Consider the following 57091-nt stretch of genomic DNA (forward strand, 5'->3'; position numbering starts at 1 on the left):
AGTACGTCATTCAATATCGACATGATTCCTCCATGAACAGCTTGATGCACTAGGCCAACGGCTGGCCAATCGACATTACCAACCGTTCCGAGGATGCAACCCCTGAAGAGAAATAGCTAGCCGAGCGCGTTCACCTTCTACCAGTTCCCAAAAGGGTTTATCAGTTAAGACTGAGTCGTCACGCATTTTATAGACACGCTCGAATGAGGGCTTCTGGCCGATTCTGTTGAAAAAGTCGATCATGGTTTCCACGGCAGAAAAGTACGCGTCCGAGATTGAAATCTTTACTTTTGGCAGAGGTTTCCAGAAGCAGATTTCACGCAGCAGCGTGCAAAAATGGCGTTCTCACTAGGCAATGGCCAGGCAGTTTTGGATAACCGACTTTTTCAACAGAATCGGTCGACTTCTGCCAGTCAAGGCCACCAGTGTGCTGGTCAAACCCGATGCAAACGACTGGGCAAGTGAAATGCAAATGGGTGGTCAGGTGGAATGCAATTACCCAGCATCGGATCAACTCATGTCCAGTTCGAGCAATTGACTGGCCATGTTCAGGAAGTTGGCAAGCGTCGGTGTCGTATCGTCGCGGCGGTAAACCAGGCCGGTTTCCAGATGTGGCGCATTTTCCTCCAAAGCGAGATAGCACACCCCCGAGCGAGCGAGATGGCGCAATGACGCCGGCACCAGCGCGATGCCCATGCCCGCCGATACCAAGCTAATGATCGTCTGCATCTGAATAGCGTGCTGGGCAATATGCAGGCTACCGCCGCACGCGGCGTAGTAGCCGGTGACCAGGTCATAGAACGCCGGTGCCGCACGCCTGGGAAAGACCACCAGCGGGCAAGATATCATCGCGTCCGAAGATAACCGGCCCTCCACATCGACCAGGCGCCCGTCCGCCATCCACGCTTGCGGCACAGCGGCAATCAGTGGCTCGACGACCAAAGACCGGTAGGCCAATTGATCGGGGATCGTGGCCCACGGGTTGGCAATGACAATGCCTGCGTGCCCCTTGCCCTCGAGCAGCGCAGCGATCTGAAGATCACTGGTAGCCTCCATCAACGAAAGTTCCACCGCCGGGTACAGGCTGCGGAACCGTTGGACCAGCACGGGAAGAATGCTGTAGTCAGCGGTACTGACAAACGACAGCTCCAACCCGCCGGCATCGCCGCGAAGGATGGCTTGCGCTGTATGACCCAGCGCATCGATAGCCCCCAGCGCGGCCCGCACCTGAGGTAGCCATTGCTCGGCGAACGGGGTCAGCGCCACGCTGCGCTTGGTCCGTACAAACAGCGAGGCGCCGACTTCGCGCTCCAGCGCCATGATCGACTGGCTCAACGGCGGCTGGGTCATGCACAGGCGTTGCGCTGCCAGGCTGAAATGCAACGTCTGGGCGACAGCGACAAAATGCCTGAGCTGGCGAACATCCATTCCTTATACCTCCAGAGACTTAATAAGCATTAAATAATATATTTCACAGCCATCCAACCGATCTTTAGCCTGAGTCCATACCGTCAGCCCAGGAGGACTCAATGCCCGCTTATCGTTCGAGAACCACTACCCATGGCCGCAACATGGCCGGTGCCCGCAGCCTGTGGCGCGCCACAGGCATGACCGATGACGACTTCGGCAAACCCATCATTGCCATCGCCAACAGCTTTACGCAGTTTGTTCCAGGCCACGTACACCTCAAGGACCTCGGCCAACTGGTTGCCGGCGAAGTGATGGCGGCCGGTGGCGTGGCGAAGGAGTTCAACACCATCGCCGTCGACGACGGTATCGCCATGGGCCATGACGGCATGCTTTATTCACTGCCCTCGCGGGAACTGATCGCCGATGCCGTTGAATACATGGTCAACGCGCATTGCGCCGATGCGCTGGTGTGCATCTCCAACTGCGACAAAATCACCCCCGGCATGTTGATGGCTGCCATGCGCCTAAACATTCCGACCGTGTTCGTTTCTGGCGGGGCGATGGAGGCTGGGAAAGCGGTAATCAAAGGCACGCGCCAGTCTCTGGACCTGATCGACGCGATGGTGATCGCCGCCGACGACGCCTATAGCGACGAGGAAGTCGCCGCGGTCGAACGCGCCGCCTGCCCCACCTGCGGCTCATGCTCCGGCATGTTCACCGCCAACTCAATGAACTGCCTGACAGAAGCGCTTGGCCTGGCATTGCCCGGCAATGGTACGGTGCTGGCGACTCATGTTGAGCGTGAGGGCTTGTTTCGCCAGAGCGGGCGGCTGATTGTCGAGTTAGCCAAACGTTGGTATGAACAGGACGACGCACGCGCGTTGCCGCGCAACATTGCCAACCGCGCGGCGTTTGCAAACGCCATGAGCCTGGACATCGCCATGGGCGGCTCGACCAACACGGTCCTTCACCTGTTGGCAGCTGCGCGCGAAGGCGGCGTGGCGTTCAACATGGCCGACATTGACCGGCTGTCTCGCCAAGTCCCGTGGCTGTGCAAAGTCGCGCCCGCCTGCAGCGATGTACACATCGAGAACGTGCATCGCGCCGGTGGCATCATGGCGATCCTTGGCGAGTTGGACCGCGCAGGCTTGATCGACACAAGCCTGCCGACAATCCACGCGCCCACCTTGAAAGATGCGCTGGATCGCTGGGACATCGCCCGAAGCCCAGACCAGCAAGTGCAGACATTTTTCCGCGCCGCACCGGGCAATGCCCTCACCCAGCGAGCCTTCAGTCAGTCAGCGCGCTGGGATGACCTGGACACAGACCGGTCAACGGGCGCGATCCGATGCGCTGAACAGGCTTTCAGCAAGGACGGCGGCCTCGCGGTGCTGTTTGGCAACCTGGCGCCGGAGGGCTGTATCGTCAAAACAGCCAGCGTCGCCCCCTCCATGTTGGTGTTCGAAGGCAAAGCCGTGGTTTTCGAAAGTCAGGAGGCGGCGGTGGCTGGCATCCTTGGCGACCGGGTGGTGCCTGGCGATGTGGTGGTCATCCGCTACGAAGGCCCCAAGGGCGGCCCTGGCATGCAGGAAATGCTCTACCCCACCAGCTATCTCAAATCCAAAGCGCTGGCCAAGTCCTGCGCGCTTTTGACCGACGGGCGATTTTCGGGCGGCAGCTCCGGCCTGTCCATCGGCCATGTCTCACCGGAAGCGGCGGAAGGTGGACTGATAGGCCTGGTGGAAACAGGGGACGTGATCAAGATCGATATTCCCAACCGTTCCGTTGAACTGAGGGTCGACGAGGCAACGTTGAACCAGCGTTACCACTCGATGGATGCCAAGGAAGGGCAAGCCTGGCAGCCCGCCGCACGGGCGCGAAAAGTGTCGGCGGCACTTCAGGCCTACGCGGCACTGACATCGAACGCGGCTCGTGGTGCGGTCAGGGATGTGACGCAGGTTCAGCATCGAGCTGGCGGCAGGCGAGCATCCCCCCCTGCCTCACCGCGAATCGCAACACTACCGCCAACCGCTTTTCTCGACAGGGACTGAAACAACCGACGGTTCGACTGGGGGACGAATAAGCGTACAGGTGTACGCTTTCTGGCGGGCGCCTATCGTTAGTCAGCGAGATGTCCGTATCCGGCTGCACGGGTGAAGTCGGCCAAATGCCAGATCTCACCGTTCGCCCCCCACGTTCCGTCGACAACCTCCTCGATCTGTATCGAGCTCAGCAACCGGCGCTGATCCCCCGCCGCCAGGTTCGATTGTAGGGTGCCATGCAGTTCACTCACGTAGCGCTGGCGCATCGGTGCATCAAGGACGCCGGCGGGCACCTTGACGATGACCATGCACGGGACAACCTGGGCATGAGGAGCAACGCCTCCGCACAGCCATTGATCGGCCTGCACTTCCTCAATCAACACCCAGCACAACATACGTTGCTGAGGGGCATCGCCCATGTGTTCATTAATCATCGCCACGTCGCTCACGCTTCGAAGCAACTGGTGGCGCTGTGGCAAGTTGAAAGCGCCGGTAGGCACCTTGATCAGGATGTTTGGCATGGCGAAACCTCGCGGTTAACTGGAAGCGCCATTGGGCCAGTTATCCCTTCCCTCGATAAGTGACCGATTCGTCTTCTTTCGGGCATAATCGGACAATGTACGATTTCACTGTCCTCGTCTTTCCAGGGGCGTTCGCCTCGAGCGTCGCAGCCACCCTGGACATCCTCGGCACCGCCGCAATACTTGCGCAGCGCCGCGGCCTTGCCGTGCCGCGCTGGCGCGTGTGTGGGCCGCAGCCAGGGTTGAGTACGCTGGGCCAAGGCATGCTGCTGCAGGTCGACGCGCTGACCACAGATGTCGAGGACAACTCCTGCTGGGTCATTCCGGGCCTCGGCATCAGCGACTTCGACGTGCTGCGGCAGCGGCTTGAGGAAGACGTGGTCCTTCAGACCCTGCCAGCGCTGAAGGCACATGTGAATCAAGGCAAGGAGATTGCCGCCTCATGCTCGGCGGTCTTTCTCCTGCATGCCGCCGGGTTGCTCACGGGGCGACGGGTGACGACTTCCTGGTGGCTCGCCCCTTGGCTGTCGAGCATGGCGCCTGACTGCATTGTCGACCCCAACGTCATGGTGCTCCGCGATCCGCCGCTGACGACCGCCGGTGCAGCCTTCGCACAAACCGACTTGATGCTGCACCTGCTGCGCAGACGTCTGTCGCCGGAACTCGCCGACGCGGTGGGCAAGGCCCTGCTGCTCGATGGCCGGCAATTGCAGTCCCCCTTCATCAACCCGGCAATCATGGCCCAGGGCAATACGCTGGTCGCCAACCTCACCGCCTACATCGAAGCACGCCTGCCCCATCCCCCCAGTGTGCCGAGCCTTGCGGCATACGTCGGCATGTCTGAGCGAACGCTGTCGCGGCACCTTCGAAAAGCAACCGGTCTTTCAACTCGCAATCTGATCCAACGCGTGCAATTGAACAGAGCCCGCGTGCTGCTGGAAACCAGCAGGCACTCCGTTGAATCTATCGCCGCGCAGGTGGGATACCAAGATGCCACGGCCCTGCGGCGACTCATGCGCCGCCTGTTGAACGCCTCGCCAAAACAACTGCGCCAGTAAGCTCTAACCGCTGGCAGCCCTTGAGTGCCGCACTCCTCCGCTGCACGGCGCCTCACTCAATCCGGTCAGCCATGCACCCGAACCGCTGACGCATGCCCGCGCTGGCCGCGGGTCCGGCCTGCACGCTGCACTGGTCCAGGGGCACAAGACGGCCATCGGCGATATCCGCCATCATCGGCAGCACCGGCCGCCCCGTCTCCCGCTCGACAATCTGCACGCTTTCCCCTTCTGGCGCGTAATGGCGATTGCCCCAGGCCACGAAGGCCATGAGCACCACGCGGAAATCTTCGCCCTTGGCCGTCGGCACGTACTGGTAGCGCAACGGGCGCTGACTGTAAGGCTGACGCTCGAGCAGGCCCGCCTCCACCAGCGAGTTCAAGCGTCTGGTGAGCATGTTCGGGGCGATATCCAGGCTGCGGGAAAACTCCTCGAAGCGTCGCAGGCCATGCAAGGCATCGCGCATGATCAAAATGCTCCACCACTCGCCAACCCGTTCCAGGCTACGGGCGATCGGGCATTCGGCATGAATGAGGGTCTTGCGCTGCATGACAGTTCCTTACGGGGTTCGAACATTTGATGGCTCGGCATGTTACTTTCATAATGATAGTGACGTCCATATGTCGTTACCCCTCCCATAAGCACAAAGAACTGGATCATCATGAACAAACGCATCGTCGTTACAGGCATGGGCGCGCTGACCCCACTTGGCTGCGGAGTCGAGCAAATATGGCAACGCCTGCTGGCAGGGCAGTCGGGGATCCGCCGGTTGCCACCGGAGCTGATCGGCGATCTGTCGATCAGCATCGGTGGCCAGGTTCCCGACCGCATCCAAGACCCGGAGGCCGGCTTCGATCCGGATCTACTGCTGGCCCCCAAAGAACAGCGCAAGATGGACCGCTTCATTCTGTTCGCCCTGGCAGCGGCCCATGAAGCGTTGACACAGGCCGGCTGGGCGCCGCAAACCCCTGAGGCGCAGGAGCGCACCGCCACCATCATCGCTTCGGGCGTGGGCGGGTTTCCGGCGATTGCCGAAGCCGTGCGGACGACTGACAGCAAGGGGCCACGGCGCCTGTCACCCTTCACCATCCCGTCATTTCTCAGCAATATGGCCGCCGGTCATGTCTCCATCCGCCATGGTCTCAAGGGGCCACTGGGGGCTCCGGTGACCGCATGTGCGGCGGGCGTCCAGGCCATCGGCGACGCTGCACGGATGATTCGCGCGGGGGAAATCGACGTAGCGCTCTGCGGCGGGACGGAGGCGGCCATTCACCGGGTCAGCCTGGCTGGCTTCGCTGCCGCACGCGCCCTCTCGAGCGATTACAACGACACCCCGGAGCGCGCCTCGCGCCCCTTCGATCAGGCCCGCGATGGTTTCGTCATGGGTGAAGGCGCCGGCCTGCTGGTCATCGAAGAGTTGCAACATGCCTTGGCACGCGGCGCCACACCCATCGCCGAGCTGGTGGGCTATGGCACCAGCGCCGACGCGTACCACATGACCGCCGGGCCCGAAGATGGCGACGGCGCCCGCCGCGCCATGCAACAGGCATTGCGCCAAGCCGGCGTGGACGCATCCCAGGTTCAGCACCTGAATGCCCACGCCACCTCGACCCCGGTGGGCGACAAAGGCGAACTCGCAGCAATCAAAGCCCTGTTCGGCACAGACAGCGGCCTTGCGATCAGTTCGACCAAGTCCGCCACTGGCCACCTGCTGGGCGCTGCGGGGGGGATCGAGGCGATCTTCACCGTACTTGCGCTGCGCGATCAGGTAGTTCCGGCAACACTCAATCTGCAAACTCCGGATGCCGCTGCCGAAGGCCTGAACCTGATTCGCGGCCAGGCCCAGCACCTGCCCATGGAATATGCGCTGTCCAATGGCTTCGGTTTCGGCGGGGTCAACGCCAGCGTGCTGTTCCGACGCTGGATCTAAAACCGGATATTGCGTCCGGCTTCAGTGTGGTTGAGGTCTCGGCACCGAGAGGTCGAGACCTCAACATCGGGTGCCGCCAAGCTCCCCGCTGAGCGCTGGATGGCTATGCCGCAATGGTGAACGAAGCTCAGCTCGTGCGAAACTTCACCGACTCACGAATCACGAACGGTGTTGAAATGGTGCGTTTGCTTGCTGTCTCGGGAAGTCTGCGTCTGGCCTCTTCCAACTCAATTTTGCTACGCGCAGTTGAGCATCTATGCCCCGAAGGGGTACAGGTCGCACATTACGAAGGCATCGCTGAATTGCCTCACTTCAACCCGGACCTGCTCGAGGATCCCCCCGAGTCAGTCTTGGCGTTGCGCGCAATTATCGGGCAGGCGGATGGGCTGTTGGTTTCGTGCCCCGAGTATGCTCGAGGTATTCCCGGCGCATTCAAGAACATGCTCGATTGGCTGGTGAGCAGTGAAGAGTTTCCGGGCAAGCCTGTCGCGCTGTTCAACGCATCGCCCAGAGCCAGCCACGCGCAAGCGGCATTGCGGCTGGTCCTGGAAACGATGTCGGCGAGCATCATCGAGCAAGCGTCAATCACGGTTAACCTCCTGTCCAGCCAGTCGAGCGCCGAGGGCATTGCCGCCGACCCGGTGATGGGCCCGTTGATCCGTACTGCGCTCGACGCGTTTAAACGGCGTCTCGAAACTCAGGAGCCTTGAGGCTCCAACATCGCTTGTCGAGTGGTTGCCCGCACGCGTTGATTGCCAACGCTGGCCGCCAGTGCATTCACTGGCTGGCTCTGGCGTGAACCCACGCGTTTATCGTTTCAAGGGCGCCTGGGGCGTAGGCAAGACGACATTCCATGAGGAACCTCATCGTGGTGAACCAGGACCACTCACTGGTGAGTTGCGTGTTGTAAGCCGCCGCCTTGAGCAGCCCATGGGTTGCATCCGGTATGACTTCAATCCGGTTGGCGGGATGGTTGCCGCCGAGCGCCTTTCGGTAGAGGGCTGCGCTGGCTTCGGGATCGACATTCAGATCGTCCGCGCCCCACAGCGCAAGCAGTGGAATGTCGAGTTTTTCCAAGGCACCGGTTGCGTCTTCGTGAAGATTGCGCCGCACAAACGCCCATCGCTCTGCACTCATGCCGTCCAGAAGGGCAACCGGCGGCACCTGTGCAGCGGCAAACAAACGCTCATCGGCGGCGGCGATCCGAGCCATCGTTGCGTCGATGTCGGGCTCGGACATCCCCGTGCGTTGCAACCGTGTCCGCGTGTAATAGTCACCTTGCCGTTGCCAGGATACCGCGCCGCCGACAAGCACCAGAAAGTCCGCATCCCCCGACGCCAGGCGGGGCAGTACCCAGCCGGCTTGTGAAAACCCAAGCGCACCGACAGGGATTGCTGGCAACTTACTGCGCAGGGCAGACAACGCGCTGCGCACGTCCACGTAGCGGTCCGTCATCGACTGGCTGAGCCAATTCCCCGGCGAATCCCCAACGCCCGGTTTATCCCACGAAACAACCGCAATGCCAGCATCGAGAAGCGCGTTGATGAGTGGATCGTAACCCTGCTGCGACGTGCGATCCTGGGGACCATCCCCGTGAACCAGAACCACTGCCGCTGTTGCCGCACGGTCAGGCAGCCAGAGCGTGCCGGCCAGGCGCAGCCCATTTGCGTCGAAAGCAAACGGTTCGCTGGCTCTGCGATCCAGACCATAAGTGTCTAGCCGCGCGAGAACAAGCAACGCGATAGCCACGATGAGACAAACGACGGCAATCAACTTTACGCGGTAACGTTTCATCCAGATTTCTTTATGCATAGTCACTCCTTTTTTTCCTTTAAAGAGTCCCGGCTGACAGGCCCGAATCTCAGTGCCAATCCCTGACGCAGTGCATGCATTTCGCAACGCCCCGTAGCGCTCTAGCGGCGCTGCTGGCTTCTCGGACGATTAACTGAACTGGCTCGCAAGCATTTCCCTGACGGCCCCGACCAAGGGCGATTCGCCAGGACGAGGGGGCAACAGGCTGAACTCAACATCCGGCAATCCCGGTAAATGGTGCGCCGACTGGCAGACCTGCGCGCCCATCGGTACTGCGGACGCATTCAGACACGCGACGCCCAAACCTGCCAATAACGCTGATTGCAGCCCCGCGACGCCGGACGCCGAATGCGCAACCACATAAGGCACCTCGTGAGCCTCCAAGGTCTCTCTGGCGAGGCGCTGCAGGCTGCACCCCTGCGGCAGTACCAAAAGTGGCAACGGGGTGTTTTCCTCCCGCTCAGCCTCGAACCCCGCGACCGACACCCAACGCAACGCCTCCCGTCGCACCGGCAAGCCCTCGGGCAGGCTGCGCCCGTCGAGAATTCGCATGGAAAGGCCGATATCGAAGTCGCCTGAATCTGCCCCGCTCTCGATTTGCATGCTCTTGCGTACCGACACATGCAGGCGAAGGTGCGGATAGCGCACTCGCAGTTTCTTCAACAGGTCGGCGATCGAGCTGGGCAGAAAGTAGTCGGTGATGGCCAGCCGCAACTCGCCGACAAAGGTCACGCCACGCACGCTTTCAAGGGCACGCTCACTCAAGGCGAGCATGTCGCGTGTGTGGACCAATAAGCGTTCGCCAGCCGGTGTCGGCCTGACGCCTTTTTTACCCCGCTCCAGCAACGTAACCCCGGTGAAGGCCTCGAGCTTGCGCAATTGCTCGCTTAACGCCGACTGCGACCGACACAACTTAGGCGCCGCCTGCGCGAGGCTGCCTGACTCCATCGCAACCGCGAAGGCTCGCAAAAGTTCGAGATCAAAGGGGCGCATGCTCATCCTGCCGTTTTTCCGAAGGATACGATCATATCTTCCGGCTTTTCAGCACTCAAGCCACTCCCTACTCTGAGCCAGACATTTACTTCCGACGAGGACTCCAACATGCCCGGCATCACACTCAAAATCTCTGGCCAACCTGACCTTGCGCGAGTCCAGGGGATCGTTTCCCAGCTCACCGCGCTAACCTGCGATGTGCTGGAGAAACGCCCGGAGCAGACGCTGGTGATGGTGCATTTCGTGCCTCATGAGCAATGGTTCATCAACAGTTGCTCGCTGGCCGAACTGGGTTACAACTCGTTCCGGCTGGAGGTCACCATCACCGATGAGACAAACACCAAAGCGCAGAAGGCGCGCTTTCAGCGTGAGGCGTTCGCGCTATTGGCCGAGGAAATCGGCAACCTGCATCCACACTCCAACATCCACCTCATCGATTGCCGGGCCAGTGCGTATGGATATGGCGGCGTGAGCCAGGAATATAAACATCACCATCCCTGAGCCCCAAACCCGCGACACCGGGAATGACGCGTGACCGAAGACGAGTCTTCCGATCGGTTGAGGCCGTTGAGCATCACGCGGTCTTTCCTCGCACTTCTAGGCAGCCCCGAACGCTCCCGGCGCCTGCCGAACTGACACGACTCAACCTCGTACAGTTCGGCAATCGCTCGTGGATCAGTGCTCAGCAATGGAGGGCGCGTTCATAGGCGGCCAACACGGCCTCATGCATGGCTTCGGACATCGTCGGGTGCGGCAGGATGCTTTCGATCAGTTCGGCCTCGGTGGTCTCCAGGCCTCGCGCGATGGTGTAGCCCTGGATCATTTCGGTGACCTCCTCGCCGACCATATGCGCGCCGAGCAACTCGCCGCTATCTGCGTCGAACACCACTTTGACGAAGCCCTCCGTGGCGCCCATGGCAATCGCCTTGCCGTTGGCGGCGAAGGGGAACTTGCCGACCTTGAGGGTCTTGCCGGCACTGCGCGCCTGGGCTTCGGTGTAGCCGACACTGGCGACTTGCGGGTGGCTGTAGGTACAGGCCGGCACGCTGCGGGGGTCCAGTGGGTGGGGGTTCTGACCGGCGATCTTCTCGACACAGATCACGGCTTCGTGGCTGGCCTTGTGCGCCAGCCACGGCGCCCCGGCCAGATCGCCAATGGCGTAGACACCCGGCTCGCCCGTGCGGCAGAACTCATCCACTAACACATGGGTGTGCTGCACCTTGACCCCTGTGCCCTCCAGCCCCAGCTCCTCGACATTGCCGACAATGCCCGCGGCCACCAGCACCACGTCAGCCTGCAGCGTCTCGTTGCTGTTGCCTTCGAGGCGCAACTGCACGGCGCCCTGCTCCACCTTGCTACCTTGCAGCGCACAGCCGGTGTACAGGCGGATACCGTCGCGAACCAGGGCCTGCGCCACATGGGCGCTGACCTCGTGGTCTTCTACCGGGAGGATCCGCTCCGCCATTTCCACCACGCTGACCTGGGCGCCCAGCGCGTGATAGAAACTGGCGAACTCGATCCCGATCGCACCGCCGCCGATGATCACCAGCCGCTTGGGTACGCTGTCCGGCACCAACGCCTGGCGGTAGCTCCAGAAATGCTTGCCATCCGGCTCCATGCCCGGCAGCACTCGGGCCCGGGCCCCGGTGGCGAGAATAATATGCGGCGCATTCAGGCTCAGCTCGCCTTGCTCCCCACTGACTTTCAGGCGCTGCGGCCCATCCAGCCGCGCATGCCCATTGAACACCTGGATGCGGTGCTTTTTCATCAACCCGCTGACCCCACGGTGCAACTGGGCGGCGACATCGCGGGAGCGCTTGACGATGGCCTTCAGGTCCGGCCTGGCCGGCCCGACCTCAATACCAAAACTGCCTGCGCTGCCGATCAGGCGCAACACGTCGGCACTGCGCAACAGGGCCTTCGTCGGAATGCAGCCCCAGTTCAGGCAGACCCCACCCAGTTGCGCCTTTTCCACCAACGCCGTGCGCAGCCCCAACTGGCTGGCGCGAATGGCCGCCACGTAACCGCCGGGGCCGCCACCGACGACGATCAGATCAAATTTCATTTCGCTCATGGGTACTCTCTCAAATCAGCATGCCCAGCGGGTTTTCCATCAGGCCCTTGAACACCGCCAACCATTGCGCAGCGAGTGCGCCATCCACGGCCCGATGATCCACCGACAACGTGCAACGCAGTACCGCACCGACCTTCAGTTCACCGTTTTCAACCACCGGTTTTTGCTGCGTCGCACCCACCGCCAGAATCGCGGCGTGGGGTGGATTGATGATCGCGCTGAACTGCTCGACGCCGAACATCCCCAGGTTGCTGATGGTGAAACTGCCGCCCTGGTATTCCTCGGGGCGCAGACGTCCGTCGCGGGCGCGCCCGGCCAACTCCGCCACCTGCGCGCTGATCTGCGAAAGGGCCTTGCTGTCGGCATTGCGCACCACGGGGGTGATCAGGCCGCTCTCGGTGGACACCGCCACGCAGACATCCGCCTGGTGGTAGCGGCGCAGCGCCGTCTCGGTCCAGGTCACATTCATCGCCGGTACTTGCTGGAGGGCGACAGCCGCCGCCTTGACGATGAAGTCGTTGATCGAAATCTTCCTCGCTGCGGTCCGGTTGACCTGCTCGCGCAGGGCCAGCAGAGGTTCCATCCGGCATTCCACATCAAGATAGAAATGCGGGACCGTGGCCTTGCTCTCCACCAGGCGGCGGGCAATGGTCTTGCGCATGCTGCTGTGGGGGATTTCATCAAAGTCGACGGTCGACACGGGCGTCGGTGCGGCCACCGCAGCGGCAACGGCGACCGCCTCGACGTCGCGTTTGACGATGCGCCCGTTCGGCCCGCTGCCCTTGAGGCTCGCCAGGTCAAGCCCCTTGGCCGCTGCCAGGCGGCGGGCCAGAGGGCTGGCGAAGATCCGCCCGCTGTGCGCGTCAATCGCAGGCGCCACCTCGGCCCGAGGCTGGAGCACCGGTGCGTCATCCACCACCGGCTCATTGGCCGCCGCCAGCGCACCGGCCTTGGCCAACAGCGCGGCAATATCGACATCGGTTTCGCCTCTGGCAAACAGCACCCCGATCGGCGCGCCCACTTCCACTTCGCGCCCCGGCTCGACCAGGATCTTGCCCAGCACCGCATCTTCCTCAGCGGCCAGTTCGACCAAGGCCTTTTCGGTCTCGATCTCGGCAATGCAATCACCGGCGCTGATGGTGTCGCCTTCCTTGAGGGTCCAGTTCTGGATCGCGGCGTGGGTGGCGTTGGCCGACACTTCCGGCATATGTAAGAGCTTGGCCATCAGGCGCTCCTGTCGCTGAACAGATCGGGACGGTAGGCGGCGATATCGGCGTACTCCACCAGTTCCAGCACGTTGCCCTCCGGGTCGCGGCAGAACAGCGCCTTCACATCGGGGCGCAGTTGGATCGGGGCAGCCTCGGCGCAGAAGCTCGCACCGGCATTTTTCAGGTCGTCCACCAGGCTGGCGATGTCTTCGACGATGAACGTCAGGTAACTCGCATTCTGCCGGTCGAGAATCAGCCCCGGTTCAGGCCGGACCGGCGCCCGCTCAGGCGCCAGCAACTTGATCCGTTCACCGTAAGGCGTCTGCAGACGCACCACGCTGTAGCCGCCTTCGCTCAGGCCCACCAACTGCGCGGCGGCGGCCGGCATTTGCACCTGTGCGACAAAGGTGAAACCCAGCACGTCCTGATAGAAACGGCTGAGGGCCGGGAGATCGACGCAGCAAATCCCCACTTCCATTGGAACCAGCATCTTCACGCTCATTGGTGTGCCCCTTTTTCACGGATGACCTGTTGCAGGCCTTCGATCACTTCCTCGGTGCGGGCACAGGCGGCGCGCTCCAGGACTTTGGAAATACTCGGTGAGCCTTCGCCACCGGTCACGCGCTGGATCGGCTGGTCGAGCCAGTCGAAGCAACGGCGCTGCAGTTCATCGGCCAGCCAACCGCCATAGGACGTCCCTCGGGCGCCCTGCTCGACGATCAGCACATTATTGGTCTTGCGAATACTCGCCTCGACCGTGGCCCAGTCGAAGCTGGCGCGGTCGAGGAAACGCAGGTCAATGACTTCGGCATCGATGCCGGTCTGCTCCACAGCTTCCAGGGAGTGTCCGACCATGCTCAGGTACGTGAGGATGGTCAGGTCACGGCCCTCTCGGCGCACGGCGGCGGTCCCGAATGGAATCTGATAGTCCAAGTCGTCCACCGGCACTTCGCCGCTGTGGCTGTAAAGGTCGACGTGCTCGATCACCAGTACCGGGTCCTTGCAGGCCAACGCGGTGTTCATCAGGCCGATGTAGTCGAACGGCGTGGACGCGGCAACGATGCGCCAGCCCGGGTTGGTGACGTAGATGCCGGCCGGGTCCATGGAATGCTGCGAGCCGTAGCCGGTGCCCATGGCGATCTTGGTGCGCAGCACCAGCGGCACGTCACTCTGCCCGCCGAACATGTGCCGCGCCTTGCCGATCTGGTTGAACACCTGGTCGGCGGCGACCCACATGAAGTCGGGGTACATGAACTCCACCACTGGTTTGAAACGCCCGTCCAGCGCCATGCCGCCACCCAGCCCGCAGAAGGCGTTCTCGCTGATCGGGGTACCGAGGATGCGCTGCGGAAAACGCTCTTTCAGGCCGCGCGTGGCGCCGTTGGTACCGCCCTTGAGACGGTGTACGTCCTCACCCATGACCACGATGCTGTCATCGGTTTCCATGCGTCGGTTCATCACGTCGGCGATGGCATCGATGAACTTGCGTTGCTGCAGGCCGCCGCGATAGGTCGCCAGTTCACAGGTCCGGGCCGTGGCCAGTTCACTGAGGTCGCCACGAATCCCGACATCGCGAAAGTCCGGCGAAGGCCACAACTGGGGACGGATCCGTCGCTTGCCCGGTTTGCCCGCCGGGTCGGCTTCAAGCAATTCAGCCGCCGCCTGGGCCATGGCCAGCTTGATGGTTCCACGCAGATCGGCCAGGCCGGCGTCGTCGATCAGGTCGCGCTTTTTCATTTCGCGGGCCAGGCGTTCCAGCGGATCACGGGCGCGCCAGCTCTGCTCTTCTTCCTTGCTGCGGTAACCGAATGCGCTGCCGGGGAACGGACCGTTCTGATGGAAGAACCGGTACACATCGGCCTCGATGACGGTCGGTCCGTTGCCGGCGCGCATGTGCGCCAGGGCTTGCTGCATGGCCAGGTAAACCGCCAGCGGGTCCATGCCGTCGACCTTCCAGCTCGGAATATTGAAACCCAGCCCGCGTGCCGACAGGCGCGGCTCGGCAGTGGCTTCCTCAACCGTGGTGGACACCGCGTACAGGTTGTTCTCGATGAAGAAACACAGCGGCAGTTTCCAGGCCGCCGCCAGGTTCATGGTCTCCAGCACCGAACCGATGTTCACCGCGCCGTCACCGAAATAGGTGACCGCCACGGTGTCGGTCCCGGCATGCCGGTGTGCCCAGGCGGCACCGGCCGCCAGCGGCACGCCACCGCCCACAATGGCGTTGGTCCCCAGGGCGCCGGCCTCGGCCCACTGCAGGTGCATCGAACCGCCCCGGCCTTTGCAGAACCCTTGGGCCAGGCCGAGAATTTCCGCCAGGGTACGTTGCAGCAGATCCTGGATGGGTGCAGTGACCGGCGCTTTCGGGTCGATACCCTCGGGCATCAGGTAGACCAGCGCCTTGGCCAGGAACTGGTGATGACCACGGTGCGAGCCGTTGACTTCATCCGCCGCGCCCAGCGCAACGATCGAACCTACCGCGCCCCCTTCCTGACCGATGCTCGAATGCGCCGGACCATGCACCAGGCCTTCTCCGGCCAGTTCCAGCACGGTCTCCTCGAAGGCGCGGATCAGGTGCAACTGGCTGAGCATCGTGCCCAGCAACGCAGGGTCGGCCTGCTTCCAGTCGGCATCGGTGGAACTGAGCTCGACCCACGGCGAGGCCGGCGACAAGGCAACACTTTTCGGCATTTCACTTCTCCACAAAGAACTCGAATCGACGGGCCACGGCGGGCCGCCACAACGAAGGCGAACTAGAAACCGTTGGCGGTCCAGCCGCCGTCCGACACGTAGATCTGCCCGGTGATGAACGTCGCGCTGCTGGACGCCAGGAACAGCGCCAGCTCGGCCATCTCGCCCGGCTCACCGAGGCGTTGCAACGGCGTGCGCTTGCGCAGGGCCTCGACGTCCAGGCGTCCGGCCCGTTGCAGTTCTTCCACCAACGGTGTGCGGGTATAGCCAGGGCCGATGGCGTTCATGCGGATGCCATGGCGGGCCCATTCCACTGCCAGGCACTTGGTCATAGAGACCACGGCGGCCTTGGTCGCGCAGTACGCCGTGCGATCGGCGGAGTGGGACACGCCCCACATCGACGAGGTGTTGATGATCACGCCCGCCTGCTGCTCGATCATGTGCCGGGCCGCCGCCTGGGCGCAGAAGAACACGCTGTTGAAGTTGATCTCGACGGCCCGACGCCATTCGGCCGGGCTGATATCGAGCGACGGTTTGTTGATCGATACGCCGGCGTTGTTAAGCAGCACGTCGATACGCCCGAAACAGGCCTTGGCGTGGGCAAAGGCCGCTTCAACCGCGTCTTCGTCAGCAACCGAAGCCTGGAAGCATTCGACTCGACTATTGGGGAAGGCTTCCTGCAACTCGCCCTTGGCGTCGGCCATGGCTTGAGCGTTGATGTCGATCAGCAGCAAGTGCGCGCCGTTGCGGGCAAAACCTTTGGCGAGTGCCAAGCCGATACCGCTGCCACCACCGGTGACCACCACCACCTTGTCGTGGATGCCGGCATAGGCGCTGTGCTGGAAAACAGCCGTTTCAGGCTGTGGTTGTACGGACGCAGGTGCTGAGCTATCTGAGTAGGACATGAGGTTCTCACTTATTTTTGTAGCTGGTCATACATTTAAAACAACTTGTCTGACCAGCTCAGAAAAACTAACCCGCACTGCGGGGTCTGTCAAAGGAAATTGTTACCGGAATAGTCGGCATATCGATCAGAACAGCGCCAGGCTGTAGCTGACGATAAGTCGGTTATCGTCGACTGACGGACCGAAACTGGAACGCACCATGGCGTTTCTCCAGCGCAGGCCCAGGTTCTTCAGCGCGCCGCTCTGGATCACATAGGACACGTCAAAATCGCGCTCCCATTCCTTGCCGTCGTTGCTGCCCGCCACCAGTACGTTGTCGCCACTGACGTAACGCACGAAGGTCGTCAGCCCTGGCACCCCCATGGCGGCAAAGTTGTAGTCGTATCGCAGCTGCCAGGCTTTCTCTTGGGCGGAGGCGAAATTGCGCACCTGGATATCACTGGGCAGCACGGTGGTGGTCGGGCTTAGCCAGATGGTCCCGTCTTCACCGTACATGCGCTGCCAGGCGGCCATCAGCGTGTGCCCGCCATGTGCCGCGCTGAGGGTGCTGTAGAACGAGCGGTTGTCGATTTTGCCGGCCTTGGCCTGGCCTTGTTCCTCGGAGTCGAGCAGGCCGACGGTGGTCCCAAGCGTCCAGGCACCGACCGGTTGCTTGTGGGCGAACTGGACTAAGCGTTGGCGATAGATATCCTCCAGTTCTGCGCCCCAGAGGCCGAGCATGGTCCGCTCCTGGTTGAAGCGGTACTCGCCACCCAGGTAGTTGTAGCGGTCGGACGTGGCGAACGAGCGGCCATCAATAAACAGGTCTTCGCGGTTACTGGAGTTGCGCTGAGTGAATGAGCGCATCTGCCCGGCATTGAGGGTCAGCCCGGTGATTTCTTTCGAAGTCAGCATCGCCCCCTGAAAGGTTTGCGGCAGCAACCGCGCATCGTTGTACTGGAGGATGGGCAGGCTCGGCAGCAGCTCCCCGACTTTCAGCTCGGTCTTCGACAGTTTCAGTTTGAGCGCAGCCCCCAAGCTGGAAAAATCATCCGCCGAGCCTTTGCCGTCCGCCGGCAACAACAGGCTGCCAGCACGCCCACTGCCGCTGTCGAGTTTGACCCCGAGACGGCCGATCAGATCGACGCCGACACCCACGGTGCCTTGGGTGTAGCCGGACTGTGCGTTAAGCAGAAAGCCCTGCGCCCACTCCTCGCTCTTGGCCTGGGCGGCACCGCTGTCGCGAAAGTCGCGGTTGAAGTAGAAGTTGCGCATCAGCACGTTGGCCGTTGCGCCTTCGATAAAGCCCTGCTCCTGGGCCAGGACCAGGCCCGGCAAGACGCTGAGCAACAGCAGGGGTTGTACGGTGATGTAGTTAGGCAGGCTCATTTTTATTGTTTTTCCCGGTGGATTTAAAACGCAGAACCCCCTGGCAAGCACACGTGCTGCCACACAATCGGGGGGGAAATTGGCAGGCGAACCTGCCGGGTTGAACACGCTGGCGGTCGGTCTAGACCGCCAACCATTCCTTCATCAAATTCGCATCGTCGGTCAGCGCCTGCGGCGTGCCCTCGAAGACAATCCGCCCATGCCCCATCACGCAGACTCGCGACGAAACCTTAAGCGCGATGGTCAGCTTCTGTTCCACCAGCAGGATCGAAACCCCACGTCGGTGGATCTCGCGAATAGCCTCGGCGACCACCGCCACAATCTTCGGCGCCAGGCCTTCGGTGGGTTCATCGATCAGCAGCACTCTGGGGCAGCCCAGCAACGACCGGCACAGGGTGAGCATCTGCTGTTCGCCCCCCGAAAGGTTGCCCGCGCCAGTGTTACGGCGCTCGCGCAGCCGCGGGAAAAACTCGAACATCTGCTCGACGGTCCACGCCGTGGCGCCGTCGGTGGGCGCTTGCTGGCCCATGCGCAAGTTTTCCTCGACGCTGAGGTTGGCGAAGACCTCACGTTCCTCCGGGACGAACCCGATGCCGGCACGGCTGATGCGATAGGGGCGCAGCCCGGTCAACTCGCGCCCGGCCAACTGCACGCTGCCGGCACTGGGCGGCACCAGGCCCATGACCGCTTTCATGGTGGTCGAGCGCCCGGCGCCGTTGCGCCCGAGCAGGCTCACCACCTCGTTGTGACCGATGTGCAGATCGACCCCATGCAATACATGGCTCTTGCCGTAATGCACATGCAGGTCGCTGATCGACAGCAGGTTTTGCGAAGTAGGGTTCATGCACATTGCTCCTCACCCAGGTAGGCTTCCTGCACCCGACGATCTGCGCGGATCTGGTCCGGCGTACCGGTGGCGATGACTTCGCCGTAGACCAGCACACTGATGCGGTCGCACAGGGAGAACACCACGTCCATGTCATGTTCGACGATCAGCAGCGAACGCCCCTGGGTCACCTCGCGGATCAGGTTCAGGGCGTAGTCGGTTTCTTCATGGGACATGCCCGCCATCGGCTCGTCGAGCAAGATCACCCGAGGGTCACAGGCCAGGGTCATGCCGATCTCCAAGGCGCGCTGTTCGGAGTAAGAGAGTTCGGCCGCGCACACCGTTTGCTTGTCCTGTAGCCGCACCTGTTCGAGCAATTGCTCAGTCTGCTCGCGCACCTCGGGGTAACGTTGGACGGAGCGCCAGAAGTGGTATTGCATCCGGTGCTTGCGCATCACCGCGATGCGCAGGTTTTCGAACACCGAGAGCCCGGGAAAAATGTTGGTGATCTGGAACGAGCGCGACAACCCCAGGTGATTGATGTGCTGTGGCGAGTAGCCCTGGATCGCTTCCGCGCCCAGGAGGATCTGCCCGCTGCTGGGCTGCAACTGCCCGGAGATCAGATGGAACAAGGTCGATTTGCCGGCCCCGTTGGGACCGATCACCGCATGACGTTCACCGGCACGCAATTCAAGCTGCGCACCCCGAATGATGTGAGCCTCGCCAAACGACTTATGCACATCGCGTAACTGCAGGATCGCATCGCTCATGGTTGTTCTCCTTCGACCCGAGGCCTGAGTGCGGCGGCGTTGACCACCGGTTCGTCGTCCAGCAGGCGCAGCCATTGGTGCCGGGCCAGTTTCAGGACCAACAGCCCGGCCACCCCCAAGAGCAACGGCGTGGCCCAGGTCAGCAGCGCGCCCGGCAGCCATTCGCGGCCGAACAGACTGATCGCCGGCCAGGCTTGGTCCGTCATCAACAGGGCCTGATAGTCCTGGCTGAATACGCGTTGCAACGTCTCGATCAAAAACACCACCGCCAGGCTCAACACCCCAGCGCCAAGCAGCGCCGAGAACGCCGCCGGGACGATCGCCAGCCAACCGCGCCGACGGATCTGCGCGCTCCAGCACAGCACCAGCCCGGCCAGGCCGCTGGGCATGAACATCATCACCAGTACGAACAACAGGCCCTGATACAGCAACCAGGATTGCGTGAGGTCAGAGGCGGCGTTGCCAAAGAACGTCATCAGGGCAGCGCCGAGCACCGGCCCGAGGAACACGTTGACGCCGCCGATGTAGGTGTTGAGTACCACTTCGGCAGAAAAACGCATGTCGAACAGCACGTAGTTGGCCGACTCCAGGTTCAGTGCTTGCAAGCCACCGGCAATACCGGCAAACATCGCCGACAAGGCAAACACCAGCACTCGCAAGCGGTGAACGTTGTAGCCCAGGAACTGCAGGCGGTGGCCGTTCTCGCGCAAGGCGAACGTCAGGCGCCCCATGGGCGTCAGCGTGAAGGCGTAGAGCAAGGCAATCGACAGCACCACCCAACCCAGCGTCAGGTAATACACTTGGGTCGCGTCACCGAAATCCAGGCCCCAGGCAGGGGCGCGCATGGACGAAATACCCGCCTCGCCGCCAAACAGCGTATTCAGGTGCGGGGCCAGGGAATGCAGCAACTCGGCCAGCGCCAGGGTGATCATGGAGAAGTAGACGCCCGCCCGTTTAGTGGCGAACCAACCGGCGCAGAGGCCGCAGATAAAGCCGCCCATGGCACCGATCAGCGGCAGCAACGGTGTCGGCAGCAGGCCTTGACCATTGAGCGCACTCATCGCATGCAATGTAGCGAACGCCCCCACGCCGAAGTACGCCGCATGACCGAACGAAAGCATGCCGCCCTGCCCGCACAACAAGTTGAAGGCACAGGCAAACAAGGCCGCGATAAGCATCTGGATGGCCGCGTTGACCATCGCCGCCGGCAGGATGGCGGGCAGCACCAGCAGGGCCAGCAACAGCACCGCCAGGAGGATATTCGTCAGTTTCATGGTTTACCCCTTCTCGCCCATCAACCCGGACGGCCGGATCAGCAAAATCAGCAGCATCAGCGCAAACGGAATGGTTGCCGCCACACTGGATACCTTGAGGGTCATCAACCCGCCCATCTGCTGCGCCCAGTCACCTGCCCCCAGCAAACCCAGGAGTGAAGCCAGGCTGAGGTCCACACCCACTGCGAACGAAGAAATCAGCCCGATCAGCAGCGACGCGATCATGGCCCCGGCCATCGAACCCAGGCCGCCAACCACCACCACGACAAACACGATGACCCCCAGCTCCAGGGCCATGTTCGGGTTGGTGGTGTAGAACGCCCCAGCCAGAGCCCCGGCCAGGCCGGCCAGTGCCGCGCCGATGCCGAACACGGCCATGAACACCAGCGGGACGTTGTGCCCCAGGGCCTCGGCCATTTGTGGACGATGAATCGCCGCCCGCACCACGATGCCGACCCGAGTGCGGGTCAACAGCAGGTAGATCAGGCCGAACACCAGCAGCGAGACCACACCCATCAACAAGCGATAGAACGGATAGTCGGTGCTGAACACCTGGAAGGCGGCAAAGTTGAGGAACTCTGGAACTCGGTATTCGACGGAAAAGTTGCCGTAAAACAACTTGATCAGTTCAGCAATGATGAACGTCAGGCCGAAGGTGAGCAGCAGTTCATGAGCATGGCCATGTTTGTGTACGCGGCGCAGGAAGAAGCGCTCGACGATCACGCCGAGCAGGCCCACGAGCACGGTCGAGAGCACTACCGCAGTCGTGAAGCCGACAACCTTCTGCAGGGTGTAGGCCAGGTAGGCGCCCACCATATAGAAGGAGGCATGGGCGAAATTGAGCACGCCCATCATGCCGAAAATCAGCGTCAGGCCGGCGGAAACCATAAACAGCAGCAGGCCGTAGATCACGCCGTTAAGCAGTGAAACTGTGAGAAATTCCATAGGCGACTCCAGCGTTCGCGATGGGCAGGAAGGCGTGCCGCTCGGCACGCCAGGCGGCGTCACTCGGGTCGTTGCATCCGGCAGGCATCCTGGACAGGCGCTGCGGCTTGATCGGCACTGAACGACTTGATCGGCACAAAGCCCATGTCGGTGCCGTCAACCTTGTAGCGCGCCTCCTTCGACACCACCGACACCACGAACGGCATCAGCAGTTGGTGATCCTCGGCACGCATCCGCACGTCACCCAATGGGTTGCGGTCGCTGGCCTGTTCCAGGGCCAGGGCGAAACTGCGGGTATTGAGACGGCCATCTTCGGCCGGCAGCTTCTTCAGCACATTGCCGACCATCTGCAAGGCAAATACCGTCTGTGGCTCGATGTAGGCTGGCAGGTGCCCGGTCTTGGCCTGATACTCGCTGGCAAATTTTTCGCCCTGCTCGCCCGCCGCCTCAATGTTGAACGGGTGGGAAACGTAGTGCCCCAGCGCGACATCGCCGGCGTTGGCGAGGTTGCCCGGCTGATCGAGAAAGGCCGTGCCGAAGCGCAGCTTCAGGCCGGCGGCGCGGCTGGCTTTCATCAGCAGCAACAGGTCGTTGCCCCAGTTGCCGGTCAGCACGGTTTCTGCGCCGGAGGCCTGGATGCGAGCGATATAGGGCGAAAAATCCTGCACCTTCTGCGTGTCGTGCAGGCTTTTACCCACCAACTGATAACCGCCAGCCGCGGCGTTTTCAGTGATGGATTTTTCCATGTCCTGGCCCCAGCTGTAGTTCTGGTTCATGGAATAGACTTTGCTGCCCAGGGTGCCCGCCTCTTTCATTGCCGCGACCAGGGTCTTGACCCGGATCGGTGCGTTACCGTTGAAGCGGAAGTGATAGAAGTGGCATTTGCTGCCGGTCAGTTCAAGCGCTTCACCGCCGACGTTGAGGAACACCACCTCCTTGCCCTTATTGCGCAGGTTGTACTTGCGCACGTCTTCGGTGATCTGCCCGGCAGCCACTGACGAAGCCCCTTGGACAATCATTTGCGCGCCGCTGCCAATGGCGGCCTTGAGTTTCTCGGAGGCGCCCGCGGGGGTCCCCTGGCTGTCGAACTCGAGGAGCTGGATCGGTTCGCCGTTCCAACCGCCCTCGGCATTCAGCCGTTCGATCTGAAAACGCGTGGCGGCGCGGAACATTTGCCCGGTGGCGGCCGACGGCCCCGACAGGGTCTCGACCAACGCCACTTTCAAAGGATCAGCGCAGGCGATACCGGCGAACAGGGTCGTGCCGAGGGTGAGCAGACGCAGCGTGGTCTTGGTGTGCATGGAAACCTCGAATTTTTATTGTTATTTGCAATCTGGTAGTACATCAGCAAGTACATGTCTGACCAGTTGGCGAAAATTACGTCAAGCCTGCCGCGAAGTCAAAGCACTCCTACCACGTTTTATGCATTTATTTTTTATAAATGCACCTGCGGGCCTTTAAAACAGACAACTCCACCCTGGATTATTTTTTCAAACACTTGTAAGACCACAGCTCAATCCGTCACTATCAACAGCTCATCACATCAATGCCCGTACCCGTGCTGCCCCCTGGCAGAGGACCGAACCATGAAAAGCGACAACGCGCACCCCAACCAGCCCCTGCCCATGGAAATCGTTCACTGGCTCAGTGGCGAGATCCAATCCGGGCGGCTGGCCACTGGCGATCAACTGCCCAGCGAACGGCAACTGTGCGAACAGTTTTCGGTCAGCCGGGCGGTGGTGCGCGAAGCCTTGTCGCAGCTCAAGTTCGAAGAGCTGATCACCACTCAGCAAGGCAAGGGTGCCTTCGTCGCCAAGCGCGGCGAGCGCCATGCGTTTCGCTTGAAAGCAGTCTCGCTGGGTGAAGGGGACGCATTGCTGCATATCCTCGAATTCCTGATCACCATTGAAGTGGGCGCCACGCGCCTGGCAGCCTTGCGCCACACCCCCGAAGACCTGAAGAAGATTCGCCAGGCACTGGTTGGTATGGAATACGCCATGGTCAATGATCAACTGGGGGACGAAGAAGACTATGCCTTCCACCAGGCGATTGTCGCGGCCACGCACAACCCGCATTTCAAATCGCTCAACGAGTACCTCGACCACAGCGTCCGGCGCCTGATTCGCGAAGCTCGCAGCAACACCGCCGAAATCTACAACGAGCTGATCCAGGACGTGCAGGACGAGCACCAGGCCATCTTCCAGGCCATCCAGGCCCGTGATCCGGTGTTGGCCGGCGAAGCCGCCGAGCGCCATCTGCGCAATGCCGCCAAGCGGATGAACATGTACCTGCAGGCCTGATTCCCGGCAGCACCCTTGACACCGAAAAGCGAAGCCTTCTACCATCCTGTCAGACAACAATAAAATATGTCAGACAGGTTACTGCTCATGAGTTCTATCAGCGCACTGTTACAAGCATTGGCTTCATTGATCCGCACCTCCGACACCCCTCCTGCCCTCGGCACGACCGCCCACCCCGCGGTATTCCAGCTTCCACTCGATCCCTTTTTCGGCCCGGCTCTTTATGAGAAGCGCCTCGGCACGACCGCCCGTACCCACTCCTACCGTTGAGGTTTCCCATGCACATCAGTGGCCAGACGCAACTGATCGGCATCGTTGCCGATCCGATCGCCCATGTAAAAACTCCGCAAGTGATCAACCACAGTGCTGCCAACCAGGGCCTCGACCTGGTCTGCGTGCCGCTGCACGTGCAAGGGTCGAACCTGCACAAGGTGCTGCTCGGCGTATCCGGCATCGCCAATCTGCACGGCCTGGTAGTGACCATCCCGTACAAGGAAAGCATCGTTGAATACTGCGACGAACTGACCGAGACCGCACGTCAGGTCGGCTCGGTCAATGCGGTGCGGATCGACCCCGAGAGCGGCCGATTGATCGGTGGCAACTTCGACGGCGAAGGCATGCTCGCCGGGCTGCATCAGCAAGGTCATAGGCTGGAAGGCAAACGCGTGCTGCTGGTGGGCGCCGGTGGCGCCGGCAAGTCGATCGCCGCAGCGATTGCCCGGCAGGAACCGGTACGGCTAGCGATCTACAATCGCTCCCCTGCCCGCGCCGAAGCCCTGTTGGAACGCCTGAAAACGCAGTTCCCCAAGGTCGAGCTAAGCACCAGCGACGGCAATGCGCAGGACTTCGACGTGATCATCAACGCCACCTCCCTGGGCCTCAAGGACGACGATGCCCTGCCGCTGGACCCCAGCACCCTGCGGGCTGATGCCCTGGTCTGCGAAGCCGTGATGCGCGCCGGCGACACCCCCCTGTTGGCCGCGGCTCGACTGCGCGGCTGCCGCGTTCACCATGGACAACACATGATCTATGGCCAGATCGTGCAGATCTGTCGTTTTCTCGGCGTTGACCTGCAACACGAACATCTGGCGCGCATTCTCGGCCCATGAACCCAGGCACTCTTTCGGAGACAACGACCATGTACGATTTCAACAATCGCGTCCTGCTGCTGACGGGTGCCAACGGTGGCATCGGCCGCGAAGTGGCAAGGCTGTTCTATCAGTACGGCGCCTCGATGGTGCTCGCCGACCTGGACGGCGACGGCCTGGCGGATTTCGCCCGGGAAATGGACGCCAGCGGCGAGCGCGTCGCCACCCTGCGGATGAATGCGGCCGACCCTGCCGATTCGGCCAAGGCTGTGCAACTGGCCGTCGAACGCTTCGGCGGCATCGACTTCCTGGTGCCATCGGCCGGTTTGTACCAGTCGCAGCCGATTCGCCAAATGACCGATGAGCAATGGCGCCAAACGCTGGGCATCAACCTCGACGGCGTGTTCTACCTGTGCCAGCGGGCAATCCCGGTACTGCGTGCCAACAGCGCAATCGTCAACCTAACCTCGGTGGCCGCACATCGGGGGGCGTTCTCTAACGCGCACTATGGCGCCTCCAAGGGCGGCCTACTGAGCCTGACCCGCGCTCTGGCGCGGGAGTTGGGGCCGCAGACCCGGGTGAACGCGGTGTCCCCCGGGATCATCGAAACCCCGATGACCCAGCACCTGATCGCGAGCCGCGGCAGCGATTCGGTGGAGCAGACCCCGCTCAAACGCCTGGGTCAACCGAGCGAAATCGCCTCGGTGATCGCCTTTCTATGCAGCAACGGCTCAAGTTTCATGACCGGCGAAGTACTGCACGTGAACGGCGGGCTGTACATCGCCGGATGAGCCTTGCGCGCCTCGTTTTTTTGCCCGTTGAGCGGTCAAGCGAGAAATGAGCGCGCGCCCTTCAGGGGCGCGGGCTCATGGGGCCAGCGGCCGCACTTACGCGCTGGCAACCTGCAAAGAGCTACGCACCTTGCCTGGGCTGCTGCCGGTGATGCGCCGAAACCAATGACCAAAGGAATCCCCCGACGCAAATCCCAGGTGCTGTGCCAGGGTCTCGTTGGAGTGTTCGCCTGCCAGGCCTCGGTATGCCTTCGCGATCCGCACTGCGACGTTGTCAGCTCGCCCTTTGATGCGTGCCGACGCAGAGGACTTCGAGCAATACCTGCTCCAGAATGTCGAAGAAACATCTGATGTGCGCCTGTTTCAACGCCTGAGGCCGGGTTACCAGATAGACCTCCATCTCTGGAAGTTCCAGCTCGGGGAACAACTCCGTCAGGCCCTTCGCCAGAATACGCGGCAGTACAGCCACGCCCATGCCTTGCCGCACCGACTCCAGTTGGACGGCGAACGAGTTCACGCTGATTTGCGCACGGTCCAGGCCCGCTGCCTTTGCGGCACGCATTTGAGGCAACATATCCAGCGGAGGAAGCAAGGCGATGTTGACCGCCGTAGCCAGGGTCACCCCGGGAGATCGCTTCAGGTACCCGGCCTCAGCGAAGACGCCATAGGCGAGCTTGCCGATGGGTCGATAAATCAACGATGGTTCGCCCAGGTGCGCTGTGCGTATGGCGATATCCGCCACCCCGCGGACGATCTTGTGAAAGTCGGTGGCGACCAGTAACTCCACGGAACAGCGCGGATGCAGGGCCGTAAACCGGCTCGCGGCGTCCAACACACAAGAAGAAAACCCCTCGCCGGCACTGACCAGCACGCTGCCACATAGCGCTGCGTGTTCCCCGGACAACTCCGCCGCCGTCTGACGCCTCAAGCCCGCCTCTGCTGCCACCGCGACGTCCACCAGGGCTTGGCCCCGCGAGGTCAACCAGCAGCCTTCAACGCCGCGCTCAACGAGCGGCTCACCCAGGGCCGCTTCCAGCTGGGTCAGGCGACGGGACACGGTAGACGCCGCGATCCCCAGCAGTTGGCCAGCTTGAAGAAAACTGCCACGCCGCGAGACCGCCAACAGCAGACGAAGATCGTCCCAATTTGCCTGCAACGCCATACCTCCCATCCTCCAGGGTTTGCATATATGCAAAGCCATTATGCAGTAGTCGCTGTTTTTCAGGCGCAGCCTCAACGGTATATCTACCGGCCTTCGAAACGACTGGAATGAAATGTATGACTATGGACCCCATGCGCAACGCATTCGTCACTGGCGCAACCGGCTTGCTGGGCAACAACCTGGTACGGGAACTGGTCGCACACGGCTACGCCGTCAAAGCCCTGGTCCGCTCACGGGCCAAGGGTGAGCAGCAGTTCAACGACCTGCCGAGCGTGGAACTGGTCGTTGGCGATATGGCCGACACCGACGCGTTCGCAACATCGTTGCAAGGCTGCGATACGGTGTTTCATACCGCAGCGTTCTTTCGCGATAACTACAAGGGCGGCAGCCACTGGGAAGAGCTCGAAAAGATCAATGTCGCCGGTACGCAAGCCCTGCTTCACCAGGCCTACCGCGCGGGGGTCCGCCGCTTCGTGCATACCTCGTCGATTGCCGTGCTCGACGGAGCCCCCGGCACCTCTATCGACGAGACATGCCTGCGGGCCGAAGCCGATGCGGATGACTACTATCGCAGCAAGATCCTCGCCGAGCGTGTCGTCTTGACGTTCCTTGAAACCCATCCCCAAATGCATGCCTGCATGGTGCTGCCCGGCTGGATGTGGGGCCCGGGCGATATGGGCCCGACCTCCTCCGGACAATTGGTCAAGGACGTGATCAACGGCAAGTTACCCGGGCTGATCCCCGGCACCTTCTCCGTGGTCGATGCCCGCGATGTGGCATGTGCCCAGATCGCCGCAGCCAAACATGGGCGGCGAGGAGAGCGCTACCTCGCGGCCGGTCGCAACTTGACCATGCGCCAGTTGGTACCTGTGCTGGGGCGTATCGCGGGCGTCAAAACCCCTGTTCGGCAACTGCCAGTACCCGCGCTGTACCTGTTGGCGGCGGTGCAGGAGGTTTACGCGCGCGTTACCGGCAAGCCTATTTTGCTGAGCATGGCGACGTTGCGCCTATTGATACGAGAGGAGCACCGTACCTGTTTTAACCACCACAAGAGCGAACAGGAGCTTGGCCTGAGTTTTCGAGTGCTGGAGCAGACCGTTTCTGACACTGTGGCGTGGTATCGGAAACATGGCGTGGTTAAGCCAAACAAGGACGAAAACACACGATGAGCAAAACCATCATCCTGATGCGTCACGGCCAGCCCAAGATGGCCGCGCGCGAAAGAATCTCAATGTTCGAGATGAAAGACTGGATCGAGCAATACAACCGATCCGAAATCATCCGCCATCCGGCTCCGGACGCCAGCCAGCAACTCGCCGCAGCCGCCACCCTGGTTGTTTCAAGCAGCGCGCCTCGTGCGCTGACCTCAGTCGAGGTGCTCGGGCTGAAGCCTGCTGTCGTCGACGCGCTTTTCTGCGAAGCGCAACTGCCTTATGGCCGTTGGCGACTGCCCCGGCTATCGCCGTTTACCTGGGCATTTATCTTCCGGGTCTTATGGCTGTGCGGTTACTCACGCAATATCGAATCCGCTGGCGCCGCAAGGTTGCGCGCCAACACGGCCGCTCAACGACTGCAGTCCCTCGCCGGTGAAGGGCCGGTTCTGCTGCTCGGTCATGGCGTGATGAATCGAATGATCGCCAAACACCTGCTCGCAGACGGTTGGACCCGCCAACAGCACAATGGCAGCCAATATTGGAGCGCGACGGTGTATCAATACGCTGGTGTATAGACGGTGATCGGCTGAGCGTCGCCAAGATCCACGCGTTCAGCCTGTAGCTGTCGACGCCTACCGCCGCGCCACAAACTCCGCCACCGCCGCCTCCAGCCACCCGGCCGCGCGCATTTTCAGGGCTGTGCTGCCGCATTTCGGACAGCTCGCGAACCAGTCGCCGGGCATCAGCGCGTCACTGCGCGGCGCAATGGTTTTCTTCCACTTGCAGTCTTCACACACAAAGGTGAAGGGTCTGGGTTTTATCGGCATGAATGGGTTCTCCTGGATGGCGATACTGCGGATTATTCTGTGACCGGGAGCAGCGCTTGCAGCAATTCCAGCTTGCGCTGCAACTGCGCGACGTGTTCTCGCTCGGCGCGCAACGCCGACCGCAGCTCGCGGTTTTCCATGTCCAAGATCTGCGCCAAACGCAGATCCTTTTGATAATGGGCAAGCATTTTCCAAAGCTCGCTCAACTTCAAACAATGCTGTACCAGCACCAGCAAGATGATCCCCATCACCGCCAATGCCCCCGTCGAAACCACTTCCGACATACTCATGTTCACATCCTTCCATCCCTTCGAGATATTCCGAAGACAGCGACACGATATGTAGTGATTTACGACAGGTCTAGAATGTAGACTTATACAGGTAAAGTATTCACGCACATGGAGCAGGTATGAAACGCAAGCAATCCATCGAACAAGTGCGCTGGGACCTGGCACTTCGCTATCGTTTGATCGAGACCGTCGCCTGGTGGGAAGGCCGCCTGACCACGGGGCACTTGATCCAGAGCTTCGGCATCAGCCGCCAGCAAGCCTCCAAGGACATCAATACCTACATCAATGAACATGCGCCCCGAAACTTGACATATGACAAGCAACGCAAGGGCTATGTACCGAGCAAACACTTCAAGCCGCTGTTCATCGATGACAGCGCCAGTGCCTACCTGCACCTGCTTTACCAGAACAATGAACGGGCGCCGCACATCGAAGGCCTGGCCCTGGCATATGCCCATACCAAGGTGCTCGAAGTGCCGGACCGGCCGATCCGGCCGGAGATCCTGCGCCCCTTGCTCGCGGCATGCCGCGACGGTCTGCGCCTGGAGACCGAGTACGTATCGCTCAATACCCCGAACGTGGAAATCCGCCTGATTGCCCCCCACACCCTGGTGTACACCGGGATGCGCTGGCATGTGCGCGCTTACTGCGAGAAGAATCGGCAGTACCGCGACTTTGTGCTGAGCCGCCTGCGCGGTGAGCCGGACCTGCTCGACGCGTCGCAGAACACACGGGAACTGGACGAAGACTGGAATACCGAAGTGCCGATCATCTTCGCCCCCGATGGCCGCTTGAACGCGGCGCAGCAGGCCATCATCGAAACCGACTTCGGCATGACCGACGGGCAACTGGTGGTGTCCAGTCGCAAGGCACTGGTGAAGTACGTCTTGCGCCGCTATCAGGTCGACCCGCGCAACCAGGCGACCAACCCCGAGGCCCAGCAGATCGTGGTCACCAATCTCAAAGAGTTGAGACCGTGGTTGATGCATGATTGAGGCGCATTTCCTGCCAGAGGCGCAGCGCACGCAGGCAATTGTCGATCTCGGCCGCGAGTAAGCGCTGTGCCAGCTCATGCTGGCCGTTGAGCAGAGCAATATTGCGCAGCGTATTGCCCTGGTGATTCTTCGCGCCCAGATCAAGACCGAACGTCATGGCGCGGTCGATGAAGTACCGCGCGGCCTTCAAGTGGCCATTGAGCAGCAGCCAATGCAGTGGCGTGTTCCCCAGCCCATCGCGGTCATTGAGGCTGGCACCCAGGCGGTAGCGGGCTTGCAGGGTTTTGACATTGCCGTATCGCGCAGGCAGGTGGATGTATTTGTCGTGGGGCATGAAGCTGCCCAGGCCGGCCCAGCCGCGAATCTGCGGGTTGCCCTGGGCGCCGAGTGACTCCAGCGTGTCGATCAGGCCGCTGCGGTTCAGCCGGTAAGCCATGTCCAGCGGCGTATCGCCCGCCAGGTCGCGCTGATTCAAGCCGGACGGATCGAGAGGCGGCGCCTCATCGAACAGCACACAGAGGTGCCAGTCGCTGAGGCCAAGCTCGGCGCGATCATCGATGCGCTCAAACAGAGTGATCGGCCGCCCCGCACACAACGTCGTGAGCGTCACGCCTCGAGCGAACATGCGCCGAAGAAACGCTCGAAGAGCGGCGTAGGCAAATGCTTGTCGTCCAGCAGACCGAAGTGCTTGCCCACGTTGCGCCCCAGGGCCATCAGTGTGTTTGCGCTGTTTTTCGTGCCGGCGTACCCGGCGCTCAAGATCGACTCGACACGCGCGTCACCGGTCGACTCTCGCTGATACGCCCGCCCCGTGATCATGACGTCTACCAGACACACGCTGACGCGCTCATCGCCCAAGGTGAAAGGCTCCAGCGCCTCGCTCGCCAAGACGGCACGCAAGCCGTCCTCGCCACCGGCGACAATCCGCTCCAGCGCTTCGAGTGAGCGGTCGAAGAGGTCGAACTCCTGCATCGAAAACGCAAAACAGTAGTCCTGAGCGGTAGCCCGCGAGATCGGACGCGCGTGGTGCGGATGAGTCGACAACCAGTCAACGAACGAGGCTTTATCGCTTTTTCCACCCTGGCGACGGAACAGCAGATAGTCGTTGATGACCTGACTGAAAGGGTTCCCCGTCGGCACCCAGCCCGTGCTGTCACGTTCGGGTTCCGGCAGGTCAACCACCGGCACGGCTGACTTAGGTGTCCACCCAAAGCACCGCAGGTCATAGCCAAGCACAAACAGGCTGGCCTCGAACGCATGGCACCGCGCAGGCAGCGCGCCTTGCTCGGCGAACCAGCCGGTGCGCTCGAGCACGGCGCGGATAATCCAGCCCAACCGCACTTGCCAGCGGGCCCATGTCTCATAGCTGATCGAAGAGAACTGAGGCGCGGCCAGGCCGTTCAAAAATGCTCCGGGGTTGCGGATCTGGCTGCCACGAGCGGCTCCGGACGGGAAAGCCAGCAAGGGTTTGCCGCTCCCCGTCCATTGCTGGCGAAACAGTGAATACAGCATGCCTATCGCTGCGCCGACGCGGCTGTCATAGATGGGGGAGCCCGACGAATCAAACAACGCATGAATCTTGGTCAGGCCCGCATCGAAACGCTCGACGCTGATCGCATCGAGATCATCCAGGTCATTTTTGCCGTCGAGCGACATCAGCCCGGCCATCTTTTGCAGATAGCTCGACAGCTTGCCGTTTGCGGCCAGCCGGTGCAAAAACGGAATGGCGCCCCGCACGCCGCCCCAACGAAGAATCTGCAGGCAGGCCTGAAGCGCTTGCTGGTCATTCCCCTGATTGACCGCACTCGTCAGCCATTCGCGAAGTTGCCCGAGAGAGCGTTGGGTTTCAGCCCAGGTGCGTGAATCCACCGAGCATTGGTGAGCATCCTGCCAGCTTGCCTTCCAGCGATAGTGCCCAAGCACCTGCTCGATGCCCTGGACATCAGCCGTCAAACCGCCAGGCACGAATTTGCTCGACTTGAAGCGCAGCTTGAAGGTCAGCGTCGGCAAATTCGCTGCAAGCCATGCGATGAAGGACTCAATTTCAGGTTGCGCCAGGAACTGTTCGCGCTGCATGCAGACCACCTTGCCAGTAATATCGAATGGCCACACCCTAAGCAAAATCAGCGACCCCGTCCACGATGTTTGTCCGTACAGGTAAACAAATGGAGCAGGTTCTCAGGCCCAGGCTAGACGCTTCTCGACCATCGCCAGGGTTCGGCCGAAACAGATATATGAGCTGTTCAGACACCCCGCGTCTGTTTACACGCGGCCCATCGACTTATGCATCGGCGTACCTTTGCAACGCATGTGCGAGATCGATATGCCCGGCACTCGCAAGGATCATCAGCGGCGGTCATGCCTCGACTACGCCTAGGGCTATATGAATTATCGAATGTTGCAGATCATCTAAAACCTTCGATCTAAATCATTCTCAACAATAACAAACAATAAGTTAGCCAACTAAGCATTTAAAACAACTGTGCGAAAAGACATACACCTGACTTCATATCGTTTTAACGACAAACCCTGGCATTCTTTTATTTTCACATATATTTTACATCCCCCTACATATGCTAATGTCATTACGACATCAGCGCTGTTCAACCAGGTTTAAGGAGTGTGTATGACCGGTGTACTGGCCTCCGTTAACAGCCGCACACAACTGGTCGGGCAGAACAGGCTCGAACTGTTGCTGTTCCGCTTCAACAATCACCAACTGTACGGGATCAACGTATTCAAAGTTCGTGAAGTTATCCGCTGCCCGAAGTTATCATCGATACCAAAGTCTAATAACAATATTTGTGGCGTGGCCAATATCCGGGGTGTCTGCATCCCTATTCTTGACCTCGCCATGGCAACGGGACTGCCCGGAGTCGAGGATCAGGAAAGCGCTTTTATAATACTTACGGAGTACAACAATCGCGTTCAGGGTTTCCTCGTCTACGCGGTCGAACACATCGTCAATCTGAACTGGGAAGACATCCATCCGCCGCCCAAGGGCAGTGGTGAGAACAATTACCTGACGGCCGTCACCCGCACGGACGACCGCCTGGTCGAGATCATCGATGTTGAAAAGGTGCTGACAGAAATATCGCCATCGTCCGAGGAAATATCCAGCGGCGTAATCGATCACGAAGTCACCCAGCAGGCGCGACACCTGCGGGTGTTGACCGTGGACGACTCGATGGTCGCGCGCAAACAGGTGACCCGCTGCCTGGAAACCGTGGGCGTCGAGGTAGTGGCCTTGAACGATGGCCGACAAGCGCTGGACTACCTGCGCGCCATGCTCGACGAAGGGCGCAAGCCGGATGAGGAGTTTCTGATGATGATCTCCGACATCGAGATGCCGGAGATGGATGGCTACACCTTGACCGCCGAGATCCGCAACGACCCGCGCATGGCCAACCTGCACATTGTGCTGCACACCTCGCTCTCGGGAGGCTTCAACCAGGCCATGGTCAAGAAAGTCGGGGCCGACGACTTCCTGGCCAAGTTCCGCCCCGATGACCTGGCCGGCCGCGTCGTCTCACGTATCAAAGCCGTCAACACGAACTGACGCTCTACGACAACAACACTCAAGCCAAGGAGGCTGTAAGGAAACGAATAAGAACAAAATCAACAGAGGGCAAATCATGTTGAAATGTAATGAGCTCTATCATCTGGCGCCAGACAGCGGCGAGGCCAGGCCCTTCTGGCAAGGCCGCGCACGCGACGCGCAGGCGGATATCCAATGCGCCATGGGCTGCGGCGCGCAACTACCCGAGACACCCCAGTCAGCAGAGCCGCCCTCTGCGCCCGCAGCGGCGACGATCACTCCCACCTGCATGAACGACGAGCTTGTTGCCGCCCAGGAAATCTGTGCCCGCGCCAAGACTGCCGTGGTCGAGATGTTCAGCCATGTCCGCATGGGCCGCGCCCTGGAGTTGGAGAATATCAGCGCACTGGTCGACGACATTTCCGCGTCGATCGCCCGCCATCCCAATGCCTTCATCAGCCTGGCACGCCTGAAAAGCCTCGACGATTACACCTATATGCATTCGGTCGCCGTGTGTGCACTGATGATTGCCCTGGGCAACCAGTTGAACCTGCCCGCCGTGTTGATTCGTCGGGTCGGGATGGCCGGCCTGCTGCATGACATCGGCAAAATGGCCATACCGGGCGCGATCCTCAATAAGCCCGGGCGCTTGAGCGGTGACGAATTACAACTGATACGCACGCACCCGCTGGAAGGTGAGAAAACCCTGCTGGCGACTTCGCAGATGTGCGACATGGTCGTGGATGTCTGCCTGCATCACCATGAGCGGGTGGACGGCAGCGGCTACCCCCATCAGTTGGTCGGCGACCAGATCAGTCTTTTTGCGCGAATGGCCGCCGTTTGCGATGTCTACGATGCAATCACCTCGGATCGTTCCTACAACCAAGGCTGGGACCCCGCGGTCGCCATCCAGCAAATGTCGACATGGGACGGGCATTTCGACGATGAGGTGTTCCGCGCGTTTTTGAAGTCCGTGGGTATTTATCCGGTGGGGTCTATCGTTCAGTTGAAAAGTGGCAGTATCGGCGTGGTGATCGAACAACACCCCGACTCTTTATTGACGCCAAAGATCAAGTTGTTCTTCGTGCCGGTGTTGAATATTTATATCACCCCCAAAATAATCGACCTGAGTGATCCCGAACAAACCGATCGCATCATTGCGCGCGTGCCGTCACAGCGCTATGGCTTTAAAAACACCGAACGTCTCTGGCTCGACGATGAGGCGTCCGAGCAGAACTAAGCGACGCCCCAGCTGTACTGCATTTATATGCTCAAGCAGCCCATGATCAAGCAGTAAGCCTTGCGAACAAAAAAACTGAAATGCCGCCATCCAATTATGTCGGCAACTATTAGCGTGGGCAGGAAATACCATGAAATTCAACTCATTACAGACTCGGATTTGCTTCACCGCCGGACTCTGCCTGTTAATCTCTTGCGCGAGCCTGGTGTTATATGGGTTGTACTCCTCAACCGCCAATCAAGCCTACGTGGGCACCGAAGTTTCAACATTGATCGAAAGCGGCACCATTCGCGAAGTACAAAACCTGGCGGAGTCCCGTGCCAATGCGATCAGGGCGAAACTGCAAAATGCCTTGGACTCGGCACGCACGCTGGCCAATACGCTGGGCGCGAGTAAAAGTGCGCAAAGCCCGCTGGCACTGGGCCGCGATCAAATCAATACAATGTTGCTCAGCGTGCTCAAGGACAACCCCGATTTCAACGGCACGTATTCGTGCTGGGAGCCGGATGCGGTGGACGGCCAGGACCAAGCGTTTCGTAACAACGAAGGCGGCAACAACCCCTTGACCGGCCGCTTCACGCCCTATTGGACACGCGGCTCGGACGGCCATATCGCCGTGCAACCGCTGGTCGAATACGACTCCGATGCCCGCCACCCCAATGGCGTGCTCAAGGGCGGCTGGTACAGCGGCCCCCGGGACACCCTGAAAGAAAGCGTGCTCGACCCCCTTCCCTACGTGGTGCAAGGCAAAAATGTGTGGCTGACCACGCTCTCGGTACCGATCACCGCCAATGGCAAGTTTTACGGCGTGGTCGGCGCAGACTTCGACATCTCGTTTATCCAGAAACTCAGCGAGCAAATGTCCGCCGACCTCTACGGCGGCAAAGGTTCGGTGTCGATCCTGAGCAACCAGGGCTTGGTGGTCGCCGACAGTAAACGGCCGGAACTGATCGGCCAGTCATTGAAGGCATTGCTACCCGACACCTGGGATAAGGTGCTGGCCAATGTGCAAAAAGGCCAGGGCGACAGTCGCCTCAACCAGGAGTCCCAGGAAATCGAAGTACAGATGCCGATCATCCTGGGCCGCACCGAAAAACCCTGGGCCATCTTGATCCAACTGCCCAAGGCGGTGGTCATGAGCCAGGCGATTGCCCTGGAGAAGGAACTGCAATCCCGTGGCGTCAGCAGCAGTATCTGGCAGGTCTCGGTCGGCCTGGGTATCTCGGTACTGGCATTGCTGGCGCTGTGGTTCGCCACCGCAAAAATCGTCGGGCCGATTCGTGAAGCCGCCGCCTTGGCTGCCAACATCAGCCTGGGGGATTTCTCGCGTCGCCTGGTGCAAAAATCCGACGATGAAGTCGGCCAGTTGTCCTTGGCCTTGAACGAGATGTCCGAAAGCCTGCAGCGTCAGGTCCGTGTGGCTGAACGTATCTCCGAAGGCGATCTGGACCTGGAAGTGCGTTTGTCCTCCCCCAACGACACGTTGGGCAAGTCCCTGGAAAAAATGGTCGGCAACTTGAACACCTTGATTTCCCAGGTGCAGGCCAGCGCCACGCAAATCACCGGCAGCTCCGCACAGGTCACCGAGTTGAGCCAGTCGTTGTCCGACGGTGCGTCCAACTCGGCGTCATCCATCACTGAAATCAGTGCCGTCATGACGCAAATGGCCGCGCAGACCACCGACAACGCCGCCAACGCGAAAAAGGCCGACGAACAATCCCAGGCCTCACGCGCCGACGCCGGGGAAAGTGACAAGCTGATGAGCGAACTGATCGCCGCCATGACCGAAATCGACAACTCGGGCAAAGACATCACCGCGATCATCACCACCATCGACAACATCGCCGCCCAGACCAACCTGCTGGCCTTGAACGCGGCGATCGAGGCGGCACGTGCCGGCGAATTGGGCCGTGGTTTTGCCGTCGTCGCCGATGAAGTCAGGAGCCTCGCCGCCCGCAGTGCCGAAGCGGCCCAGCAAACCGCGGCGCTGATCGCCGACTCGTCGACCAAGACACAGCGCGGCATGGTCATCGCCGGTCGCACGGCCGACTCGTTGCGAAACATCGTCACCGGCACCAGCACCGTTTCCAGCCTGGTGTCGCTGATCTACCAAGCCTCGAGTGAACAGGCGTCCGGCTTGCAGCAAGCCAGTATCGGCCTGGAGCAGATCGACGAAGTCACCCAGCAGAATCAGGCCAACTCCCAACAATGCGCGGTGGCTGCCCGCGACCTGTCGGAGCGGGCCAGCTCCATGCAACAAGGGTTGAGCCGGTTTAAAGTCAAAGCGACATAACCCCCATCCGCAATGAAGCCGGGGCGGAAATAAATCACCGCCCCGGTCCCCCTGCACAAACCTCGTACCCATTCATGAAATATTAAGAATCGCCCCCCTATACTCACCGATTGCGAGCCGTTCCCTCGAACGGCCCCCTGCCCCGGTAACCAGCCCCCATGACGCGTCCCGTTCCTCTGCTGCTCCTGCTTGCTGGCCTGTTGTTCTTCTTCGCCCTTGGTAACCATGAACTGCAAGGCTCCACTGAAGCCCGCGTCGGCGGGATCGCCATGGCCATGCACCTGGACAACGACTGGGTGGTGCCACGGCTGTTCCGTGAGCCGTTCCTGGAAAAACCACCCCTGAGCCTGTGGCTCGACGCTGGCGCGATCCGCCTGTTTGGCGGCACGCCCGGGGCCGTGCGCCTGGCCTCGGCGTTCGCCGGGTTGTTCAGCGTGATGCTGCTTTACGGGATGCTGCGCACGTTCGGGCGGCCCAAGACACTGGCGTTCTGCGCGGCGCTGATCCTGGCGACCATGGCCAGTTACTGGAGCAATGTGCGCGGCGTCGGTGAAGATGCATTGCTCAGCCTGGGTGTGACCACCGCGCTGCTGGCGTTCTACCAGGCCATGCGGCCGGCGTCCGAGCGCCAGGGCTCAACCGCCTGGGCGTGGGCCCTGTTCACGGCCGGGATGGTGATCGCCACCCTGAGCAAAGGCGTGCTGGGCCTGGCGATGCCGGGCATCGTGATCTTTGTGTACCTGGCCTGCACCAGTTGGATGGACAAACGCCTGCGCATCGGCGACTGGCTGCGGCCTGCACTGTTTACCCTGCTGGCCTTGGTGCCACTGCTGATCTGGCTGGGGTTTCTGTTCCAGCGCGGCGGGCTGCAGGCGGTGGGCGAAGTGCTGTGGACCAACAGCGTCGGGCGGTTCAGCGGCTCGTTTGTCGAAGCCGGGCACTACGAACCCTTCTACTACTACATCGCCAAACTGCCCGAAGCCTTTTTGCCGTGGAATATCCTGGTGTACCTGGGGTTGTGGCACTTCCGTAAAAGCCTGGTGCGCAACCGCTACCGTCTGTTTTTCTGCGTCTGGCTGGTGGCGCAATTCACCCTGCTGACCCTGGCTTCCAGCAAGCGCACCGTATACCTGATGGCGCTGACGCCAGCCGCCGCCGTACTGGCTGCGGAATATGCGCAGGTGCTGCTGCACTGGCTGAAAGATCACAAACCGGCGCTGTATAAGCGGCATAAAATCGTGATTGGCGGCGTGTTCACCGTGCTCATCGCCTGCTACCTGAGCGCTGCTTTCTGGTTCGCGCCAAAAGCCGACAAAAAACAGTCCTTCGTGCCCGTGATGAGCCAGATCCAGGCGCTACAGGCCGAAGGCAAAAAGGTCGCGTTGTTTCGGCCCAACGAGCGCATCGACGGCGCCAGCGTGTTCTATCTGCAGGCCTACTTGCCGATTCTGCAAACCGAGCCCGAACTGCACAGTTACCTGGACGCCGCCCCCGGCAACGTCGCGCTGCTGGATAACACGGAGCAACTGACCGGCAAGGTCACGGTGATCAAGGAGATGGCAATCAATCGCCAGCCTTACTACTTCATCGGGCAGTAAGGCCGGCGGGGGGTCAGTGCTTGGTGAGCTTGTCCAGGTAACCCATGGCGAACGCCGAGACCACAAAGGTCATGTGGATGATCACGTACCACATCAAATGCTGCGGATCGACGTTCTTGGCATCCATGAAGATGCGCAGCAGGTGGATGGAGGAAATCGCCACGATGGAGGCGGCCACTTTCATCTTCAGCGAGGAAGAGTCCATGGTGCCCAGCCAGTTGAGCTTTTCCTTGTTTTCATCGATGTCCAGCTGCGAGACGAAGTTCTCGTAGCCGGAGATCATCACCATCACCAGCAGGCCGCCGACCAGTGCCATGTCGATCAACGACAACAGCAGCAGGATCACTTCCGATTCGAGCATGCTGAAGATATTGGGAACGACGTGAATGATTTCCTGGAAGAATTTCAATGCCAGGATCAACAAGCCCAGGGACAACCCCAGGTAGATCGGCGCCAGCAACCAGCGCGAGGCGTACATCGTATTTTCGATAAAGCGTTCCATTGAATCTCACACAGCGTGGTTAGAAATGACGGTGAGTATACCAGCCGCTACCCAACACCTGTGACCGCGAGAAAACTGACCTGAGTGGCATCTGTAAGAGCGTTTTTCTGCTAGTGTCGAGGCCATCAACTCGGCTCAAAGACGTCGGACAGGAAAACTCAAGATGATGGATGTGCGTTCCCCTTGGGCCAGCATCGGCCTGTGTGCGGCATTGCTGCTGGCCGGTGGCTGTTCTCCCAGCGACGAGCAAAAGCAGACCACCCTTGAAGAGAAAACCAAGCAGTTCGAACAGTCGCTCGACAGTATCCAGGACCCCAAACTGCGCGACGCCATCACCGACCTCGGCGGTTCGCTGTTGTTGCTGGAACGGGCGCGGGTCAAGCTCGCCAGCAAGCCCATCGAAGCCGAATACGGCGAAGACAGCCTGGCCCTGCTCAAGCACTACCCCACGCCCCAGGCCCTGGTCGACACCTACATCAACGGCCTGTTCGTGCTGCGCAAGACCTCCCACTCCGACTACCTGACCGATCTGCAGCCGGTGTTCCCGTTCAACTTCAACACGCCCGACCAGTTCCCGTTCCCCCATGGCCTGGAATGGCAGTCGGTGACCTTGAGCAACAGCAAAGTCATCCCCTTCCAGCCGGAATGGTCGGAAACCGATCCCGGCATCCAGTTGAGCCCCAGCAGTTCCAACCTGACCAACCCCGATGACCTGACGGTGACCTACCCGTTCATCGACGGCATCGAGACCGACAACAAGAGCCAGCCGCAGCCCGTCAGCCTCAAAGGTACGGTCGAGGTGGTCGCGCCGGGCAAGGTGCTGACGTTCGACCTGTCGAAAAAAGACCTCGGCCACCCACGCACCGAGGGCAATATCACCCTCAACCTGCTGAGCCTGGAAAAAAACTACGCCGAGATCGAACTGACCAACCACGAACCGCTGGCGGCGGAGGTCGGCGACGAATCACCGGACCCGTTGCTGGTGCAGGCCCGCGACAGTACCGGGCAGTTCCTCACGCGCTCGGGCTCGATCAACGAAAATGCCGCGCAGGTGGCGTTCTACGAGAAACAACTGGCGCAGATGCAAAAGCAGAAAGCCTGGTCGGACGCGTTTGAGAAACAACTGACGGACGAGCAGAAAGCCTTCGAACACCAGCAAAGCAGCCATTACGCCAAGGTCTACTTCAATGGCCTGATCGACACGCTGCAGGTCGACGTGCTGGATTTTTCCAAGGCCACGCTGACCCGCAAGGACCTCGACCTGCCCGTATTGCGCTTCGACAAAAACAGCCTGCAGAAAACCGTGCAAGCCTTGCCGATGGCGGTAACGGTGTATGACGACAGCACCGCCAGTTGGCTGAAAACCGCGACGATGACCGAGGACCAGCTGAAAAACAGCGTGACCATCAGCCAGTCCGTCGAAGATGCCAGCGCCGCGCATATCGTGTTTGACCACCCCTACACCTTCAACGACGAATTGGCGGGCACCGAACGCAACAGCGACGAAGCCCCGGTGACGTTTTTCACAGCCAATGAAAAAGGCGAGCGCGGCGAGCCCATCGAGTTGCCGAGCGAAGCCTTCGAGCTGAACCCTGCACGCGGCACGCTCACCTACGACCTCAACCTGTTCCCGGAGAACCCGGCGTTTGTGGTGGGCTCGATTCCGCTGTTCCTGGCCAGCATCGACCAAGCCACGATCGACGTGGCCAAGCTGCCCAAGGGCCTGTCGCTCAAGGACAACGCGCTGATCGTCGACCAGGCGCAGTTCCCGTCCGACAGCTGGCGCTTCTATGCCAAGGACGCCAGCGGCAACTACCTCAAGGAAATCCTCGGGGTCAGCCACCACGCCGAGGAATACGGCACGGCGTTGTTTGATGTGCATTACTTCTACGGCCAGCCGACCCAGCTGGAAAGCTACCAGCGTACCAACCTGAGCACCGTGCAATACGGCTTCGAGGTCAAGCTGGACAAGCCCGAAAGCAAATAACCGGGCCTACAGGGCCAGGCATTCCTGGCCGTTATTGAGCTGGCGCAGGTGGGCCTGCAGATGCAGGCACCAGATCTGCGGCTCCTGCGCCAGCTCGTAGCCTTGCTGGGTCAGGTTTTCGACGATCGATTGCAGGAAGGTTTCGGCCACGAACGGCCCGGGAAACGGTCCCTGGGATTTGATGGTCGAAGGCTGCTCACCGGTCATTCCAGCGGCAAACAACAACGTCCACATCCCGTTATCCCCCGCGAGAGGGCGAATGGAGCATTCGATGCGAGTGCCCAGGCCCAGACACTGGCGGGTCAGGCAAAGGTTGCGCGGCATGGCGGCGACCCTCGGTAGATCGGCGTTCAGCCTCAAGCACGGCGAGACTGTTTCTATCCTGCGACTCCGGTGGATATCCCTAGTGCTCAGAATAGAAGAAAAACGCGATAAACCAAGGTTGTAGAGACCAACGGGCGTTGGCCCCCAACCTGGAGTCAATTTAGTGGCGGGCTAACCGATCAGCTCGGTTTGGCTTCCGCCTGCGCGTGCAGCGCCAGTTCCTTCTCAGCTTCCTTCAAGTCTTCCTCGCTGATCATCTCGGCAATCGCGCGCAAACGCTCGACCACACGCGCATTCACCGTGCCTTCGGGGAATTGCCCTTCTGCGTCCGGCTCACCGGCCGGCTCGCCGACCAGCAGGCTCAACGCCTCATCCGCCTGGCGCACCGCATAGATATGGAATTGCCCGGCGCGCACGGCCTGCAACACCTTCTCATCGAGCATCAGCGTGGCGACGTTGGCCTGCGGAATGATCGCGCCTTGTTCGCCGGTCAGCCCACGCGCTTCGCAGAGGCGGAAGAAACCTTCGATCTTCTCGTTGACCCCGCCCACCGCCTGCACTTCACCAAACTGGTTGATCGAACCGGTGATGGCAAAACACTGTTTGAGCGGGGTTTTCGACAAGGCCGAAATCAAGGTACAGGCCTCGCCCAGGGACGCGCTGTCGCCGTCCACATAACCGTAGGACTGTTCCAGCGCGATACTCGCCGAGATCGCCAGTGGGAATTCCTGGGCATAACGGCTGCCCAGGTAACCGGTGAGGATCATCACGCCCTTGGAGTGAATCGGCTGGCCGAGGTTGACCTCACGCTCGATGTCGACGATGCCGCTGCCGCCCGGGTACACCGTGGCGGAAATCCGCGCCGGTACGCCGAACGCCGAATCGCCGACTTCCAGCACCGTCAGCCCGTTGCACTTGCCGACCGCTGCGCCGGCGGTGTCGATCAGGATCACCCCGGCGAGCATGTCGTCGAGAATCCGCGCCGACACCCGCCCGGTGCGCGTGGCCTTGGCCTTCAGCGCACGTTCGATGTGGCCGGCGTCGGTCATTTCGTCGCCCGCCAGGTGGCGAATGAAATCCGCCTCGCTGACCAGTTGGAACAAGTCGCCAATGCGCGCCGACAACCGCCCCTGGTGTTCGGCCAGGCGTGCGCTGTAGGTGGCCAAGCGCGCCACCGCGTCCGAGGTCAGCGGCGCCATGCCCTCTTCCGAGGTGCGGGTTTTCAGCAACTGCGCGAACTGCTCGAGGCTTTCGTCGACCATCGGGATGTCTTCGTCGAAATCCACCAGCACGCGGAACATTTCCTGGAAGTCCGGATCGGCGTCCTGCAACGCGTAGTACAACTGGCGGGAACCGATGATGATCACCTTGACCTGCAACGCAATCATCTGCGGGTTGAGCGTCACCGTGGCCAGGCGGCCCAGTTCGCCCAGCGGCGACTCCATCTTCAGCTTGCGCGACTGCAGGGAACGCTTGAGGGCGTCCCACACAAACGGCTCGCTGAGCATCTTCTCGGCTTCGAGGATCAGGAACCCGCCGTTGGCCCGGTGCAAGGCGCCCGGACGCAACTGGCGATAAGTGGTGTAGAGCGCGCCCTGATCGGTGCTGTATTCGATCCGGCCGAACAGGTTATCGTAGGTCGGGTGCGGTTCAAACACCACCGGGGCGCCGCCGTTGACCGGATGGCCGACCACCAGGCTCGGGCAGTACTGTTCTTCGAGCAGCTTGCGGGCCTGGGCGTCGGTCTTGGCGTCGTCCACCAATTGCTCGACCACGGTTTTCAGCAAGTACACCTGCATGGCTTGCAGGTAACCGCATACGGCGGCGTTTTCTGCGTACTTTTCCGACAACGGTGACAGCAATGGCTGTAGGGCCAGGGTGATGGTTTCTTCGTTGAACTGACGCAGTTGGTTGTTCGACTCACGCTTCCACTGCGGCAGGCTGGCCAGCTCTTCGTTGAGGCGTTCTTCCAGTTCGGAAATATCGGTGTGGAAGCGCTCGCGATCGACTTCCGGCAACTGCGAGAACTCGGCCTCGTCCAGCGCCTTGCCGTCGAGCATCGGAGTGAACGCGATGTTGGAACTGTCGCGGTACAGCGCCACGTCCTTTTCCAGGGCCAGGCGTTCGATCACGTCCAATGCCTTGTCGTAACGCTGGTTGAACGCGCGGTCGATAGCGCTTTTGCGTTGTTGATACGTCGGGTGTTCGAACACTGCCGGGAAGGTCGCCACCAGGTTGTCGATCAAGCCGTTGATGTCGCTGATGAACGCCGCGGCGCCGCCTGCCGGCAGTTCCAAGGCGCGGGGTTCGCGGGGTTCATCGAAATTATTCACATAGACCCAGTCCGACGGGGTCTGCAGGCGTTTGCCTTCAGCCTTCAGGTAGCGTTTGACGAACGAAAAGCGGCCGGTGCCCGGCTCGCCCATGACAAACACGTTGTAACCGGGGCGTGGCATGGCCACACCGAACTGCAAGGCTTCAACCGCACGTTCCTGGCCAAGCACACCGCGAAAGGGCTCCAAATCATTGGTGGTCGAGAAGCTGAACTGTTCAGCGGAGAAAGGGCGAGTCAGCGCTTCGGGCGCTAGACGCAAGCTGGCAGCAACAGGATCAGGCATCGGGCTTCCTTACATCAGGCGGGGCAGATGGCGGCATTCTGGCTCTCTGTTACGCGCTCTGGCAAGGCGCGCCTGAGGTAAAGCATAGACACGGGCTGCGTCCTACAAAAAAATCGAGATATCTCTGATTGTTTTATTAAAAATCACGGAACCCCTGGAACCTGCCTAAACTCCAAACTGCGCGGGCTGGACTAATAACCGGCCCCTAAGGCGCGTTACTGCGCCTGAACCCTTGTCCATTGGTTTGCACACAAAGAGAACAAAGCTATGAAACGGATCCTTCTCGGTACTCTCTTCACCGTCGTTTCCCTCAACGCAATGGCTGAATCACCCGGTGGCCCGAACTGCGGTTGGGGCAACATGCTGTTCGAAGGCCAGCGCGGCACGCCGGCGCACTTCCTGGCGTCCACCACCAACGGCACCTCGGGCAACGCGACCTTCGGCATGACCTCGGGCACCAACGGTTGCAGCACCAACAGCGCCCTGACCTACGGCGGCAAATCGTGGATTGCCATGAATGGCATGATGAACGAGCTGTCCGAAGACATGGCCAAAGGCAATGGCGAAGCGCTGACCACCTATGCCGTGGTACTGGGCGTTGCACCAGAAGATCGCGAGCACTTTTCTGCCGTGACCCACGAGCACTTCCAGCAAATCTTCAGCAAGGCCGACGTGACCGCTGAGGATGTCCACAACAACACCCTGGCTGTACTGAAAAGTGATGCCCGCCTGGCGAAATACGCAACCCAGGCTTAAGCTCGAGCCGCCCGCGCCCTCCAAGGCGCGGGTCTTATTTTTGGACCCGCCTCCCCGCTTGGGTCTCACTTTTTCCGACTTAAGTTGCCCCTATGCTCAAACGCCTTGCCTGGATGGCACTCTTCGCCTGCGCCCCGTTGTATGCGGCGCCGCATCTTGATGATCAACGTTTGCAGCAATTGGCCAACGATCCGTTCTGGTTGTCCTTGGGCCATTACGAAGCCGGCAAAGTCAGTGGCTGGCGCAGCTATGTCAGCGACAAAAAATTCTTCCTCGCCGCCGATGGTGCCCATCACCCGGATGCCGAACTCAAGGCCACCGTCGACGCGCTCTACGCGCCGGCCAGCCTGGGTGAAAAACACGCACAATGCGTTTACCCCGCACGTACCCGCTGGCTCAAGGACCGGTTGCAACTGACCGACCTGCCCGCCGTGGGCTGCAACGAATTCAAGCAATGGTTCAAGGACGTCGCGCCCCATAGCGCGGTGATGATCTTCCCGGCGGCCTACCTCAACAGCCCTTCATCGATGTTCGGCCACACCCTGCTGCGCATCGACCAGGCCGACGTGCAGAGCAACAACACCGCGCTGCTCAGCTATGCGATCAACTTCGGCGCGTACATCGAAGGCTCGGACAACAGCATCCTCTACGCCTGGAAAGGCCTGATGGGCGGCTACCCCGGCCTGTTCGCCCTGGTGCCCTACCAGGAAAAACTCTCCGAATACCGCAGCCTGGAGAACCGCGACCTGTGGGAATACCGCCTGAACCTGACCCAGGTCGAGACCGAGCGCATGGTCGAGCACGTGTGGGAACTCAAGCAGATCCAGTTCGACTACTTCTTCTTCGACGAAAACTGCTCCTACCGCCTGTTGGAGTTGCTGCAAGTGGCCCGCCCCGGCCTGCGCCTGACCGAGCAATTCCCGCTCACTGCGATCCCCACCGACACGGTCAAGGCCGTGAAAGATGCCGGCCTGGTCGAGAAGATCGACTATCGCCCGTCCCGTGAGCGCGAGTTGCTGGAACGCGCCAAACCGCTGGACAGCGACGAGCAGCAATGGGTGCTGAAAGTCAGCGACGACCAGAAACAATTGCAGGCGCCTGCGTTTAAAGCGTTGCCGCGCGAGCGCCAGGCGCTGATCATCGACGCCGCCTACCGCCTCGGCCGCTACCGCGCCAATGGCCTGGAGCGCGACACCGAACGCTCCCAACGCAGCTTCGAACTGCTGCGTGCGATCAACCAGAACCCCGCGCCCGACCTGAAGATCACGCCCCCAGGCCTGCCGGAAACCGGCCATGAATCACGCACCTGGCAAGCCGGCATCGGCACGCGTGGCGACAAAGCCTTCGGCGAATACGGCCTGCGCATGGCCTACCACGACCTCAACGACAACGCCGAAGGCTTCCCCCTCGGCGCGCAGATCGAGATCCTGCAAATGAAACTGCGCCAGTACGAAGGCAACCACTGGCAACTGCAGCAACTGGACCTGGCCACCATCCGCTCCCTGACTCCGCGCAACGCGTTGCTGCAACCCTGGTCATGGCAAGTCACCGGCGGCCTGGAACGCGTGCCGGGCAAACACGACGACGAAACCCTGGTCGCCCATGTCAACGGCGGCGCCGGCGGCACCTGGCAACTGCGCGACGACATGCTCGGCTTCGCCCTCGGCACCGTGCGCGTGGAACACAACAACGACTTCAGCGAAGCCATCTCCCCCGCCGCCGGTTTCAACACCGGCGTACTGTGGAAAAACCCGCTGGGCAACCTGAGCCTGGAAGCCAAGGGAGATTTCTTCACCAATGGCGAAGTACGGCGCAGCATCAGCCTGAACCAGCAGTGGGAATTGTCGCGCAACCTCGGTCTGCGCCTGAGCGCCCAGCGCGAATACAGCCACTTGTCGACGCCGGTGAATGAGGTAATGCTTGAGATGAAGTGGTATCACTACTGACCAACGCCCAACCAGAATCAGGAGTTCACTCAACATGGCCGTTACCTGCACCACCCTTGAAGAAGTCCGAAGCAACATCGACCGCCTCGACCAGCAAATCGTCAGCCTGTTGGCCGAACGCGGCCACTACGTTTCCCAGGCGGCACGCTTCAAAAAAGACACCGACGGCGTCAAGGCACCACAGCGCGTCGAACAGGTGATCAGCAAAGTGCGCGACCTATCCCACACGGTCGGCGCCAACCCAGACGTCACAGAACAGGTTTACCGCGCGATGATTGCGGCGTTTATCCAGCAAGAATTGGCTGAGCATGCTGCGCTGGCCAGCCATCAGACGACATAGCACCCAACACCTTTCTCACCCCCCTTTCACATCCCCCCGACGAATCCCCTTCTAAACTTCCCCTATCAGCCGTGAAACGGCCAGGGAGCAAGTAATGTGGCGGTATGCAGTAATGCTGTGTGCGGTGCTGGGGTTGTCGGGTTGCCAATCGACCCATCAGGAGTTGCTGGCCAAGGGTTATCCACCGGCGTTTGCCGATGGCTTCGATGACGGTTGCAGCAGTGGTCGCCAGGCAGCGGGGGTGATCACCGGGGAGTTTCGTAAGAATGTGCCGCGTTATCTGAAAGACCGCGTATACGCCGAAGGCTGGGAAGATGGCTTTCGCCAGTGCAAGGCCATGCGCGAAAACGAAGAGTTGCGCGACTACAAAGATCGTCACTGGGACGAGCGCGAGCGCGCCTGGCAGCAGGAGAAGGATCGCGACGCAGCCAAGGCTTATCGCTCGCAATAGTCGCTTTCAGACATTCGTCGAAACTTAAGTGCGGCGAACATGGCCCAAACGCTATAGAGGGAGCCTGTCATGAGCCGAGCTTTTGTGAATGAAGACAGCGCCGCCGCCCAGGCCGACCCACCGGTCGAGCGTCAGGTCAGCGAGCAACCCAATCGCCTCACCGCGCGCGGGTTGGCGCAGTTACAGGCCAAGGTCGCGCAGTTGCAGCAGGAATACAGCGTCGAATCCGCCAAGGGCGAACAGGCCGACAAACAGCGCCAGGCCGACCTTGAGCGGGATTTGCGTTACTTCAACCAGCGGCTACAGAGTGCCCAGGTGGTGGCGCCGGCCGTGTCCACCGACAAGGTGCAGATCGGCAGTTGGGTGACCTTTGCCAATGAGCAGGACGAGCAACAGCGCATTCAGTTGGTCGGTGAAGACCAGGCCGATGCCGGTGCGGGCCTGATCAACTGGGGTTCGCCCCTGGGTCGGGCGCTGCTCGGGGCCCGGGTGGGCGACGAGGTGCTGTGGCAGCGCCCCGTCGGCGATCAGTTGATCGAAGTGCTGCGCATCGAGGCCGAGACCTAGACGATGCCTTGGGCCAGCATCGCGTCGGCGACTTTGACGAAGCCGGCGATATTCGCGCCTTTCACGTAGTTGATCCGGCCGTTTTCCTCACCGTAATGCACGCACGCGTGGTGGATCGACTGCATGATGTTGTGCAGTTTGCTGTCCACCTCACCGGCGGTCCACAGCAGGCGCATGGCGTTCTGCGACATTTCCAGGCCACTCACCGCCACGCCGCCGGCGTTGGACGCCTTGCCCGGGGCGAACAGAATGCCTGCGTCGATAAAGATATCCACAGCCTCCAGGGTGGTCGGCATGTTGGCACCTTCGGCCACGCAGAGGCAGCCGTTGCGCAACAGGGCGCGGGCAGCGTCGGCGTCGAGTTCGTTCTGGGTGGCGCATGGCAGCGCGATGTCGCACGCCAGTTCCCACGGGGTTTTACCGGCGCGGAACTCCAGGCCGTAACGGGCCGCCAGTTCGCTGATGCGACCGCGCTGGACGTTTTTCAGCTCCAGCAACGCCGACCATTGCTCCTCCGTCAACCCGTTCTCGGCGTACAGGGTGCCTTCGGAGTCGGACAACGAAATCACCTTGCCGCCCAGGTCCATGACCTTGCGCGCCGCGTATTGCGCCACGTTGCCGGAGCCGGAGACCGCCACGCGCTTGCCCTCGACCCGCAGGCCATCGCGCTTGAGCATTTCTTCAGCGAAGTACACGCAACCGAAACCGGTGGCTTCGGGGCGGATCAAGCTGCCGCCGTAGGTCATGCCCTTGCCGGTCAGCACGGAAGTGAACTGGTTGCTCAGGCGCTTGTACTGGCCGAACAGGAAGCCGATCTCGCGGGCGCCCACACCGATATCGCCGGCCGGGACGTCCACGTCCGCGCCGATATGGCGGTACAACTCACTCATGAACGCCTGGCAGAAGCGCATCACTTCGGCGTCGCTCTTGCCCTTGGGGTCGAAGTCCGAGCCGCCTTTGCCGCCGCCCATGGGCAACGAGGTCAGGGAGTTTTTGAAGGTCTGTTCGAAGGCGAGGAATTTCAATACGCCCAGGTTGACCGACGGGTGAAAGCGCAGGCCGCCCTTGTACGGGCCGATGGCACTGTTCATCTGGATACGGAAACCGCGGTTGACCTGAACCTTGCCGTGATCATCGACCCACGACACCCGGAAAGTAATCGCACGTTCCGGCTCGCAGATGCGCTCCAGGATGCCCGAGGTCAGGTAGTGAGGATTGGCTTCAAGAAACGGCCACAGGCTGCGTAGGACTTCTTCTACAGCCTGGTGGAATTCCGGCTGGTCGGGGTCGCGTTTCTTCAGGCGGGCAAGGAAGGATTCAACGGATTCGATCATGAAAAGTCTCGGCAAATTTATTGTCGTTAAGGGCGATTGAGCCGGACTTTATCAATTCATGTCGCACCGCGACAGGGCAAAATGTCGCCTTTGTGAATTTAAATGGTGCATTGGATATAAATAAACCTGAAAAACAGGCATTTATCGCACCTAAAAGGGGATTTCAAAACGGCGCCATGCACCAACTGAAAAACCGCTATCGGAGGCAAGCCTCCTCCCACATTTGATCGATGTTCGTCAGGAAGTCATGGGCAAAAAAAACGGAGCCCGAAGGCTCCGCTTTTCCAAACCGACCCGAATCAGGCCAGTTTCTTGTGCCGTACACGGTGCGGCTGGGCAGCGGCTTCGCCCAGGCGTTTCTTGCGATCCGCTTCGTACTCGGTGTAGTTACCTTCGAAGAACACCGCCTGCGAGTCATCTTCATACGCGAGGATGTGGGTCGCGACGCGGTCGAGGAACCACCGATCGTGAGAGATCACAATGGCGGCGCCCGGGAAGTCCAGCAGGGCTTCTTCCAGGGAACGCAGGGTTTCAACGTCGAGGTCGTTGGACGGTTCGTCAAGCAGCAGGACGTTGCCACCCTCTTTCAGGGTCAGGGCCAGGTGCAAGCGACCACGCTCACCACCGGACAGGTCCTTGACGAACTTCTGCTGGTCGCCACCCTTGAAGTTGAAACGGCCGACGTAGGTGCGCGACGGGATTTCATAGTTGCCGATACGGATCTGGTCGGAACCGTCGGAAATCTGCTGAAACACAGTTTTGCTGCCGTCGAGGTCTTCGCGGCTTTGGTCCACGCAGGCCAGTTGCACGGTTTCACCGACTTCGATGGTGCCCGAGTCCGGGGTTTCCTTGCCCATCAGCATGCGGAACAGTGTGGATTTACCCGCACCGTTACCGCCGATAACGCCGACGATCGCGCCTTTTGGCATGGAGAACGACAGGTTGTCGATCAACACGCGGTCGCCATAGCCTTTGGACACGTTCTTGAATTCGATGACCTTGTCACCCAGGCGCGGACCGGCCGGGATGTAGATCTCGTTGGTTTCGCTGCGCTTCTGGAATTCCTGCGACTGCATTTCTTCAAAGCGTTGCAGACGTGCCTTGGATTTGGACTGGCGGGCCTTGGCGCCTTTGCGCACCCACTCCAGTTCTTCCTTCATGGCTTTTTCGTGGGCCGATTGCTGCTTGGATTCGGCAGCCAGACGGTCGGACTTGGCTTCGAGCCAACCGGAGTAGTTGCCCTCGTAAGGGATGCCGGCGCCACGGTCGAGTTCGAGAATCCAGCCGGCGACGTTGTCCAGGAAGTACCGGTCGTGCGTGATCGCAACCACGGTGCCCGGGAAGTCGTGAAGGAAATGTTCCAGCCAGGCGACGGAATCAGCGTCCAAGTGGTTGGTCGGTTCGTCGAGCAGCAGCATGTCGGGAGCCGACAGCAGCAGGCGGCACAGGGCCACACGACGCTTCTCACCACCGGACAGGTGTTCGACCTTGGCGTCCCACGCCGGCAGGCGTAGCGCATCGGCGGCGACTTCCAGCTGGCGATCGAGGTTGTGACCGTCGCCAGCCTGCAGGATGGCTTCGAGCTTGGCCTGTTCGGCGGCCAGCTTGTCGAAGTCAGCATCCGGTTCGGCGTAGGCGGCGTAGACTTCGTCCAGGCGGGCCTGGGCGTCCTTGATCACGCTGACGGCTTCTTCGACCACTTCGCGCACGGTCTTGGCCGGGTCCAGGATCGGTTCTTGCGGCAGGTAGCCGATGTTCAGATCGGGCATCGGGCGGGCTTCGCCTTCGAACTCGGTGTCGACGCCGGCCATGATTTTCAACAGGGTGGATTTACCCGAACCGTTGAGGCCGAGCACGCCGATCTTGGCGCCGGGGAAAAAAGACAGCGAAATGTTTTTCAGGATTTCCCGCTTCGGCGGAACAACTTTGCCCAGCCGATGCATGGTGAAGACGTATTGAGCCATGGTGAACCTAGCGTCAGTGACTGATGAATTGAGCGGGCGAAGCCCGTGCCAGACCATGCGCCGCGCGGGCCGTTGACCTTGATCAATGCCTGCGAGCGGAAAAAGCCTGATTGTCTGGGGCTGGAACGCCCCCGCGTAACCGGCAAAGCTACCTGAATGCGCCAGGGCAGTCCAGCCAGGCAGGACTGGCACTTTGCCACAAGTCAAGGCATGCTAGCCGCCCTCCGGGCGCCCGGCTTATAGTGCATGTCGCGCGCCAGTCCAGCCAAACCGCAGGATCACAGTTTGTCCAACGTCACGCCGCCTACTCCCCTGCGCGCCGCTCACATAGCGCCGGGAGCGCCCCTGCACGGCACCCTCAAAGGCGCATTGGCGACGCTTGTCCTCATGTTGCTCGCGTTATTGTTCTGGCAACTGCTCGACCAACTGCAGCAGAACCAGAAAAACCAGCAGCAATACACCATCGACTACAGCGCCGACCTGGCGGAACAGATCAGCCTGAACATGGCCCTGAGCGCACAGATCGCGCTGAATCTGTTGCCGATGGTCGAGCCGCCGCGCAACGACGAACAGCAACAGGCGTTGATGCTCAGCTTGCAACGCTCTCTGCCGGAACTGCGCAGCTTCGCGCTGCTCGCCCCCAGCGGCGCGATGATCCGCGACACGGCCAAAGACAGCCAGGACAGCGACTTCCTCGAGGAACTGGTCAAGCGCAGCCATTCCCAGCCCTACTACCTGAGTAACGACAACAACGGCACCATCATCTATCTGCTGCTGCATCAGCCCAGTGGCGATTCGAAAATGTACTGGGCGCTGCGCCTGGCGCCGAACTACCTGGCCAACCTTACCCGCCAGGATGGCCAGGGCCAGCGGCCGATGTGGGCCGTCGAGAATCGCCTGAACCACCACGTGGTCAGCCGTGACAGCGGCATGCCAACACAGTTGGCCGCCGCCCTGACCCCGGACGAGTTGAAAAAAAGCGTGCTGGTCACGCCACTGAGCAAAAGCGACTGGCAACTGCGCGGCCTCTTCGACCGTAACGCCGTGCTGGAACAATTGCTGCCGGCGTTTATCGGCAAGTGCCTGCTGGGCCTGGCCTTCTCGTTGGTGCCGGTGATCGTGCTGTTGAATATGCGCCGCCGCCAGCGCCAGGTGAACGAAGGTCGGCGGCGTTATCAGGATATTTTCGAAGGCACCGGCGTGGCCCTGTGCGTGCTTGACCTGTCGGGGCTCAACGCGTTCTTCGACAAGGCCAAGATCCGCACGCGCGAGCAATTGCACGGGTGGCTGCAGGGCAATCCCGAAGCGCGTCGCCAGTTGCTCAAGGAACTGCGCGTCACCGAGGTCAACCAGGTGGCGGTGCGCCTGTTGAACGTCAGCTCGTGCGAGCAAGCCTGGGAACGCCTGATCGATGACTGCCCACGCAACGCCACGGCCATCGGCTATCAGGTGCTCGAGGCGGTGCTGACCCAACAGAACCAGTTGGAACTGGAAATCCAGCTCAACGATGTGCTCGGCAACAACCAATACCTGTGGCTGGTGATGCGCCTGCCGGAACAGCGCGACGACTTCAAGGCGGTGATCCTCAGCATCAGCGACATCACCAGCCGCAAGCTGATCGAACTGTCGCTGGTGGAGCGCGAAAGTTTCTGGTCGGACGTGGTGCGAACCGTGCCCGATCACCTGTATGTGCAGGATGTGATCAGCCAGCGGATGATTTTCAGCAACCACCACCTGGGCCACACCCTCGGCTATAACAAGGCCGAATTGCAGCAAATGGGCGAGTACTTCTGGGAAATCCTGCTGCACCCCGAGGACGCCGAGCATTACCACGACTTGCGCCAGCAGCAGCGCCAGGCCGGTTATTCGAACCAACTGCAATGCCAGTTGCGCTTTCGCCACCGCAACAATCAATGGCGCCGCTTCGATATCCGCGAGCAAGCCCTGGCCGGGGACAAGACCGCGCAGGTCACGCGCATCATCGGCGTGGCCAAGGACATTACCGATCAGATCGAGGCCAGCGAATCCCTGCGGGACAGCGAACAGCGCTACCGCATGCTGGCCGAAAGCATCAGCGACGTGATCTGCTCCACCGACAGCCGCCTCGCCCTCAACTACATCAGCCCCTCGGTCAACGCCGTGCTGGGGTATGACGTGGACTGGGTGTTCAAGAATGGCTGGCAGTCGATCATCGCCAACCCGCAGCAATTGGCCGGCATCTACAGCCTGGTCGAGCAAGTCAGCCGGGCCTTGGGCGACGCCGAGGCGCTGGCCAAGCTGCGCGATGACATCCACACCCAACTGTACCTGTTCGACTGCCTGCGCGCCGACGGACGTAAAGTTCCGATCGAGCTGCGCCTGGTGCTGGTGTGGGACGAGCACGGCGCCTTCGAGGGCATCCTCGGCGTCGGCCGCGATATCAGCCAGCAGCGCCGCGCCGAGAAAGACCTGCGCATGGCCGCCACGGTATTCGAGCACTCCACGTCGGCGATCCTGATCACCGACCCGGCCGGCTATATCGTGCAGGCCAACGAGGCGTTCAGCCGCGTCAGTGGCTACGCCGTGGCGGACGTGCTCGACCAATTGCCGAACATGCTCACCGTCGACGAGCAGCAGGAAGCCCACCTGCGCTATGTGCTCAAGCAGTTGCACCAGCACAGCACCTGGGAAGGCGAAGTGTGGCTCAAGCGCCGCAACGGCGAGCATTACCCGGCCTGGGTCGGCATTACCGCCGTGTTCGACGATGAAGGCGACCTGGCCAGCTACGTCTGCTTCTTCAGCGATATCAGCGAGCGCAAGGCCAGCGAACAGCGCATCCACCGCCTGGCCTATTACGACGCCCTGACCCACCTGCCCAACCGCACGCTGTTCCAGGACCGCCTGCACACTGCGCTGCAGTCGGCCGAACGGCAGAAGTCGTGGGTGGTGCTGATGTTCCTCGACCTCGACCGCTTCAAACCGATCAACGACTCCCTGGGCCACGCCGCCGGCGACCGCATGCTCAAGGAGATGGCTACCCGCCTGCTCGGTTGCGTGGCCGAAGACGACACCGTGGCGCGCATGGGCGGTGACGAGTTCACCCTACTCCTGCAGCCGCGGATCAGCCGCGAAATGGCGTTGAACCGCGCGATTCACGTGGCCGAGCAAATCCTCGCCAGCCTGGTCAGACCGTTCGTGCTGGAAGGCCGCGAGTTTTTCGTCACCGCAAGTATCGGCATCGCCCTCAGCCCGCAGGACGGCAACGAGCTGAGCCAGTTGATGAAAAACGCCGACACTGCGATGTACCACGCCAAGGAGCGTGGCAAGAACAACTTCCAGTTCTACCAGGCCGACATGAACGCCAGCGCCCTGGAGCGCCTGGAGTTGGAAAGCGACCTGCGCCACGCCCTCGACCAGAACGAATTCGTGCTCTATTACCAGCCGCAATTCAGCGGCGACGGCAAACGCCTGACCGGCGCCGAAGCCTTGCTGCGCTGGCGCCACCCGCGCCGTGGCCTAGTGCCGCCAGGGGACTTCATTCCGGTGCTGGAAGAGCTGGGCCTGGTGGTGGACGTGGGCGACTGGGTGATCAGCGAAGCCTGCCGTCAGCTCAAGAGCTGGCACCAGAACAAGGTGCGGGTGCCGAAAGTCTCGGTGAACATCTCGGCGCGGCAATTCTCCGATGGTCAGTTGGGTGAGCGCATCGCCAGCATCCTCGAGGACACCGGCCTGCCGCCGGCGTGCCTGGAGCTGGAGCTGACCGAAAGTATCCTGATGCGCGAAGTCAACGAAGCCATGCAGATCCTCGCCAGCCTGAAAAACCTCGGCCTGAGCATTGCGGTGGACGACTTCGGCACCGGTTATTCGTCGCTCAACTACCTCAAGCAATTCCCCATCGACGTGCTCAAGATCGACCGTACCTTCGTCGACGGCCTGCCGTCCGGCGAGCAGGATGCGCAAATCGCCCGCGCGATCATCGCCATGGCCCACAGCCTCAACCTGGCGGTGATCGCCGAGGGCGTGGAGACCCATGAGCAACTGGACTTCCTGCGCGAGCATGGCTGCGATGAGGTGCAAGGTTATCTGTTCGGGCGGCCGATGCCGCCGAATCGGTTCGCGGCGCAGTTCAGCAATGATGCGCTGTTCATGTTCGACTGAGAGTTTGTGGTGAAGCCGCTGGCCTCATCGGGAGCACGTCGAATCGTCGCACCGCCCCTCCCACACTTCGATTTGTTAATACATTCAAATGTGGGAGGGCGCTTGCTCCCGATGGCAGCGGCACAGTCCCCCCCGCCAGATGAACACCACTTGTCCGCGACATGACGTCCTTTCATATGCCATCTAAAACCCATTAGGTTAGAATGCCTTCCTTTTCTGCCCCCCGATCCTTGAGGACCGCCATGTTCAGCCGTGATTTGACCATTGCCAAGTACGACGCCGATCTCTTCGCCGCCATGGAGCAAGAAGCCGTGCGCCAGGAAGAGCACATTGAGCTGATCGCTTCGGAAAACTACACCAGCCCTGCGGTAATGGAGGCTCAAGGTTCGGTTCTGACCAACAAGTACGCCGAAGGCTACCCAGGCAAGCGCTACTACGGCGGCTGCGAATACGTCGACGTGGTTGAGCAACTGGCCATCGACCGCGCCAAGCAACTGTTCGGCGCCGATTACGCCAACGTCCAGCCACACGCCGGCTCCCAAGCCAACAGCGCCGTGTACCTGGCCCTGCTGCAAGGCGGCGACACCATCCTGGGCATGAGCCTGGCCCACGGCGGTCACCTGACCCACGGCGCCAGCGTTTCGTCCTCCGGCAAGCTGTACAACGCCGTTCAATACGGTATCGATGCCAACGGCCTGATCGACTACGACGAAGTCGAGCGCCTGGCGGTCGAGCACAAGCCAAAAATGATCGTGGCCGGTTTCTCTGCCTACTCGCAGATCCTCGACTTCCCACGTTTCCGCGCCATCGCCGACAAAGTGGGCGCGTACCTGTTCGTCGACATGGCCCACGTGGCCGGTCTGGTCGCCGCTGGCGTCTACCCGAACCCGGTGCCGTTCGCTGACGTGGTCACCACCACCACCCACAAGACCCTGCGCGGTCCGCGTGGCGGCCTGATCCTGGCGCGCGCCAACGCCGAGATCGAGAAGAAGCTCAACTCTGCGGTATTCCCAGGCTCCCAAGGCGGCCCGCTGGAACATGTGATCGCCGCCAAAGCGGTCTGCT

51 protein-coding genes (2 of these 51 running past the window's edge) are annotated in these 57091 nt (G+C 61.0%); 24 read left to right on the top strand and 27 right to left on the bottom strand.

Features of this window, described 5'->3' with window-relative positions:
• Positions 1 to 23, bottom strand: the 5' end (the start) of a protein-coding gene (locus tag RGV59_RS01260; protein WP_126587239.1) for an AAA family ATPase. Its footprint begins 2587 nt before the window's first position; the window shows 23 of its 2610 coding nt (coding positions 1–23); it begins with the start codon at positions 21 to 23; the stop codon falls past the left edge of the window.
• A 487-nt stretch (positions 24 to 510) separates the two neighbouring features.
• Positions 511 to 1428, bottom strand: a complete 918-nt coding sequence (locus RGV59_RS01265; RefSeq protein ID WP_046382019.1) for a LysR family transcriptional regulator — start codon at positions 1426 to 1428, stop codon at positions 511 to 513.
• Positions 1429 to 1529: 101 nt separating this feature from the next.
• On the opposite strand from RGV59_RS01265, the gene ilvD reads away from it, so the two are divergent.
• Complete coding sequence (gene ilvD, locus RGV59_RS01270; RefSeq protein ID WP_126587240.1) at positions 1530 to 3461, top strand: dihydroxy-acid dehydratase; 1932 nt, start codon at positions 1530 to 1532, stop codon at positions 3459 to 3461.
• 68 nt (positions 3462 to 3529) lie between these two features.
• Here ilvD and RGV59_RS01275 read toward each other — a convergent pair whose 3' ends face one another.
• Positions 3530 to 3973 carry a tautomerase family protein gene (locus RGV59_RS01275; protein ID WP_108525475.1) on the bottom strand — a complete coding sequence of 148 codons (444 nt, stop codon included), beginning with the start codon at positions 3971 to 3973 and terminating at the stop codon, positions 3530 to 3532.
• A 95-nt stretch (positions 3974 to 4068) separates the two neighbouring features.
• On the opposite strand from RGV59_RS01275, the gene RGV59_RS01280 reads away from it, so the two are divergent.
• Entirely contained in the window at positions 4069 to 5031 is a 963-nt protein-coding gene (locus RGV59_RS01280) for a GlxA family transcriptional regulator (protein ID WP_079444738.1), read from the top strand.
• A gap of 52 nt (positions 5032 to 5083) precedes the next feature.
• Here RGV59_RS01280 and RGV59_RS01285 read toward each other — a convergent pair whose 3' ends face one another.
• On the bottom strand, positions 5084 to 5578 hold the full coding sequence (locus RGV59_RS01285; RefSeq protein WP_057005095.1) for a winged helix-turn-helix transcriptional regulator: 495 nt from the start codon (positions 5576 to 5578) through the stop codon (positions 5084 to 5086).
• A gap of 111 nt (positions 5579 to 5689) precedes the next feature.
• On the opposite strand from RGV59_RS01285, the gene fabF reads away from it, so the two are divergent.
• Both fabF and RGV59_RS01295 read left to right on the top strand, forming a co-directional pair.
• Positions 5690 to 6958, top strand: coding sequence for a beta-ketoacyl-ACP synthase II (fabF, locus tag RGV59_RS01290; RefSeq protein WP_046382015.1), 1269 nt, complete (start codon positions 5690 to 5692; stop codon positions 6956 to 6958).
• Positions 6959 to 7071: 113 nt separating this feature from the next.
• Positions 7072 to 7668 (top strand): NADPH-dependent FMN reductase, encoded by a 597-nt coding sequence (locus RGV59_RS01295; protein ID WP_126587241.1) that lies wholly within the window; start codon positions 7072 to 7074, stop codon positions 7666 to 7668.
• A 67-nt stretch (positions 7669 to 7735) separates the two neighbouring features.
• On the opposite strand, the gene RGV59_RS01300 is transcribed toward RGV59_RS01295, so the two are convergent.
• Together RGV59_RS01300 and RGV59_RS01305 are read right to left on the bottom strand one after the other, a co-directional pair.
• Positions 7736 to 8770 carry an alpha/beta hydrolase family protein gene (locus RGV59_RS01300; protein WP_126587242.1) on the bottom strand — a complete coding sequence of 345 codons (1035 nt, stop codon included), beginning with the start codon at positions 8768 to 8770 and terminating at the stop codon, positions 7736 to 7738.
• A gap of 129 nt (positions 8771 to 8899) precedes the next feature.
• Positions 8900 to 9763 carry a LysR family transcriptional regulator gene (locus RGV59_RS01305; RefSeq protein WP_104904414.1) on the bottom strand — a complete coding sequence of 288 codons (864 nt, stop codon included), beginning with the start codon at positions 9761 to 9763 and terminating at the stop codon, positions 8900 to 8902.
• Between the two features lie 108 nt (positions 9764 to 9871).
• Here RGV59_RS01305 and RGV59_RS01310 point away from each other — a divergent pair, with 108 nt between their 5' ends.
• Entirely contained in the window at positions 9872 to 10264 is a 393-nt protein-coding gene (locus tag RGV59_RS01310; RefSeq protein WP_017847336.1) for a tautomerase family protein, read from the top strand.
• Between the two features lie 181 nt (positions 10265 to 10445).
• On the opposite strand, the gene lpdA is transcribed toward RGV59_RS01310, so the two are convergent.
• The 11 genes from lpdA to RGV59_RS01365 all read right to left on the bottom strand — a co-directional run bounded on the left by lpdA (position 10446) and on the right by RGV59_RS01365 (position 23125).
• On the bottom strand, positions 10446 to 11837 hold the full coding sequence (gene lpdA, locus RGV59_RS01315) for a dihydrolipoyl dehydrogenase (RefSeq protein ID WP_126587243.1): 1392 nt from the start codon (positions 11835 to 11837) through the stop codon (positions 10446 to 10448).
• 10 nt (positions 11838 to 11847) lie between these two features.
• Positions 11848 to 13062 (bottom strand): pyruvate dehydrogenase complex dihydrolipoamide acetyltransferase, encoded by a 1215-nt coding sequence (locus RGV59_RS01320; RefSeq protein ID WP_079444743.1) that lies wholly within the window; start codon positions 13060 to 13062, stop codon positions 11848 to 11850.
• Positions 13062 to 13547, bottom strand: coding sequence for a VOC family protein (locus RGV59_RS01325; protein ID WP_046382011.1), 486 nt, complete (start codon positions 13545 to 13547; stop codon positions 13062 to 13064). The genes RGV59_RS01320 and RGV59_RS01325 overlap by 1 nt, the downstream gene beginning before the upstream one ends.
• Positions 13544 to 15736, bottom strand: a complete 2193-nt coding sequence (locus RGV59_RS01330) for an alpha-ketoacid dehydrogenase subunit alpha/beta (RefSeq protein ID WP_126587244.1) — start codon at positions 15734 to 15736, stop codon at positions 13544 to 13546. The genes RGV59_RS01325 and RGV59_RS01330 overlap by 4 nt, the downstream gene beginning before the upstream one ends.
• A 62-nt stretch (positions 15737 to 15798) precedes the next feature.
• Positions 15799 to 16641 carry an SDR family NAD(P)-dependent oxidoreductase gene (locus tag RGV59_RS01335; RefSeq protein ID WP_079444744.1) on the bottom strand — a complete coding sequence of 281 codons (843 nt, stop codon included), beginning with the start codon at positions 16639 to 16641 and terminating at the stop codon, positions 15799 to 15801.
• 126 nt (positions 16642 to 16767) lie between these two features.
• Positions 16768 to 18015: an OprD family porin gene (locus tag RGV59_RS01340; RefSeq protein WP_371928143.1), complete on the bottom strand. Its 1248-nt coding sequence runs from the start codon at positions 18013 to 18015 to the stop codon at positions 16768 to 16770.
• Between the two features lie 115 nt (positions 18016 to 18130).
• A complete protein-coding gene (locus RGV59_RS01345; protein ID WP_046382008.1) occupies positions 18131 to 18853 on the bottom strand; it encodes an ABC transporter ATP-binding protein in 723 nt (240 codons plus the stop codon).
• Complete coding sequence (locus RGV59_RS01350; protein ID WP_046382007.1) at positions 18850 to 19605, bottom strand: ABC transporter ATP-binding protein; 756 nt, start codon at positions 19603 to 19605, stop codon at positions 18850 to 18852. The genes RGV59_RS01345 and RGV59_RS01350 overlap by 4 nt, the downstream gene beginning before the upstream one ends.
• Positions 19602 to 20879, bottom strand: a complete 1278-nt coding sequence (locus RGV59_RS01355) for a branched-chain amino acid ABC transporter permease (RefSeq protein WP_126587245.1) — start codon at positions 20877 to 20879, stop codon at positions 19602 to 19604. The genes RGV59_RS01350 and RGV59_RS01355 overlap by 4 nt, the downstream gene beginning before the upstream one ends.
• Positions 20880 to 20882: 3 nt before the next feature.
• Entirely contained in the window at positions 20883 to 21824 is a 942-nt protein-coding gene (locus RGV59_RS01360; protein WP_046382005.1) for a branched-chain amino acid ABC transporter permease, read from the bottom strand.
• 59 nt (positions 21825 to 21883) lie between these two features.
• Positions 21884 to 23125, bottom strand: coding sequence for a branched-chain amino acid ABC transporter substrate-binding protein (locus RGV59_RS01365; RefSeq protein WP_079444747.1), 1242 nt, complete (start codon positions 23123 to 23125; stop codon positions 21884 to 21886).
• A gap of 285 nt (positions 23126 to 23410) precedes the next feature.
• Here RGV59_RS01365 and RGV59_RS01370 point away from each other — a divergent pair, with 285 nt between their 5' ends.
• From RGV59_RS01370 to RGV59_RS01385, 4 genes are all read left to right on the top strand, one after another.
• Entirely contained in the window at positions 23411 to 24124 is a 714-nt protein-coding gene (locus RGV59_RS01370; protein ID WP_046382004.1) for a FadR/GntR family transcriptional regulator, read from the top strand.
• Positions 24125 to 24211: 87 nt separating this feature from the next.
• The gene (locus RGV59_RS01375) at positions 24212 to 24394 is read left to right on the top strand and encodes a hypothetical protein (RefSeq protein WP_126587246.1); all 183 of its coding nucleotides are present in this window, start codon (positions 24212 to 24214) and stop codon (positions 24392 to 24394) included.
• 8 nt (positions 24395 to 24402) lie between these two features.
• Positions 24403 to 25233, top strand: coding sequence for a shikimate dehydrogenase family protein (locus RGV59_RS01380; protein ID WP_126587247.1), 831 nt, complete (start codon positions 24403 to 24405; stop codon positions 25231 to 25233).
• A 29-nt stretch (positions 25234 to 25262) separates the two neighbouring features.
• The gene (locus RGV59_RS01385; protein ID WP_126587248.1) at positions 25263 to 26003 is read left to right on the top strand and encodes an SDR family NAD(P)-dependent oxidoreductase; all 741 of its coding nucleotides are present in this window, start codon (positions 25263 to 25265) and stop codon (positions 26001 to 26003) included.
• A gap of 274 nt (positions 26004 to 26277) precedes the next feature.
• Here the strand turns inward: RGV59_RS01385 and RGV59_RS01390 are convergent, their stop codons facing one another.
• Complete coding sequence (locus RGV59_RS01390) at positions 26278 to 27165, bottom strand: LysR family transcriptional regulator (protein WP_017847335.1); 888 nt, start codon at positions 27163 to 27165, stop codon at positions 26278 to 26280.
• Between the two features lie 131 nt (positions 27166 to 27296).
• Between RGV59_RS01390 and RGV59_RS01395 the strand changes: the two genes are divergently transcribed.
• Both RGV59_RS01395 and RGV59_RS01400 read left to right on the top strand, forming a co-directional pair.
• Positions 27297 to 28334 (top strand): SDR family oxidoreductase, encoded by a 1038-nt coding sequence (locus RGV59_RS01395; RefSeq protein ID WP_126587251.1) that lies wholly within the window; start codon positions 27297 to 27299, stop codon positions 28332 to 28334.
• Positions 28331 to 28894 (top strand): histidine phosphatase family protein, encoded by a 564-nt coding sequence (locus RGV59_RS01400; protein ID WP_017847333.1) that lies wholly within the window; start codon positions 28331 to 28333, stop codon positions 28892 to 28894. Before RGV59_RS01395 ends, RGV59_RS01400 begins: the two co-directional genes overlap by 4 nt.
• A gap of 57 nt (positions 28895 to 28951) precedes the next feature.
• Here RGV59_RS01400 and RGV59_RS01405 read toward each other — a convergent pair whose 3' ends face one another.
• Both RGV59_RS01405 and RGV59_RS01410 read right to left on the bottom strand, forming a co-directional pair.
• Positions 28952 to 29146 (bottom strand): hypothetical protein, encoded by a 195-nt coding sequence (locus RGV59_RS01405; RefSeq protein ID WP_017847332.1) that lies wholly within the window; start codon positions 29144 to 29146, stop codon positions 28952 to 28954.
• A 32-nt stretch (positions 29147 to 29178) separates the two neighbouring features.
• Positions 29179 to 29436 (bottom strand): hypothetical protein, encoded by a 258-nt coding sequence (locus tag RGV59_RS01410; protein ID WP_126587249.1) that lies wholly within the window; start codon positions 29434 to 29436, stop codon positions 29179 to 29181.
• A 119-nt stretch (positions 29437 to 29555) separates the two neighbouring features.
• Between RGV59_RS01410 and RGV59_RS01415 the strand changes: the two genes are divergently transcribed.
• Positions 29556 to 30431: a WYL domain-containing protein gene (locus RGV59_RS01415; protein WP_017847330.1), complete on the top strand. Its 876-nt coding sequence runs from the start codon at positions 29556 to 29558 to the stop codon at positions 30429 to 30431.
• On the opposite strand, the gene RGV59_RS01420 is transcribed toward RGV59_RS01415, so the two are convergent.
• Positions 30397 to 31056 (bottom strand): ankyrin repeat domain-containing protein, encoded by a 660-nt coding sequence (locus RGV59_RS01420; RefSeq protein WP_260473912.1) that lies wholly within the window; start codon positions 31054 to 31056, stop codon positions 30397 to 30399. The genes RGV59_RS01415 and RGV59_RS01420 overlap by 35 nt on opposite strands.
• A complete protein-coding gene (locus RGV59_RS01425) occupies positions 31038 to 32507 on the bottom strand; it encodes a hypothetical protein (RefSeq protein WP_126587250.1) in 1470 nt (489 codons plus the stop codon). Before RGV59_RS01425 ends, RGV59_RS01420 begins: the two co-directional genes overlap by 19 nt.
• 550 nt (positions 32508 to 33057) lie before the next feature.
• Here RGV59_RS01425 and RGV59_RS01430 point away from each other — a divergent pair.
• The 4 genes from RGV59_RS01430 to RGV59_RS01445 all read left to right on the top strand — a co-directional run bounded on the left by RGV59_RS01430 (position 33058) and on the right by RGV59_RS01445 (position 39100).
• Complete coding sequence (locus tag RGV59_RS01430; protein WP_057005104.1) at positions 33058 to 33990, top strand: chemotaxis protein CheV; 933 nt, start codon at positions 33058 to 33060, stop codon at positions 33988 to 33990.
• Positions 33991 to 34066: 76 nt separating this feature from the next.
• Positions 34067 to 35209, top strand: coding sequence for an HD-GYP domain-containing protein (locus RGV59_RS01435; protein WP_232590864.1), 1143 nt, complete (start codon positions 34067 to 34069; stop codon positions 35207 to 35209).
• A 130-nt stretch (positions 35210 to 35339) separates the two neighbouring features.
• Positions 35340 to 37502, top strand: coding sequence for a methyl-accepting chemotaxis protein (locus tag RGV59_RS01440; RefSeq protein WP_126586219.1), 2163 nt, complete (start codon positions 35340 to 35342; stop codon positions 37500 to 37502).
• Between the two features lie 158 nt (positions 37503 to 37660).
• The gene (locus RGV59_RS01445; RefSeq protein WP_017847324.1) at positions 37661 to 39100 is read left to right on the top strand and encodes an ArnT family glycosyltransferase; all 1440 of its coding nucleotides are present in this window, start codon (positions 37661 to 37663) and stop codon (positions 39098 to 39100) included.
• 13 nt (positions 39101 to 39113) lie between these two features.
• Here RGV59_RS01445 and RGV59_RS01450 read toward each other — a convergent pair whose 3' ends face one another.
• Positions 39114 to 39602 (bottom strand): TIGR00645 family protein, encoded by a 489-nt coding sequence (locus RGV59_RS01450; RefSeq protein ID WP_017847323.1) that lies wholly within the window; start codon positions 39600 to 39602, stop codon positions 39114 to 39116.
• 163 nt (positions 39603 to 39765) lie between these two features.
• Here RGV59_RS01450 and RGV59_RS01455 point away from each other — a divergent pair, with 163 nt between their 5' ends.
• Positions 39766 to 41589 (top strand): hypothetical protein, encoded by a 1824-nt coding sequence (locus RGV59_RS01455; RefSeq protein WP_082118835.1) that lies wholly within the window; start codon positions 39766 to 39768, stop codon positions 41587 to 41589.
• Between the two features lie 6 nt (positions 41590 to 41595).
• Here RGV59_RS01455 and RGV59_RS01460 read toward each other — a convergent pair whose 3' ends face one another.
• Both RGV59_RS01460 and RGV59_RS01465 read right to left on the bottom strand, forming a co-directional pair.
• On the bottom strand, positions 41596 to 41913 hold the full coding sequence (locus tag RGV59_RS01460) for a hypothetical protein (protein ID WP_017847321.1): 318 nt from the start codon (positions 41911 to 41913) through the stop codon (positions 41596 to 41598).
• A gap of 179 nt (positions 41914 to 42092) precedes the next feature.
• Positions 42093 to 44531: a Lon protease family protein gene (locus RGV59_RS01465; RefSeq protein ID WP_017847320.1), complete on the bottom strand. Its 2439-nt coding sequence runs from the start codon at positions 44529 to 44531 to the stop codon at positions 42093 to 42095.
• A gap of 267 nt (positions 44532 to 44798) precedes the next feature.
• Between RGV59_RS01465 and RGV59_RS01470 the strand changes: the two genes are divergently transcribed.
• From RGV59_RS01470 to RGV59_RS01490, 5 genes are all read left to right on the top strand, one after another.
• Positions 44799 to 45287: a DUF3015 domain-containing protein gene (locus RGV59_RS01470; protein WP_017847319.1), complete on the top strand. Its 489-nt coding sequence runs from the start codon at positions 44799 to 44801 to the stop codon at positions 45285 to 45287.
• A gap of 92 nt (positions 45288 to 45379) precedes the next feature.
• Positions 45380 to 47233: a DUF4105 domain-containing protein gene (locus RGV59_RS01475; protein ID WP_046381989.1), complete on the top strand. Its 1854-nt coding sequence runs from the start codon at positions 45380 to 45382 to the stop codon at positions 47231 to 47233.
• A 34-nt stretch (positions 47234 to 47267) separates the two neighbouring features.
• Positions 47268 to 47573: a chorismate mutase gene (locus RGV59_RS01480; protein WP_046487702.1), complete on the top strand. Its 306-nt coding sequence runs from the start codon at positions 47268 to 47270 to the stop codon at positions 47571 to 47573.
• A gap of 94 nt (positions 47574 to 47667) precedes the next feature.
• On the top strand, positions 47668 to 48024 hold the full coding sequence (locus RGV59_RS01485) for a hypothetical protein (RefSeq protein WP_026140185.1): 357 nt from the start codon (positions 47668 to 47670) through the stop codon (positions 48022 to 48024).
• Between the two features lie 69 nt (positions 48025 to 48093).
• The gene (locus RGV59_RS01490; protein ID WP_017848264.1) at positions 48094 to 48591 is read left to right on the top strand and encodes a GreA/GreB family elongation factor; all 498 of its coding nucleotides are present in this window, start codon (positions 48094 to 48096) and stop codon (positions 48589 to 48591) included.
• On the opposite strand, the gene gdhA is transcribed toward RGV59_RS01490, so the two are convergent.
• Together gdhA and ettA are read right to left on the bottom strand one after the other, a co-directional pair.
• Complete coding sequence (gdhA, locus tag RGV59_RS01495; RefSeq protein WP_017848265.1) at positions 48588 to 49925, bottom strand: NADP-specific glutamate dehydrogenase; 1338 nt, start codon at positions 49923 to 49925, stop codon at positions 48588 to 48590. The two genes, RGV59_RS01490 and gdhA, sit on opposite strands and share 4 nt — an antisense overlap.
• Positions 49926 to 50224: 299 nt before the next feature.
• Positions 50225 to 51889 carry an energy-dependent translational throttle protein EttA gene (ettA, locus tag RGV59_RS01500; protein WP_017848266.1) on the bottom strand — a complete coding sequence of 555 codons (1665 nt, stop codon included), beginning with the start codon at positions 51887 to 51889 and terminating at the stop codon, positions 50225 to 50227.
• 285 nt (positions 51890 to 52174) lie between these two features.
• Between ettA and RGV59_RS01505 the strand changes: the two genes are divergently transcribed.
• Together RGV59_RS01505 and glyA are read left to right on the top strand one after the other, a co-directional pair.
• Positions 52175 to 56026, top strand: coding sequence for an EAL and GGDEF domain-containing protein (locus RGV59_RS01505; protein WP_026140186.1), 3852 nt, complete (start codon positions 52175 to 52177; stop codon positions 56024 to 56026).
• Between the two features lie 242 nt (positions 56027 to 56268).
• A protein-coding gene (gene glyA, locus RGV59_RS01510; RefSeq protein ID WP_017848268.1) for a serine hydroxymethyltransferase crosses the window boundary here: on the top strand, positions 56269 to 57091 show its 5' portion. It continues 431 nt past the right edge of the window; 823 of the gene's 1254 nt are visible here — the first part of the coding sequence; its start codon is at positions 56269 to 56271; its stop codon lies off the right edge, out of view.

It is taken from the genome of Pseudomonas sp. FG1, from assembly GCF_034313875.1.
GTDB classification, from domain to species: Bacteria; Pseudomonadota; Gammaproteobacteria; order Pseudomonadales; family Pseudomonadaceae; genus Aquipseudomonas; species Aquipseudomonas veronii.

Coding starts and splice junctions, on each gene's coding strand:
- RGV59_RS01375 (WP_126587246.1), top strand. CDS start 24,212: ATGAGTTCTATCAGCGCACTGTTACAAGCATTGGCTTCATTGATCCGC.
- RGV59_RS01465 (WP_017847320.1), bottom strand. CDS start 44,531: ATGCCTGATCCTGTTGCTGCCAGCTTGCGTCTAGCGCCCGAAGCGCTG.
- RGV59_RS01310 (WP_017847336.1), top strand. CDS start 9,872: ATGCCCGGCATCACACTCAAAATCTCTGGCCAACCTGACCTTGCGCGA.
- RGV59_RS01320 (WP_079444743.1), bottom strand. CDS start 13,062: ATGGCCAAGCTCTTACATATGCCGGAAGTGTCGGCCAACGCCACCCAC.
- RGV59_RS01480 (WP_046487702.1), top strand. CDS start 47,268: ATGGCCGTTACCTGCACCACCCTTGAAGAAGTCCGAAGCAACATCGAC.
- RGV59_RS01370 (WP_046382004.1), top strand. CDS start 23,411: ATGAAAAGCGACAACGCGCACCCCAACCAGCCCCTGCCCATGGAAATC.
- RGV59_RS01275 (WP_108525475.1), bottom strand. CDS start 3,973: ATGCCAAACATCCTGATCAAGGTGCCTACCGGCGCTTTCAACTTGCCA.
- RGV59_RS01490 (WP_017848264.1), top strand. CDS start 48,094: ATGAGCCGAGCTTTTGTGAATGAAGACAGCGCCGCCGCCCAGGCCGAC.
- RGV59_RS01300 (WP_126587242.1), bottom strand. CDS start 8,770: ATGCATAAAGAAATCTGGATGAAACGTTACCGCGTAAAGTTGATTGCC.
- ettA (WP_017848266.1), bottom strand. CDS start 51,889: ATGGCTCAATACGTCTTCACCATGCATCGGCTGGGCAAAGTTGTTCCG.
- RGV59_RS01385 (WP_126587248.1), top strand. CDS start 25,263: ATGTACGATTTCAACAATCGCGTCCTGCTGCTGACGGGTGCCAACGGT.
- RGV59_RS01325 (WP_046382011.1), bottom strand. CDS start 13,547: ATGAGCGTGAAGATGCTGGTTCCAATGGAAGTGGGGATTTGCTGCGTC.
- lpdA (WP_126587243.1), bottom strand. CDS start 11,837: ATGAGCGAAATGAAATTTGATCTGATCGTCGTCGGTGGCGGCCCCGGC.
- RGV59_RS01360 (WP_046382005.1), bottom strand. CDS start 21,824: ATGGAATTTCTCACAGTTTCACTGCTTAACGGCGTGATCTACGGCCTG.
- RGV59_RS01405 (WP_017847332.1), bottom strand. CDS start 29,146: ATGCCGATAAAACCCAGACCCTTCACCTTTGTGTGTGAAGACTGCAAG.
- RGV59_RS01470 (WP_017847319.1), top strand. CDS start 44,799: ATGAAACGGATCCTTCTCGGTACTCTCTTCACCGTCGTTTCCCTCAAC.
- RGV59_RS01305 (WP_104904414.1), bottom strand. CDS start 9,763: ATGCGCCCCTTTGATCTCGAACTTTTGCGAGCCTTCGCGGTTGCGATG.
- RGV59_RS01330 (WP_126587244.1), bottom strand. CDS start 15,736: ATGCCGAAAAGTGTTGCCTTGTCGCCGGCCTCGCCGTGGGTCGAGCTC.
- RGV59_RS01410 (WP_126587249.1), bottom strand. CDS start 29,436: ATGAGTATGTCGGAAGTGGTTTCGACGGGGGCATTGGCGGTGATGGGG.
- RGV59_RS01450 (WP_017847323.1), bottom strand. CDS start 39,602: ATGGAACGCTTTATCGAAAATACGATGTACGCCTCGCGCTGGTTGCTG.
- RGV59_RS01335 (WP_079444744.1), bottom strand. CDS start 16,641: ATGTCCTACTCAGATAGCTCAGCACCTGCGTCCGTACAACCACAGCCT.
- RGV59_RS01440 (WP_126586219.1), top strand. CDS start 35,340: ATGAAATTCAACTCATTACAGACTCGGATTTGCTTCACCGCCGGACTC.
- RGV59_RS01485 (WP_026140185.1), top strand. CDS start 47,668: ATGTGGCGGTATGCAGTAATGCTGTGTGCGGTGCTGGGGTTGTCGGGT.
- RGV59_RS01425 (WP_126587250.1), bottom strand. CDS start 32,507: ATGCAGCGCGAACAGTTCCTGGCGCAACCTGAAATTGAGTCCTTCATC.
- RGV59_RS01380 (WP_126587247.1), top strand. CDS start 24,403: ATGCACATCAGTGGCCAGACGCAACTGATCGGCATCGTTGCCGATCCG.
- fabF (WP_046382015.1), top strand. CDS start 5,690: ATGAACAAACGCATCGTCGTTACAGGCATGGGCGCGCTGACCCCACTT.
- ilvD (WP_126587240.1), top strand. CDS start 1,530: ATGCCCGCTTATCGTTCGAGAACCACTACCCATGGCCGCAACATGGCC.
- RGV59_RS01415 (WP_017847330.1), top strand. CDS start 29,556: ATGAAACGCAAGCAATCCATCGAACAAGTGCGCTGGGACCTGGCACTT.
- RGV59_RS01395 (WP_126587251.1), top strand. CDS start 27,297: ATGCGCAACGCATTCGTCACTGGCGCAACCGGCTTGCTGGGCAACAAC.
- gdhA (WP_017848265.1), bottom strand. CDS start 49,925: ATGATCGAATCCGTTGAATCCTTCCTTGCCCGCCTGAAGAAACGCGAC.
- RGV59_RS01280 (WP_079444738.1), top strand. CDS start 4,069: ATGTACGATTTCACTGTCCTCGTCTTTCCAGGGGCGTTCGCCTCGAGC.
- RGV59_RS01455 (WP_082118835.1), top strand. CDS start 39,766: ATGATGGATGTGCGTTCCCCTTGGGCCAGCATCGGCCTGTGTGCGGCA.
- RGV59_RS01420 (WP_260473912.1), bottom strand. CDS start 31,056: ATGTTCGCTCGAGGCGTGACGCTCACGACGTTGTGTGCGGGGCGGCCG.
- RGV59_RS01400 (WP_017847333.1), top strand. CDS start 28,331: ATGAGCAAAACCATCATCCTGATGCGTCACGGCCAGCCCAAGATGGCC.
- RGV59_RS01390 (WP_017847335.1), bottom strand. CDS start 27,165: ATGGCGTTGCAGGCAAATTGGGACGATCTTCGTCTGCTGTTGGCGGTC.
- RGV59_RS01445 (WP_017847324.1), top strand. CDS start 37,661: ATGACGCGTCCCGTTCCTCTGCTGCTCCTGCTTGCTGGCCTGTTGTTC.
- RGV59_RS01460 (WP_017847321.1), bottom strand. CDS start 41,913: ATGCCGCGCAACCTTTGCCTGACCCGCCAGTGTCTGGGCCTGGGCACT.
- RGV59_RS01265 (WP_046382019.1), bottom strand. CDS start 1,428: ATGGATGTTCGCCAGCTCAGGCATTTTGTCGCTGTCGCCCAGACGTTG.
- RGV59_RS01355 (WP_126587245.1), bottom strand. CDS start 20,879: ATGAAACTGACGAATATCCTCCTGGCGGTGCTGTTGCTGGCCCTGCTG.
- RGV59_RS01365 (WP_079444747.1), bottom strand. CDS start 23,125: ATGCACACCAAGACCACGCTGCGTCTGCTCACCCTCGGCACGACCCTG.
- RGV59_RS01430 (WP_057005104.1), top strand. CDS start 33,058: ATGACCGGTGTACTGGCCTCCGTTAACAGCCGCACACAACTGGTCGGG.
- RGV59_RS01345 (WP_046382008.1), bottom strand. CDS start 18,853: ATGAACCCTACTTCGCAAAACCTGCTGTCGATCAGCGACCTGCATGTG.
- RGV59_RS01285 (WP_057005095.1), bottom strand. CDS start 5,578: ATGCAGCGCAAGACCCTCATTCATGCCGAATGCCCGATCGCCCGTAGC.
- RGV59_RS01435 (WP_232590864.1), top strand. CDS start 34,067: ATGTTGAAATGTAATGAGCTCTATCATCTGGCGCCAGACAGCGGCGAG.
- RGV59_RS01295 (WP_126587241.1), top strand. CDS start 7,072: ATGGTGAACGAAGCTCAGCTCGTGCGAAACTTCACCGACTCACGAATC.
- RGV59_RS01350 (WP_046382007.1), bottom strand. CDS start 19,605: ATGAGCGATGCGATCCTGCAGTTACGCGATGTGCATAAGTCGTTTGGC.
- RGV59_RS01475 (WP_046381989.1), top strand. CDS start 45,380: ATGCTCAAACGCCTTGCCTGGATGGCACTCTTCGCCTGCGCCCCGTTG.